Raw genomic sequence first — 46,652 nt, 5'->3', positions numbered from 1 at the left:
TGTCCTATATGCCTTTTTTTATGTTGGTTAGATGAATTTGAGTAGTTTGTTCTGACACAAACTAGAAAGTGTTTGGCATAGTAGAAAATATTATCTACTATGCCGATATTTTTGCGATTAATCTTCTATCACAGGGCGTTTTTCTCCCGCTTCTTCCATTAATTCACACAACCGCTCTCGTAAGTCTGCTTTAATTTCCGTATAAACAGGATCAGCGACAACATTAGTAAGTTCAAATGGATCTTTATCTAAATCATAAAGAAAATCATCGCGATAGTAATCGCTGCTAGCTTGTTCGCCGCCTTGCACATTAGGAGCATAGACGCTGTAGAGATATTTATCGGTGCGGATACAACGTCCGATGCGGCTTTCACTAATTTGAGCAAAAATTTCATTTGGACGCTGTGGATCAGAATGTTCTACAACATCGTGTAAGTTCTCGCCGATCATTTTATCACCGACATTAATTCCAGCCATTGCAAGGAAGGTTTTTGGCAGGCTTGCGGTGCTGACCAAATCTTTTATGCGTAAACCGCCACGATAGCCGGGGCCGGCAATGATGAGCGGAACGTGTAATGCAGAAGAATGACAAGTACGTTTGTAATCATCATAACCGTTAAGATGTTCATCTTTATTACGCGTCATAAAATGCGAGCCGTGATCAGAGGCATAAATAATGATGGTGTTATCAAACAGATTTTTTTCTTTCAATTTGTCAATGACGCGTCCTAAATTATCATCAAGGCTACAGCAGCAACCTAAATAATCAGGATACATTTCATCTGCATTGCCTTTTAGCACTTTGAGGTCGTGTGGCAGCTGATATTGGCTAAAACGTGTTTTCGAGCCTTCAGGGCCTTCATAGGTTTGACGATCGTTTTGATGATGCGGTTCGATATGGGAAATCGTCATAAAGAAGGGGTTATCGCCATTATATTGATCTAAATATTCCAAGGCAAAATCAGTAATACAATCAACACGATAGCCTTTAAATTCACGTTTGTTCATATTTTCGTCAAAAACAAAGCCATCATAGCCGTGAGAAGTAAATTCTAACACGTCCGCTGCTCGCCAAAAGCCTTTATAGCCACCACGGCGTTCAGGAGGAATAGCTGTGATAGTGTAATCTACTGTTGGAGCTTTCTCCAATTCGCCATCACTCGCTAAATGCCATTTGCCGATATAGGCGGTGTCGTAGCCGTTTTCAGTAAAGTAATCGGCTAAAGTTTTGGTATTTTTCGGCAGCGCAATATTATTGCGGAAACAACCTGTTTGGGTTGGATAAAGCCCTGTTTGGAAAATTGCACGGCACGGGCCGCAAACTGGTTGTGGGGAATAGGCTTCTTCAAACAGTACCCCTTGTTTAGCGAGTTCATCAAGGTGTGGGGTAACATCAAGTGGCTGACCATAAGCGCCTATGGTGTCCCAGCGTTGTTGATCAGAAAAGAAAAAGAGAATATTTGGACGGGTCATTTTACAAGCTCCTTGACCACTTTATAAGTGCGGTCGGTTTGTTTAGATTTTTTATAGTTAGTGTAAATAATCATTACTAATGCCAAAATGAGCAGAATAAGGAAAGCAAGGGCATAAGGACGAGTAACGAAAATATCCCAGTTACCGTCTGAAATCATCAGTGAACGGCGGAAATTCTTTTCTGTTAATGCCCCAAGCACTAAGCCGAGTAATACTGGAATGGCGGAAAATCCGAGTTTACTAATCACATAAGAGATGATGCCGAAAGCAATGATAGTACCTACATCAAACATTGAATTTTTGATGGAATAAGCACCAGCAAAGCAGAAAACCGCAATAATTGGCACAAGGATCACACTTGGAATTTTCACCACTTTGGCAAAAACACGGGTGAGATATTTGCCTTGGATAAGCATAAATAAATTCACAAAAATGAGCCCAATCATAATGGCATAGACTGTGCTGCCGTGATTTTGGAATAAATTAGGCCCAGGTGTTAAGCCATTAATCATTAAAGCACCAAGCATAATTGCCACGGCACCATCACCGGGAATACCTAGGGTTAAAAGTGGGATCAAGGTTGCCCCTGTCACCGCATTATTGGCTGATTCTGCTGCAGCAATACCTTCAATAGAACCTTTACCAAATAATTGTGGTTTTTTAGAGATTTTCTTTGCCACATCATAACTTAAGAAAGATGCCATTGACGCCCCTGTACCCGGGATAATCCCAATAATTGAGCCGATAATAGAAGAAAGTGTGAGTGGCTTACTAATGCTTTTCCATTCTTCACGGCTCATTTTTTCATTTTCAAAGGTAATTTTTTGCTCGGAATCTGACCGCACTTTTTCTTTTAAGAATAAAGCGCTTTTATTGATGATTTCCACCAAAGCAAACAAGCCAATAAGAACAATGACTAAATCGAAACCGCCATAGAGATACACATTATCAAAGGTGAAACGCATTGTGCCACCGCTGATTTGATCTTGTCCTACCGTTGCGATGAATAATCCTAAACAACCAGAAATAATACCTTTAAGCAAGCTATCACCACTGACGCCCGCAATAATTGTTAAGCCAAAGGCGCAAATAAGGAAATATTCAGGCGATCCCATTTTCATTGCCACCTTGGCAACTTCTGGCGCAAGGAAAAGTAGCACTAAGGCGCTAAATGTTCCCCCAATGAAAGAGGCATAAAGGGCAATATTCAAGGCTTTTTGTGAATGTCCTTGCACGGAAAGCGGATTACCATCCATCATTGTTGCCGTTGCGTGAGGCGTTCCGGGGGTACGGATTAAAATGGCTGAGATTGAGCCGCCGTAGCTGCCTGCACAATAAATGCCAAGCAGAAACATAAAAGAATCGATAGCGCCTAAGTTATAAGTAAGAGGCAGAAGTAGCACAAGACAAAGCATTACAGTTAGTCCCGGCACAGCACCAAAAATAATCCCAAGGAACAGCCCGAGGTTCATATAAAAGAAGCTACTCCAAGAAAAGAAAGCTTCAAAGCCATTGACAAAATGTTCTAACATCAATGCCTCCTTAAGGCAGAGAAACCCCTAACACATATTCAAAAACCAAGCTAATCGCTAAAATTGTTAGCACAACAATGAGATAATAAAGCCATTTTCGACAATGACTTAAATAGAGGAAAAGTAACGCGAAAATCAGTGATGCGCCTAAGAATGGTAATACATAGAGCAGTCCCCAATATAAAATCAGCAAACCAATGATTAAGAGTGAACGACTTTCTTCTTGCAGATCTAAGAGCATTACTTTGACAGATTTTTGGCGTACCATTCGCCATATTTCACGGACTAATAAAATCAGACTAGCAATCCACATTAGCCCAACAATCATTTTAGGGAAGGTTTGTGAATTAATAGCTTCTGCATTTTTACTTAATTCAATTTGAGAAGGGATAAGCCACCATAAGACGGTGGAAACACCTAAAAATAACACCGCACCAACAAATTCTTTATAAATTTTCATTTTCATTGCTTACCCCTTATTTGTGTTTATTTCACCAACTCAGCGTATTTTTTCGCTTTCACCATCGTGGAATCAATATAGCTTTTCACCCATTGACTATCTTGAATATCAATGTTCACGCCAATATTTTTTGCCACTTGTTGGAATTTCGGCTCCTGCATAATATTTTTTAGGGCGTTGTAGGCTTTTTCCACATTGGCAGGATCGGTACCGGCACGCATAAATACCGCACAGATATTGGTCATCCAAGTATCGTGCCCAAATTGGGTCACACTCGGCAAATCATACACATCATCTTTCAGCGGTTTATTATCGAAAGCAATGACCGGAATAATATTACCCGCTTTAGCAAATTCTTTCGCAAGGGAGGCGTGGGTAACCGCAAAATCAATTTCGCCAGAAACAACAGCTGCAAGGGCTTGGTTTGCGCCTTCATAAGGGATAATTTTGAATTTGCCACCCATTTCATCAATTAACGCCGCAGATTGTAATGCTTCTGAAGAATTGACACCATTTGCCCCAATTTTGATTTCCTTGCCTTCTTTAATGGCTTGGGCTAAATCTTGATAGCTTTTCACACCAGTTCTCGGATTAGTCAGCAAGATGAAGGTAGAAGAATACACGTTAATAACAGGAACAAAATCTTCAAATTTGTAAGCTACTTTCATTGTCAATGGCGCAATGGCGAAGCTACCTTCACCACCAAAAATCATTTTCGTGGAATTTGGTTTTTCTTTGAGATATTCCGTCAGTGCCACCGCACCACCAGACCCTAAAATATTATCCGCTAATAGAGGCTGACCAAATTGAGCCTTACCAAATTCAGACATCGCACGATTGACTTGATCCGCTAAACCGCCCACCGCCCAAGGGGTGATAATAGTCACAGGGCCTGAAGGCCATTCTTGCTGTGCTTTTTTATCTTCTTTACAGCCTGTTAATAGAGACAGACCAAGCACACCAGCTAAACTCACAGCTAATAGTTTTTTCAATGATTTCATCGTTTCCTCCTAGAAATGAACAAGATGAGTTGAAACTTAAGATTAGCTTAATTAAGAACAATACGCCTTGTTATGATGATTGTCATAAAAACAGAATGATCGGGATCACAAAATTGACAATTTTGTTAAAAATATTTAATGGAGCGATGAAATGCTGTGGGGCTTAGTTCCTTTAAACTACAGCGATGCTTAAATATATTTAATCATATGCTTGGCTTATTTCTATGAGCATTTAATTACGGTTTTGTAACAAATAATTTATATGTATGACAGGTACTTTCGGTGACTTACCGCTAAATACTTTCCCCAATATGAATATGGTAGCCTAAATCAATAATACTGCTTTGCTGTGGGATACCATTAATGCGATTAAGTAACTCTTCTGCTGCACGTTTACCTATTTCCAGACGAGGCGTGATAACGGTAGCCAGTTGAGGTGTCATTGATTGACCAACATCGTGTCCGTGGAAACCGGCAATACCAATCTGTTCCGGTACTTTAATTCCTAAACGTTGGCACTCAAATAATGCACCAACAGCAAGGTCATCATTAGTACAGATAATGCCGTCAATCTGAGGATATTGTTTTAATGCTTGGTGAAGCAGTTCTGCTCCTAATGAGAATGATGATGGCTGCTCTGTGATTAGGCTATAAGGTATTAAATTGTGTTTTTTCATTGCTATTTCATAACCTTGCATTTTGAGATGGGTTCGTTTGTCCATTCGTGCAGTAAAATAGACAATATGCTGATGCCCACGTTGAATCATTGTTTCTACCATTGCTTGGGAAGCAACGTTATTATCAAAACCAATAACTTGTTGAATACCTAACTGATGGCTATCCATAATCTCAATTACTGGAATATTCGCCACTTCAATCATTTTTAAGGTTTTTTCGGAGTGGTGATTTTCTGAAAGGATTAATCCATCAACATTATAAGAGAGTAGTGATTCTACACGCTGTTCTTCTTTTCCCAGACTATATCCATAGTGAGCAAGCATTGTTTGATAACCGGCTTTATCGGTGATAGTTTCAATTCCTTTAATTACATCAGCAAAAACTTGGTTGGTTAATGAAGGAACTAAAACACCAATAGCCCGACTTTTAGCATTAGAGAGCATACTTGGTGCCCGATTCGGAATATAGCCGAATTGTTCTATCGCCGCCGCAATTTTTTTGCGAGTTTCTTCAGCAACGGAATCTGGATTGCGTAAATAACGACTGATAGTCATTTTAGTTAGACCTAAATGATCGGCTATATGTTGTAATGTCGGGCGTTTATGCGAAGTATTCATCAATAACTCTTTAATGGTTAAGATTTCACTGCTCACAGTGGTAGATTTCTCTTAATTTGGCAAGGTGTTTTTTCCAAATTAAGCTCAATTCATTGAGTAACATATTGCGTATTATATGTCGTTCTGTGAATTGGAACATTATGAAAATAAAGATAAAAAACTCCCGTTATTTTAGGGAAAATAACGGGAGGATAACAGCAAAAATTAACGAGTACTGGTGCTGGTTGTCGTACGATTTGCTCTTCTGCGATCCATTTCGGTTAAGAAACGTTTACGAATACGGATAGAGCTTGGAGTGACTTCAACCAATTCATCATCGTCAATAAACTCCAACGCTTGTTCAAGCGTGAATTTCACCGGCGGTACCAATACGATGGCATCATCTTTACCGGCTGCACGCATATTGGTTAATTTTTTCCCCTGCAAACAGTTAACAGTAAGGTCATTTGAACGGCTATGAATGCCGATAATCTGACCTTCATAGACTTCAGCACCGTGTTCAATCATCAATTTTCCACGCTCCTGCAAGCCGAATAAGGCGTAAGCCAATGCTTTACCGGTGGCATTGGAAATCAATACGCCATTTTGACGTTGACCGATATCACCCGGTTTAACATCATCATAGTGACTGAAACTTGAGTAAAGCAAACCTGTTCCAGAAGTCATTGTCATAAACTCATTACGGAAGCCGATCAAACCACGACTTGGAATAATATATTCCAAACGAGTGCGTCCTTTGCCATCTGGTACCATATCGCGCACTTCACCTTTACGAATCCCTAACGCCTCCATTACGGCACCTTGATGCTGATCTTCAATATCAATCGTAACTTGTTCAAACGGCTCTTGTTTACGACCATCAATTTCACGGAAAATTACTTTTGGACGAGAAACGGCTAGTTCGTAACCTTCACGGCGCATATTTTCGATTAAAACGGAAAGATGCAACTCACCACGACCGGACACTTTGAAAGCATCGGGATCTTCAGTTTCTTCAACGCGTAATGCTACGTTATGTACTAACTCTTTGTTCAAACGTTCTAAGATTTGACGAGAGGTAACATATTTACCTTCACGACCACAGAACGGTGAGGTGTTTACGCAGAAGAACATTGTTACGGTCGGTTCATCAACGGTTAACGCCGGCAAAGCTTCCACATTGTTGATATCACAAATGGTATCAGAAATGTTTAATTCGCCTAAACCTGTCAATGCAATAATATCGCCAGCATTAGCAACATCTTCTTCGTAACGTTGTAAACCTAAGTGACCTAGCACTTGACCGACACGAGCATTACGAGTTTTACCTTCACTATCAATAATAGTAACGGCTTGGTTCGGTTTAATTGAACCTCGTTTGATACGACCAATACCGATAACGCCGACGTAATTGTTATAGTCCAATTGAGAAATTTGCATTTGGAATGGTTGATCCAAATGTACTTCTGGTGGTGCTACATATTTTACAATTGCTTCAAACAGAGGTGTCATATCATCCGCTAATTGGTCGTGATCTAAACCGGCAACGCCGTTCAATGCAGAGGCATAAATAATCGGGAAATCGAGCTGTTCATCAGTTGCACCTAAATTGACAAAAAGATCGAACACTTGATCAACAACCCAATCTGGTCTTGCGCCTGGACGATCCACTTTATTAATCACCACAATCGGTTTTAATCCGTGCGCAAAGGCTTTTTGGGTAACGAAACGAGTTTGCGGCATCGGACCGTCAAATGCATCAACTAATAATAAAACGCTATCAACCATAGAGAGAACACGTTCTACTTCACCTCCGAAGTCGGCGTGTCCTGGAGTATCTACAATATTAATGCGGTAATCATTCCAATTAATGGCGGTATTTTTGGCAAGAATAGTGATACCACGCTCTTTTTCTAACGCATTGGAGTCCATAACTCGTTCATCTGTTTCACCGGAACGAGATGATTCCAGTGTGCCTGATTGTTGTAATAGTTTATCAACGAGTGTAGTCTTTCCGTGGTCTACGTGAGCGATAATCGCAATATTACGCAATTTACTAATATCTAAATCGTTTTTCATGTAAAAATTATCTTGTAGTATTTTGAAATAGTTTGGCTATACTGAATATACTTGTTGCCTTTGAAGCCTTGTCATTTCAGTATAGCGAGTGAAAAGGTGGCAAATTATACAGCGTTTTAATGAAGACGGCTATTAAATAATGTGGTGTTACAATTTTTTGATTTAGATATTTTTTTATTAAAAATGAAAAAAATTGTTTTGTTTTTAATAAAAATAGGATATTGTTTATCTTAATCTAAAAAACCAACATTATATTTATAAATTAACTAGTCAAATACGAGAGGATTGATTATGGCAAACACTCAAGCAATTGCAAAAGTCTTTGAACTTATTGAAGAACACGGAATTCGTTTTGTTGATCTTCGTTTTACAGACATCAAAGGGAAGGAACAACACGTTTCTGTGCCGGTTAGTGCTGTTGATGAAGATTTTTTTGAAGATGGAAAAATGTTTGATGGATCTTCTATCGCCGGTTGGAAAACTATCAATAAATCCGATATGGTATTGATGCCGATTCCAGAAAGTGCATTAGTCGACCCTTTCTTTAGCGTTCCGACACTCTCTATTCGTTGTGATGTTTATGAACCAACTACAATGCAAGGTTACGATCGCGATCCGCGTTCAATTGCAATTCGCGCAGAAGAATACCTTAAAGCATCTGGTATTGCAGATACTGTATTAGTTGGACCGGAACCTGAATTTTTTATCTTTGATGATGTTCGTTTCAAAACAGGAATGTCAGGTTCTTTCTATGAAATTGATGATATCGAAGCGAGCTGGAATAGCGACAAAGAGTATGAAGGTGGAAACAAAGGTCATCGTCCGGCAACTAAAGGTGGTTATTTCCCTGTTCCACCGGTTGATTCTTCACAAGATTTACGTTCTGAAATGTGCTTAGTAATGGAAGATATGGGCTTAGTGATTGAAGCTCATCACCACGAAGTAGCAACAGCCGGACAAAACGAAATTGCTTGTCGTTTTAATACGTTAACTTTAAAAGCGGATGAAACACAAATTTATAAATATGTTGTTCATAATGTTGCGTTTGAACACGGTAAAACCGCTTGTTTTATGCCAAAACCACTTTTTGGCGATAATGGTTCAGGTATGCACTGCCATATCTCTTTAGGTAAAGATGGTGTGAATTTATTCTCCGGTGATAAATATGCTGGATTATCTGAACTTTCTCTCTTCTTTATTGGGGGTGTAATTAAACACGCTAAAGCATTGAATGCGTTTACCAACCCGACAACCAACTCTTATAAACGTTTGGTACCTGGCTATGAAGCACCAGTATTGTTGGCTTATTCAGCAAGTAACCGTTCTGCATCAATTAGGATTCCTACAGTATCAAGTCCTAAAGCGCGTCGTATTGAAGTTCGTTTCCCAGATCCAGGTGCAAACCCATATTTGGCATTTTCTGCAATTTTAATGGCAGGTTTAGATGGTATTATCAATAAGATCCATCCAGGGGATGCAATGGATAAAAACTTATACGACTTACCGCCTGAAGAGTTAAAAGAGATCCCAACCGTAGCTGGCTCTTTAGATGAGGCGCTTGCTTCATTGGCAGCAGATCACGAATTCTTAACTCGTGGTGGTGTATTCAGCAACGACTTTATTGAAGCTTATATCGAATTGAAAAATAAAGAAGTTGATCGTATTCGTTTACTACCACATCCGGCAGAATTTGAATTGTATTATTCACTTTAATTGTTACTGAAAGTCAGTTAAGTCAGGCTCCGAGAATAAGAAATTTTCGGAGCTTGTTTTTTTAGATAAAAGTAGTCTAATCCTTGATAAAACAGTTGATTTGTATTAAAACTAACTAAAGTTACCTAACACAACTGAGGAGTAAATAATGAGACTTTATACTTATGAGCATTGTCCATATTGTGTCCGTGCCAGAATGATTTTCGGTTTAAAAAATATCCCGGTTGATGTCATTGTGTTGGCAAATCATCACGAAGATACCCCTATGCAATTGGTGGGGCGTAAAGTAGTGCCGATTCTTGCCGATAGTGATGGAATGGTAATGCCGGAAAGTTTGGATATTGTCCGTTATGTTGATAAAAAATATGGTGAGCCTTGCTTAAAAGAAAATGTTCGTGAGGAGGTAAGTCAATGGTTGCAAAAAGTAGGGAGTTACTATAATCATTTAGTGATTCCTCGATTTACACAAATCGGCTTAAAAGAGTTTGCAATGCCGGAATCAGTGGAATATTTCACTATGAAAAAAAGCAAAATAATTGGTAATTTTGCTGAAAATTTAGCGCAGACCCCACAATATTTAGCAAAAATTAATCAGGATCTTAAAGAATTGAACGATTTGATTATTAGTCCGAAAGCCAGTTCTGGTGAGTTGTCTATCGAAGATATTGTCTTATTCCCGGTTCTACGTAATTTAACGATTGTGAAAGGAATTGAATTTCCGAATAAAGTTGCTGCCTATGTGAAAAAAATGTCATTGATGTCAGGCATAGAGCTTTATACGGATAGGGCGGTTTAATAAATTTTTTGTCAAAGATCTATTGCATTTTTGTAGATGATCCAGTAGTGTAAGTGACAGTTTTAACATTAAGGATACAAAAAATGAAATTTTCTCGAATTGCTCATCATCACCATCATCAACCTGATTAATCTTTCAGGCGATGGTGCGTGGAAGATTAATCATCTTCCGAGCATTCTATGAATCACAATCCTCTCGGAAGATCATTTCGAGAGGATTTTTTATTTTCAGTTATAGGAAAAAATTATGAGCATTACACAACTTTCTCGTAAAAATATTCAGGCATTAACCCCTTATCAATCTGCACGTCGGTTGGGGGGAAAAGGAGATATTTGGCTAAATGCCAATGAATACCCAATCTCACCGGATTTCTCATTAAGCGTTCAAAATTTTAATCGTTATCCTGAAGCACAACCACAGGCAGTGATCCAGTCTTATGCAAATTATGCTGGTGTGATTATGAACAATGTATTAGTGAGTCGTGGTGGAGACGAAAGTATTGAATTAATTATCAGAGCTTTTTGTGAGCCGAGTCAGGATGCTATTTTGTATTGTCCTCCAACATATGGGATGTATTCAGTTAGTGCAGAAACTTGCGGAATTGCTTGCAAAAAAGTGCCATTGACTAAAGACTTTCAACTAAATTTAGCTGAAATTGAGTGTCAATTGGATAATGTGAAAGTTGTGTTTGTTTGCAGTCCGAATAATCCTACTGGGAATTTATTAAAACGTGAGGATTTAATTTCTTTGCTAGAAATGACAAAAAATCGTGCAATTGTGGTGGTTGATGAAGCTTATATCGAATTTTGTCCAGATGCAACAATGGTTTCTGAGTTAAAAAATTATCCACACCTAGCTATTATCCGTACTTTGTCGAAGGCTTTTGCTTTAGCTGGCTTGCGTTGTGGTTTTACTCTTGCTAATGAAGAGTTAATAGGTGTATTGCAAAAAGTTATCGCTCCTTATCCATTGCCTAGTCCGGTCGTTGATATTGCAGCCCAAGCACTTTCTACACAAGGAGTGGCATTAATGCAGCAACGTGTTAATGAGGTGTTGAATAATCGTGTTAAATTAAGTGAAGCGTTGGTTCAATTCCCAATTATTGATACTGTTTATCCAAGTGAATCTAATTATATTCTGTTTAAAGCACAAGACGGACAAAAATTATTTCAATATTTATGGGATAACGGCATTATTTTGCGTAATCAAAATAGTCAATTATTTTTAGAAAATTGTATTCGTATTACTGTCGGTACGGCAACAGAAAACAGCCGTACATTAGAAGCCATTAATCAATTTGTACAGCAAGGAAAATAATATGAAAAAACAACAATCAATCTTATTTATCGATCGCGATGGCACATTAATTGATGAGCCGAAAACGGATTTTCAAATTGACAGCTTGGAAAAGCTCAAATTTGAAAAAAATGTTATTCCCGCGTTGTTGAAACTGCAAAAGAAATATCACTTTGTAATGGTTTCAAATCAAGATGGCTTAGGTACAGATTCCTTTCCTAAAGAGGATTTTGATAAACCGCATAATGCAATGCTTGATCTTTTCCGTTCACAAGGCATTGAATTTGATGATATTTTAATTTGTCCGCACAAGCCTGAAGACAACTGCCAATGCCGTAAGCCAAAAACTAAATTGCTCAAAAAATACATTGAAAAACAGCTTTTTGATCCTGCCACCAGCTTTGTAATTGGCGATCGTACCACTGATGTGCAATTGGCTGAAAATTTAGGTATTCAAGCCTTGCAATATCACCCAGAAAAGTTGAATTGGGATTTGATCGCAGAAAAATTATTGGCTGAACCCGTTACCAATATCGGCGAACGCACGCCACGTTATGCCGAAGTGGAACGCAAAACCAAAGAAACAGACATCAAAGTGCAAGTGTGGCTAGACGAAACGGGCATAAACCACATTCACACAGGCGTGGGCTTTTTCGATCATATGCTCGACCAAATCGCTACTCACGGTGGTTTTAGAATGAACATCAGCTGCAAAGGGGACTTGCATATTGACGAACACCACACGGTGGAAGACACCGCTCTCGCACTCGGCACAGCGTTAAAACAAGCCATCGGCGATAAACGTGGCATCGCCCGCTTTGGCTTTATGTTGCCAATGGACGAATGCAAAGCGGAATGTGTGTTGGATCTTTCTGGTCGCCCTTATTTCAAATTTAAAGCCAAATTTAAACGAGATAAAGTGGGCGATTTCAGCACAGAAATGACCGAACATTTCTTTCAATCCCTCGCCTTTACAATGCTTGCCACCTTGCATTTAAAAGCCAGCGGCGACAACGATCACCACAAAATCGAAAGCCTGTTTAAAGTGTTCGGACGCACCTTAAGACAAGCCATTCGTATTGAAGGCAATGAAATGCCGAGTAGTAAGGGTGTGTTGTAATCACTGCATTGAAAAGTGCGGTGCGATTTTTGAATGTTTTTAATACATCGAAATCAAATTTAACAAGGAAGATAAAATGCTAACTGATACCCATATCATCACCGACATCAAACAAATCATCGCCCAATCCCGTGAAAATGCGGTAAGAGCGGTGGATTTTCAGCGTGTGCTGATGTATTGGCACATTGGCAAGCGTATTTTTGAAGAAGAACAGCAAGGGCAAGAGAGGGCGGATTATGGGGCTTATTTAATCAAATATCTTGCTCAGCAACTTGAACCTGAATTTGGCAGTAGCTTTTCTCATCGAAATCTGAATTGGTATCGCCAATTTTATCGCACGTTTCCAATTGTGAACGCACTGCGTTCACAATTAAACTGGACGCAATATCGCTTGCTTTTACGCCTCAACGATCCTGATAAACGCGAGTTTTATATTGGTGAAAGTATCAAAAATAATTGGAGTTCTCGCCAGTTAGAACGCCAAATCAACAGCAGTTTATACGAACGTTTATTATTGAGTAACGATAAAGAAACCGTGCTTGCAGTGGCGAATAATCAGCTTGTTCCCAGTGATCCGAAACAGATTATTAAAGATCCGATGGTGTTGGAATTTCTTGGTCTGCAACGTGAAAGTGCTTATTACGAAAAAGATCTTGAACAAGCCATTATTACTCACTTACAAGAATTTTTACTTGAATTAGGCAACGGCTTTTCTTTTGTGGCTCGTCAGAAACGTTTACATCTTGATGGCGATGATTTTTTCGTGGATCTCGTTTTATACAATCGCTTGCTGCAATGCTTTGTGATTATAGAAATCAAAACCCACAAATTAACCCATCAGGATTTGGGGCAGTTGCAAATGTATGTGAATTATTTTGATCGCGTTGAAAAACTGCCACGAGAAAATCCAACCATTGGCATCTTATTATGTGCAGATAAAAACGATAGCGTGGTGAAATTTTCTTTACCCGAAAATCAACAGCAAATTTTCGCCAGCCAATATCAACTTTATCTGCCGTCAGAAGAATTATTGCTGACAGAAATACGCAAAGAAATCGAAAATTTTGAACAAAAACAACAAGAAAGCTAGGAAATTCAGAAAACAATGCAAACCATTACTATCATCAACACAGGCTGTGCTAATCTCTCTTCAGTGAAATTTGCGTTTGACCGTTTGGGCTATCAGGCGGAGATTACCGATGATTTAGCCAAAATCCAAAGTGCAAAAAAACTTATTTTGCCGGGGGTGGGAACGGCGTCAGCCGCAATGCAAAATATGCAATCTCGACAATTAACTGAAACAATTCAACAGCTCACTCAGCCTGTATTAGGCATTTGTTTGGGAATGCAGCTAATGACCGATTATTCCGCTGAAGGTGAAATAAAAACCCTTAGACTGATTAACGGCAACACGCAACGCTTGCCAAATAAAGGGCTGCCATTGCCGCATATGGGCTGGAATAAGGTGCATTATCAGGATCTCCACCCGCTATTTGAACATATCCCACAAGATAGCTATTTCTATTTTGTGCATAGCTATGCGGTGTTGCCGAATGAAAATACCATTGCAGCCTGTGATTATGGCGTGCCATTTTCTGCAGCGATTGCAAAAAATAATTTTTACGGCGTGCAGTTTCACCCCGAGCGTTCAGGCAAGGTGGGCGAGCAATTATTGCGGAATTTTATTGAAAATCTGTAATTTAAAAACGGTAAAATCGTTCACACTACCACAGGATTAAGCAGCCCATGGGGGTTGAAATTACGTTTATGGCTTAGTTAATAAAAACAAAAGAGAACACAACAATGAAAAAAACATCACAAATTATCCCCGCACTTGATCTAATTGATGGCAAGGTTGTGCGGTTGTATCAAGGGGATTACGCCCAGCAAACCCAATATAGCGACAATCCTATCGCCCAATTTCAGCATTATTTATCGCAAGGGGTGAAACAACTCCATTTGGTGGATTTAACGGGGGCGAAAGATCCGAGCCAACGCCAAACTAAACTTATTGGCGAAATCATTGCCACCACACAAGCCAATATTCAGGTGGGCGGGGGCATTCGTACAGAACAAGATGTGGCGGATCTATTTCGTGTTGGGGCAAACCGTGTAGTCATTGGTTCAACGGCGGTTAAGCAGCCTGAAATGGTGAAGCAATGGTTTCAAAAATACGGTGCGGAAAAATTCGTTTTAGCCTTAGATATTCATATCGTGGACGGTGAAAAACGCATAGCCATTCACGGTTGGCAAGAAACTAGCTCGCTCACTTTAGAGCAAGTGATTGAAGATTTCAGCCAAGTGGGCTTACAGCATGTGCTATGCACTGACATTTCTCGTGATGGCACATTGCAAGGCTCGAATGTGGCGTTATATCAAGAAATCTGCACCGCCTTTCCACAGATTGAATTTCAATCCTCAGGTGGTATCGGCTCATTAGCAGACATCGCTGCTTTAAAAAATACAGGCGTGGCTGGCGTGATTGTTGGTCGTGCATTACTAGAAGGAAAATTTGACGTGGCGGAGGCAATTCAATGTTGGAGCAAATGAAAAAAGATGCGAAATTCTCAGAAGATAGGAGATACAGGTATGTATTATCTAGAATATGGGACGATTCGTTACCTAAAATAATGTTCATTGGATTAAATCCATCAACTGCTGATGAAAATGAAGATGATAGTACTATAAATAAATGTATCAATTACGCTAAAAAATGGAATTATGGGGGTATTTATATGCTTAATTTATTTGCATTTGTAGATACCTATCAAAATGAACTTTACTATGAAAAAGATCCTATTGGAGAACTTAATAATAAATATCTAAAAGAATATGCAAGATTATCGGAAAAAATTGTTGTAGCTTGGGGAAACAATGGTGCTTACAAAGGACGCTCCAAAGAAGTTTATGATATGTTTAATCATTTATATTGTTTGAAAATTAATAAAACTGGAGAGCCTCATCATCCATTGTACATTAGCAGTAATATTGAATTACAAGAATATAAAAGGAGAGCATAATGCTTGCAAAACGCATAATTCCTTGCTTAGATGTTCGTGATGGGCAGGTTGTGAAAGGCGTGCAATTCCGCAACCACGAGATTATCGGCGATATTGTGCCGCTAGCAAAACGTTATGCGGAAGAAGGGGCGGACGAGTTGGTGTTTTATGACATTACCGCCTCGTCAGACGGTCGCACCGTAGATAAAAGCTGGGTGGAGCGGGTCGCCAAAGAGATCAATATTCCATTCTGTGTGGCTGGGGGAATCAAGACTATTGCCGATGCCGAGCAAATTTTCACCTTTGGCGCGGATAAAATTTCTATAAATTCCCCCGCACTTGCCGATCCTGATTTAATCTCTCGCTTGGCGGATCGCTTTGGCGTGCAAGCCATTGTGGTGGGGATCGACACTTGGTATGATGCCAAACAAGATAAATATTGGGTCAATCAATACACAGGCGATGAAAAATGCACCCGCCAAACAAACTGGCAAACCCTCGATTGGGTGCAAGAAGTGCAAAAACGCGGGGCAGGTGAAATCGTGCTAAATATGATGAATCAAGACGGCGTGCGTCAAGGCTATGATTTAGTTCAATTGAAAAAGGTACGGGAAGTCTGCAACGTACCACTGATCGCTTCAGGAGGAGCGGGCGAAATGGTGCATTTCCGTGATGCCTTTATTGAAGCCAATGTGGATGGTGCATTAGCCGCAAGCGTATTTCATAAGCGGATTATTGATATTGGGGAGTTGAAAAAGTATTTATGCAATGAAAAAATTGAAGTGAGAGGTTAGGAATAAAATGAGCAATAAATTATTAACAGAACAAATTAATTGGCAAAAAGTAGGCGGTTTGCTCCCTGTTATCGTACAAAATGCAACCACCTGTGAAGTGTTAATGCTAGGTTATATGAATGCGGAAGCTCTTGAGAAAACCCTTGCGGAACGGAAAGTCACTTTTTATTCACGCACTAAACAACGTTTATGGACAAAGGGGGAAACCTCGGGGCATTTCCTCAATGTGGTGGATATGAGTTTAGATTGTGATAATGATACGCTATTAATCCTTGCCGATCCTATTGGTGAAACCTGTCATACAGGAGCAGAAAGCTGTTTTCATCAATTTGAAAATAACAACGAGCCGGATTGGATTTTTTTCAGCAAGCTAGAACGCTTGATCGCCAGCCGTAAAGGCTCTGATCCTGAAAGCTCTTACACCGCACATCTCTATGCACGAGGCACAAAACGTATTGCGCAAAAAGTCGGTGAAGAGGGGGTTGAAACCGCATTGGCAGCGACAGTAGAAGATCGCGAAGAAACCATTTGTGAGGCGGCGGATTTAGCCTACCATTTAACCGTATTGTTGCAGGATGCCAATTTGACTTGGGGCGATGTGATTGAAAAATTAAAAGAACGTCATAAATAAACATCTGCAAACGAGTATTTATGGGGCGGTAAGCCCCATTTTTTATGCATTTAAAATCTGTTTGACAGTCGCTGTTATATTGGCTGACTGCATAATGGTGGAAATCACCGCAACGCCGTCTGCACCGGCTTGTAAAAGCGCAGCAACGTGTTCGGTTCTAATGCCGCCAATAGCGACCAAAGGCTTATTGATGCCTTGTTCACGCAAAAATTGCACAAAGTTGATCCCCACATCTGGCGCAGCGTCCGCTTTGGAAAACGTCGGGAAAATTGGACCGCAGCCATAATAATCCACGCCATTGAAAGCATTGTGTTGCTGCGCTTGTTGTAAGGTATTTACGGATAAACCAATGAGCATTTTGCCTTGAATTTGTTGAGCGAGCTTATCCACAGCAAAATCTTTTTGCCCAACGTGAATGCCGTCTGCGTGCAATTTTTCTGCGAGTTGAACATCATTATTGATAATAAAAGGCACATTATATTGTTTACATAAATGTTGGCATTGGCGGGCAAGTTGCTCAATTTGTTGTGGATCTTGCAAGGAAAATTGCCCTTTTTCACGAAATTGATAACAAGTAATGCCAGCCTTTAACGCCTGTTCTAAACGAGCTAATAAGGTTTGTTGTGGCTGACTTGCATCATATTGTGGTAGATGACGACAATCTTGCGTACCTGCCACTAAATAACAGCGTAAAATTGATTTATCCATTTTTTTGCTCCTGTGAATAAGCCCAGTGATTGGTTGGGCCTTGTCCGTGTCCGATATTTAAAGGGTGCGTGATGGCGCTGGTAATAAAGGCTTTGGCAGTTTTGCAGGCTTGCTCCAAAGATTGCCCTTTGGCAAGTTCAGCTGTTAAGCAAGCGGAAAAAGTGCAGCCTGTGCCGTGGGTATGCGGCGTGTTAAAACGTGGGCTTTCCAAGACAAAAGATTCTGTCGGCGTGAAAATAAAATCTTGGCATAGCGCACTTTCGCTATTTTGCTGATGGCCACCTTTTATAATCACGGTTTTTGCGCCCATTTGTTGTAAATGTTCAGCAATTTGCGTAATACTGTGCTGATCTTCAGCTTTCAATCCTGTTAAGGCTTCTGCTTCAGGCAGATTTGGCGTTAGTACATCGGCTAAAGGCAATAGTTGCTCACGCATCGCTTGAATTGCCGATTGCTCCAATAAACTTGCGCCCCCTTTGGCGATCATCACCGGATCGATAACCACATTCGCAAATGGGTGCTGACGCAAAAAAGTGGCCACGGTTTGGATAATTTCAGCCGTGCCGAGCATACCAATTTTTACCGCATTGGGCGTGAAATCTGCCACAATTGCCTTGAGTTGCGCTTCAATGGTGCTAAGGGGGATTAAATGAATATCGGTTACGCCTAAGGTGTTTTGTGCAGTAACAGCGGTAATCACGCTCATTCCAAATACATTACGCATTTGAAAGGTTTTCAGATCTGCTTGAATACCCGCACCGCCGCCGCTGTCTGAGCCGGCAATGGTCAGGGCTTGTGCAATATGCGTCATTGTTGCTCCTTATTTTTCTATGCGAACCTGTGCGAATTGTGCCACTTGTTGATCACTTAGCTCGCCAAGCTGATCTAAAAGTGCGGTGTAAAATTGCCCGTATTTTGTGCTTCCTAAATCTTTCGCAGCCAGTTGCCCTGCCACTGCATAGGCCGTACTGGCTTGCACTACTGCATTAAAAGGTTGGTTCGGGTCGACCGCTAAAAAAGCCCCTAACACCGCGCCAAGCAAACAACCTGAGCCCGTGATTTTAGGAAACATTGGCGTACCGTTATCAATGGCAGCCACTTGCACACCATCGCTGATGTAATCTACCGCACCGCTTACTGCCACAACACATTGATGACGTTGCGCAGCCAGTTTGGCAATTTGTTTTACATCGCCTTCGCCTTGCCCTGCGTCCACGCCTTTCGCCGCCCAATTCACTCCTGCTAGCTGGGCGATTTCCCCTGTATTGCCACGAATAGCGGTGAATTTTACCTTGCTCAGCAATTCAGCCACCACGTCCTTGCGATACTGTGTTGCACCCACGCCCACAGGATCAAGCACCACAGGAATGCCAACTTTATTTGCTGCTTTGCCAGCCGCCAGCATAGCTTTCACTTTGAAAGGATCGAGCGTACCAATGTTAATCACCAAGGCAGCACTAAATTGGGCAAGATCCGCCATTTCTTCTTCGGCATCCGCCATAATCGGCGATGCACCCAAGGCTAATAGTCCATTCGCTACATAGTTTGCCACCACAATGTTGGTGATGTTATGGATTAAAGGATTGGTTTGGTGAATTTTTTCTAATAAATTGAAGTTCATATTATTTCCTTTCTACTTAATTTGACGTGCATAATCGGATAAAAGCGGTACTTTTTTAATTAATCCTTGTTGGTGCATAAATTCCGCCATTGTTTGGTAACGGTGTTGATCCAATGCACGCGGCATTAAACTTAAACGCGGCAAAGTATCTTGCCACGCTGCACGATTCAGCGCGTTATCCAATTCTTGCGGTTTATAGCTCATAAATGTTTGCCACGCCTCTTGCGGATGATTGCTGATATAAACGGTCGCCTGTTCAATAGCAGTGAGAAAAGCGGAGAGTTTTGCTTGATATTGAGGGTTGTCTAATTTGTTTTTATTGGCTAATAAAATCAATTCATCATAGATTGGCACACCGTGTTCTTCCGGATAAAAAGCGATTCCCTGTTGTTTTTCTAAACTCAGCTGATTAAGTTCAAAATTACGAAATGCACCGACTACACCATCCACCTGTTTGCTCATCAATGCCGGTGATAATGACCAATTTACATTGATTTTTTCCACTTCATTCGGATTAACGCCGGCGGATTTCAGCATTGTGCCGAGTAAAACCTCTTCAAAACCACTGACCGAATAACCGATTTTTTTGCCTTTAAAATCGGCTAATGTTTTGATATTGCTCTCTTTTAAGGCAACGATACTGTTTAATGGCGTTGCGATTAATGTGGCTATACGCACCAAAGGCAAGCCTTGATCGACATCTAAATAAAGTTGTGGTTGATAACCGACAGCTAAATCACTTTTGCCGGCAGCCACTAATTTTGGTGGTATAGAGGGATCGGCAGGTTCAATGATTTCCACCTCAATTCCATTTTTTGCAAAAAATCCTTTCTGTTGCGCCACAATGAGAGCCGCGTGATCAGGGTTAACGAACCAATCCAGTTGTAAACTTAATTTTTCAGCTTGCGCAAACCAAGCAAAAAATGAGAGTAAAAATGCAGTAAAAAATAGACGAATTTTCATAAGATTTCCTCTGATTAATGTTATGAACGATCCAACCCCATTTGCCAAAAGGCAATTTCCATTCGGGTAGCGGTGGTAAAAATATGCTGCAAATTTTGCTGTTGTTGTGGAGAAATGCCGGCGCAAAGTTGTTCCAGCTGTTGAGCAATAGCATTGGCGGCAGCTTGAAACTCCTTGGCGGCATAGGTATCAATCCAAGTCTGATAAGGATTATTTTTCGCCTGTGGTACAGCCGCTAGCCGTTTACCGATTTCTGCATAGCCTAAAGCGCAAGGCGCAATGGCAGTATAAAGTTCAGCTAAACCGCCTTGTAAACCGCAATCAAGCATATAACGGGTATAAGCTACACAAGCCGGCGATTCCGGTGTATTGTCCAGCTCAGATTTAGAAATTTGCCATTGTTGGCAATAATGAATATGTAATTGCACTTCTGCCAAAATATGCTGCAAATCTTGATTAAAAGCAGTAAGTTGCGCAAAGCGGTGAGATTTATACATCGCCAACGCTAAAGCACGGCTGTAATGCAGTAAATAGTGATAATCTTGAATCAGATAATGTTGAAATGAGGCGAGCGGTAATGTGCCGTTGTCAAGCTGTTGCACAAAAGGATGTTCAACGTAATGTTGCCAATAGGGTTGAGCCTGTTGCATAAATCGCTGTGTAATTGACATTATTTCTCCTTAACGTAATTGCGTCACCCAAGGTAAGGCGCGACGCAGTAATTTATCGGTAATAAAAAAGAGCAGTAGCGTGATTAACATTAATAAAAACAGGGCAGAAAACATTAAATCAACCTGCATACGTGCGTTGGCGTGTAGCATTAGATAGCCTAAACCTTGATTTGCCCCGACCCATTCGCCGATGACTGCGCCAATCGGTGCAATGGAAACGGCTATGCGTAAACCGGATGCAAGCGCAGGTAATGCTGCCGGTAGACGAACTTTAAACAGCATTTGCCAACGAGTAATTTGCATGGTTTGTGCCAGTTCCAACCAAATCTTCGGCGTATTTCTCAAGCCGTCATAACAGGCGGCGGTAACCGGAAAATAGATAATTAGAATTGTCATTGCGACCTTTGAAGCCAATCCATAACCGAGCCACAACACCAACAGAGGTGCGATAGCAAAAACAGGAATAGCTTGCGAGATCAGTAGTAACGGCAATAAAAAAGTAGCAATCCGATTGGATATAGAGAGCAAAATGGCGGAAAACAAACCGAAAATAAAGCCAAGAAACAAGCCAAGAAAAATTTCCAATAACGTAACCATTGTGTGCTGCCACAACAGCTGATGCCGAGAAGCGAGCTGTTGGAACACATCGGACGGTGTCGGCAACAGATAGTGCGGTAAATTCCAAACAAGAATTGCGCCTTGCCATAATGCTAATAAAAATAGACAGAGCAGCGCAGTTTTTAACAGTGAGGATAGCGAATACATTAAGATTCCTCCTGCAAAAGAGAGAATAACTGTTGGTATAACTGCCAAAATTGCGGTTGTTGCGGTGAATGAACAACGGCTGAAACTTTATGTGAGAGAACAATACGATCAGTTTGTTTTTGCAGCACAAAAATATCATCACATAGCTGTAATGCTTCTTGCGGATCGTGTGTGACCAATAGGACCGTTTTCCCGGCTAATAAGGTGGTTGCAAGTTGATAGAGCTGTTGGCGTGTAACCACATCTAAAGCGGAAAAAGGTTCATCCATTAAGATTAAATCGGAAGATTGCATTAGCGTTCTCGCCAATGCTACACGTTGCCGTTGGCCGCCGGAAAGTTGATAACAAGGCTTATGCTGATAATCTGCTAATTGCACTTGCTCCAGTAGAGATAACGCTTGTTGGCGGCTTGCTTGATTTTTTGTGCCTTGTAAATGCTGTGCCAGCTGCACGTTATCTAAAACGGATAACCAAGGAAACAAGCCGTCATTTTGTGCCATAAATGCAATTTTTTGCTGATGGTTCAGGCAATGTTTAAATGTGATTTTTCCTGATTTCAGTGCGTTTTGTTCCAATCCGGCAATGACACGCAATAAAGTCGATTTACCCACACCGGAACGCCCGAGAACAGCACTCCAACGAGCGTGGGCAATATCAAAATTAAAGTCGACAAACAGCGGCTTGTCAGCAAATGACAAGGTTAATTGTCGGATTTCTACCGCATTCATTATTGATAACCCAATATCAGCGAATGAATGATAAATAGCGGTAATGAGTAAAAATCAGAAAGGAAATGGGAATAGATAAAAAGTGTAAATGTTGCATAATTAGTTTCCTACGTCAGTGCTAACTGGATCAGGTTCAACGGGTATTTTCTCAGCTGTTAAACAGCACCCCGACTAATGGTCGATTACTTTACAGCGAAATTTTGACAATGGCAACAGATAGGCAATGAGAAATTTCAGAAAATTGTTATTTTTATGTTACCCAAAACAAAATAAAAGAGAGATATGTAAGCGGTCTATTTTTAATTGAGTAGAAAATGACAAGATGTTTGCAAATAAAAACTCCCCCACTATTTATTGACTAATGGAGGAGTGTTCAATATCAAATCACAACAGCAAAGTTATAGAATTTCTTTTGCTTTAGCGACAACATTATCCACAGTGAAACCGAAGAGTTTGAATAACTCGCCTGCCGGTGCAGATTCACCGAAACGATTCATTCCGACAATACGACCTTCTAAACCAACGTATTTATACCAGAAATCGGCAATACCGGCTTCAATAGCAACGCGTTTGTTGACACTGCTTGGTAATACGCTTTCTTTATAAGCGGCACCCTGTTTATCGAAAACATTGGTGCTTGGCATAGATACAACACGTACTTTGTGACCTTCTGCGGTTAATTGTTCCGCTGCTTTCACTGCCAATTCCACTTCTGAACCGGTTGCAATAAAGATTAATTCGGGCGTACCTTCACAATCTTTTAAGACATAAGCACCGCGTCTAACATCGGCAAGTTGTTGGGCGTTACGTTCCATTTGTGTTAAGTTTTGACGAGTGAAAATTAATGCACTTGGGCCTGCAGTGCGTTCAACCGCTGCTTGCCACGCAATCGCAGATTCCACTTGGTCACACGGGCGCCAAGTTTCTAAATTCGGAATTAAACGTAATGTTGCCGTTTGTTCTACCGGTTGATGGGTTGGCCCATCTTCCCCTAAACCAATGGAGTCGTGGGTGTAAACAAAAAGCACACGTTGTTTCATTAACGCTGCCATACGCACTGCATTATGCGCATATTCCATAAACATTAGGAAAGTGGCACCGTAAGGAATAAATCCACCGTGTAGAGCAATGCCGTTCATAATGGCGGACATCCCGAATTCACGCACACCGTAGTTAATATAGTTTCCATCAATCACATTGGCTCGTAATGGTTTAGAACCCGACCATAAGGTTAAGTTTGAACCCGCTAAGTCAGCAGAACCGCCTAAAAATTCAGGCAGAATTTTGGCATAGGCTTCAATCGCATTTTGTGAGGCTTTACGGCTGGCGATAGTCGCCGGATTGGCTTGCAATTTTTCGATAAAGGCTTGAGATTGCGCTTTCCAATCTGCCGGTAATTCGCCGGCTAAACGACGTGATAATTCAGCTGCCAATTCTGGATACGCTGATTGATAAGCAGCAAAGCGTTGTTGCCATTCCGCTTCTCTTTCTGCGCCTTGTGGTTTGGCATCCCATTCCGCATAAATTTCAGCTGGAATTTCAAATGGTGCATAGTTCCAACCTAAATTCTTACGGGTTAATGCAATTTCTTCCTCTCCTAGCGGCGCACCGTGACTGTCGTGAGAATTGGCTTTATTTGGTGAGCCATAACCGATAATGGTTTTACAGATAATTAATGTCGGTTTTGAGGTTTCCGCTTTTGCTGCTTCAATCGCCGCTTTGATTTCAGCGGAATTATGACCGTCTACTGCAGGAATGACGTGCCAGCCGTAAGCTTCAAAACGTTTTTGGGTATCATCGGTAAACCAACCGTCAACGTGACCGTCGATTGAGATATTGTTGTCATCGTAGAACGCAATTAATTTACCCAAACCTAAAGTACCGGCAAGAGAGCAGGCTTCGTGAGAAACACCTTCCATTAAGCAGCCGTCGCCCAAGAAAACATAAGTATAGTGGTCAATTACATCGTGTCCCGGACGGTTAAATTGACCGGCTAAGGTTTTTTCGGCAATCGCCATACCGACAGCATTAGTAATGCCCTGCCCCAATGGCCCAGTGGTGGTTTCGACACCCGGTGCATAACCATATTCAGGGTGCCCCGGCGTTTTAGAGTGTAATTGACGGAACTGTTTTAAATCGTCGATAGAAAGGTCGTAACCGGTTAAGTGTAACAAACTATAAATCAACATTGAGCCGTGACCGTTGGAAAGCACAAAGCGGTCACGATTAACCCATTTCGGGTTGTTTGGATTATGAGATAAAAAATCACGCCATAAAACTTCGGCGATATCCGCCATTCCCATAGGCGCACCCGGGTGCCCTGATTTTGCTTTTTGCACTGCATCCATACTTAAAAAACGAATTGCGTTTGCTAATTCTCGGCGAGTTGCCATATTTTTCTCCTTCTTTGCTAGCTAATTTCGAGTAGATAAGAGCATTTCTCTTAGAAAAACCTCATTTACTTTACCACTATTTTGTCGTGAAGTTGATTGCGTTATCACTTATTTTTGATCTGAATGACTCAAATTCAAAAGCCTGTTCATTCTACGTTATTTTTAGTAAGAAAAGGCAAATCAATGCAATTACTTATTACCGCTATTGCACGAAAGACAGCGCCTTTTCAACCACTTCGATACCGGCGCCGGTTTTATGTGCATTTTCGCTTAAATAACGTCGCCATTGTCTTGCACCGCGTTGATTTTGGAATGCACCCAGCATATGACGTGTGATTGCTCCCAACGGCACGCCTTGCTGTAATTCCCGTTCAATATAAGGAAACATTTTTTCAACCGCTTCTAATGGGGTAACGATTGCTGCATTCGGATCAAACAACGCTTGATCAATATATCCCAATAATTGCGGATTTTGATAAGCCTCACGCCCAACCATTACGCCATCGACATATTGTAGATGCTGTTGTATCTCTTCAATCGTTTTTACGCCGCCGTTGATCGCAATTTTCAGTTGTGGAAAATCCCGTTTTAATTGATAAACACGTGCGTAATCAAGCGGTGGAATTTCTCGATTTTCTTTCGGGCTTAATCCGGAAAGCCACGCTTTTCTGGCGTGAATAATAAAATCCTGACAACCGACTGCAGCGATTTTTTCAACAAAATCACAAAGAAATTCATAACTGTCGAGATCATCAATGCCGATTCGGGTTTTAACCGTGACCGGAATATTGATGCGTTGCTGCATTGCGTCAATACATTGTGCCACTAAGTCCGCTTTCGCCATTAGACAGGCACCGAAGAAACCGTTTTGCACGCGGTCTGATGGGCAACCGACATTCAAGTTAACTTCACTATAACCACGCTGCTCGGCAAGTGCGGCACAATCCGCCAGTTGTTGCGGATCGCTGCCGCCTAATTGTAGTGCTAACGGCAATTCTTGCGGATGATAAAGCAGATGATCATATTTAGCATAAATGATCGCCGGTGCGGTGACCATTTCGGTGTACAGCAAAGTATGACGACTGAATTGTCGATGAAAAAAACGGCAGTGACGTGTGGTCCAATCCAGCATTGGGGCGACAGAAAATCGCCCACGATAAAAATCAATTTGTGTTGTTGTCATTGGTTTTCTGTTGTTGATTAAATTGTTCTTGAATACGTTGACGGAAGCGTCCCGCCGCAAAATGATAAAACGGTTTAGGGCAAATTTGGCGTGACACGATGGAAGCCATTAAGCTGGTACTGAGCAGCCAGACTAATTCGGGCTGACTTCCTGTCATTTCCATTACAATCACACTGGCGGTCACCGGTGATTGTGTTGCCGCAGCTAAAAAAGCTGCCATAGATAATAACACTAAAAAACGTTGATCAACGATACCGCCGCTCAAATGCCAAATGTTGCTGCCGATTGCAGCACCGGTGGTTAATGCCGGTGTAAAAATCCCGCCGGCAATTCCGGACCAGTAAGTAAAGACAGTGGCAAACAGTTTAGCAATGCCGACAGAATCATCTAAAGCCTGATCGTTTAACGCTTGAGTAACCACCGCATAGCCGGTGCCATATGTTTGATGATTGGTGAATGTGCCAAGCGCCGCTAATAATAGACCGAGTATAAAGGCGACAATGATAGGATGGCGGCGCACAAAGCCACGCATAAATGCAGGTAAATAAGCAGCAAGCCCTTTACCTAATAGACGCGCGAATAAACCACCGAAGAAACCGCAGATAACGGCACTAATCAGTAACCATAGCACAATATTTTGTACGCTGTCGGCACCGCGATATTGCGGAAAGTAAGGGTTATTCCCTTGAATCAGTACCAGCATAAAACCGGCGGCAAGAACACCTAATAATACACGACGTTCCCAACGTAACGGCGTGCCTCTTCCAATCTCTTCAATGGCAAAAATAACCCCTGCCAAGGGGGCATTAAATGCAGCTGCCAAACCGCCGGCAGCACCGGTAGCAATTAATTCGTTATAACTCAAGCCTTTAAATGCCAAATTATATTTGCGACAGAATTTCCCCCAAGATAACATTACTGCCGCGCCCACCTGTACCGAAGGCCCTTCACGCCCGACGGATGCGCCGCAACACATTGCCAAAAAGGTGAGCGGAATTTTCCAGACGGTTTGAGCAAAATGTACCAATGTTTCTTTAGGCTTGCCGTGCGGTAAAGCAATAGAAGCGATAACTTGTGGGATACCGCTACCGGCAACATAAGGCGTAAATTTTTGGGTAAACCACGCAAGTGCTGCAATGCCGAAAGGAAGTAAAATCCAGGCAACTATTGGATCAAGGTTGACTAAAAAGGTATTAAGTTCTAATCCAAGTTCAACCAGTTTTGCAAAACCCCAAGAAACAAGCGCCACTAAGAGTGCACCAAACAGTAAACAGATAAATTCAATACTTTTGCGGGAAAGACGAGAAGTTTGATGTGTTTTGTGTTTTAAATAATGGCGTAAATGAGAAAAATATTGTTCTAACTGAGAAAGCATAAAAATAGGCTTGAGCAAAATTGACTAAATGGCGGTCATTATAAACAAGAATATTCGAGAATCGAAATGCTTTTGCGGTTTTTTCGCTTCTCGAATATCAACTGTGATTTAAATACAACCGCCACAGCTGCCGCAACGCCAATCATCTTTATTTACGGCTTGATAAAAAAAGCGCATATTTTGTTCTTCAATCGGAATATCTTCCTGAATAAAAACATCGGTTAACCATTCAATATTTTCTAAAATCCAGTCATTTTCATCCAATCCTTCGAGATAAAGCTCATCTTCCGGATCGATAAAATTGTAGATTCCGCGTGTACCCATATCGTGTTCGCGTTTCTCTTCCGGCAAAGTAATCGGTTTGCCTTGATAAGTAATTTCCCAATGCCCTAAACAAAGGGTATTACCTTTCGATGACCAGTGTGCATCAAATGGATTTTCCATATTCGTACCTCTCTGATAAATCGTTGGCGGCAGTATAAGCCCGTATAACGCAGGCTTTAATTACTTAAATGAGGTAAATCACGTGATTATTTGATATAGCTCAATTTTTGTCGGTAATAATGCCAGTTGAAATATTGACCGGGATCGATCTTACGACCGGGCGAAATATCGCAATGGCCAACAATCCGATCGGGCGTAATTAACGGGTAAGTTTGCATAATGGCAGCAGTGACTTCAGCCAAAGTGCAATATTGTTGTTCAGTAAAGGGTTGATTATTGCTCCCCTCCAACTCAATTCCAATGGCAAAATCATTACATTTTTCACGCCCTTGAAACGAAGACAAGCCGGCGTGCCACGCACGTTGATTAAAATTAACATACTGTTTAATTTCACCGTTTCGTCTGATTAAACAGTGCGCGGAAACCCGTTGCTGATAAATTTCGGCAAAATAGGGGTGAAGCGAAGGGTCTAATTTCCCTTGAAAGAAATCATCAATAAAATCGCCGCTAAATTGTTCCGGCGGTAGGCTGATATAGTGAATCACCAGCAATGAAATATCATTAACATCGGGGCGCTGATCAAAATGCGGTGAAGGAATTTGTACCGCATTTTGTAGCGTACCATCTATTATTTTGTACATAAAAATTCTCTTTTTTCGATCAGTATCACAATATTTTAACGAGTTTCTGGGCTAATGAAGCTGTTTTTGTCATTTTTTAGCAAATTTTTTTGCGAGGAGCTGATATGAAAAAACGTGAACAACTAAAGGCGAATTATGCCGGATTTACTTTAATTGAATTGATGATCGTCATTGCGATTATTGCCGTGTTGGCAACCATTGCCATTCCCTCTTATCAAAATTACACCAAAAAGGCGGCAATATCAGAATTGATTCAAGCCTCTTCACCCTATAAGGCGGAAGTTGAGCTCTGTATTTATAACACTAAGAGTAAAGCAAGCTGTAACGCCGGTCAAAACGGCATTCAGGCGAAGCCGTCTAATATGGATAAATTTAAATATCTTAAAGAGGTTAATGTGGCTGCCGGTGTTATTTCTGTTTCCGGTAAATCCAGTCTGGAGAACATCAGTTATACGATGACACCAAGTGATGGCAATAACGGTGAATTAATTGATTGGAGTGTAACTTGTAACGGTGATAATGGGCTGTTTCCGGCAGGATTTTGTAGCAATACTTCTGCAAATTAATTAGGGAGCAGCGAAAATGGGCTATTGTGTAAAGGCATTGGATTCGGAGCAGTTGTTTGAAATTTCAGAATTGCAATGGCAGAAGAATCAACAGCAATATGAACTGTTATTGCGTTATTTAGCGGTACCGTTGCAGGAACAAGTGCAACAGTTATGGTTAGCGGTTGAGTCTTTCGATAATTTAGCAGCTTGCGAGACCTTTGCTTTTCTTTCCGGCAAACAGATTGAGCCGGTTGCAATCGGACAAACTGCACTGAAACAGTTATTACAGCAGCTGCAACCCGGAACGGCGACAAATCAAGTGCAAGAATCACAACTGCATAGTTATCAGCAAAATGATGTTGTCGCAAAATCGGATGAAATTGCGGAAGTTGATGCACAAGAGCCGATTATTCAACTATTCAATCAATTATTGGAATCAGGTTTGCAATATTCCGTTTCTGATATTCATCTTGAGCCGTTACGTCAGGAGTTCCAGATCCGTTTTAGAATTGACGGCGTATTACAACGGCATCAGGTGCTGACATTGTCAATAGGTCAACGCTTAAACTCACGCCTAAAATTATTGGCAAAACTGGATATTAACGAATTACGCTTGCCGCAGGATGGTCGTTTTCGTTTTAAAACCGCATTCGGTGAAACATTAGATATTCGGTTATCTTCTCTACCGACACAATATGGTGAAAAAATCGTATTACGATTGCAACCTAACACACCGGTGTTTGATGATTTTACCGAACTGGGAATGACAAACGAGCAGGCTATGCTGTTCCGGCAAGCGTTATCTCAACCGCAAGGATTAATCTTGGTTACCGGACCGACCGGAAGTGGTAAAAGTTTGACATTATATAGCGGTTTATATTTTTTAAATCAGGAAAGTCGCCACATTCTTACGGCGGAAGATCCGATAGAACTGCAATTAAACGGTATTATTCAGACCCAAGCAAATGCCGCAATCGGGTTAACTTTTGCGACATTATTGCGGAGTTTTTTACGCCAAGATCCGGATGTCATTATGGTTGGGGAAATTCGAGATCAGGAAACGGCAGAGATAGCATTACGCGCGGCACAGACAGGACATTTAGTGTTATCGACACTGCATACCAATACGGCAATCGGTGCAATTTCCCGATTACAACAGTTGGGAATAGCACAACATGAATTGGAAAATTCATTATTGCTGGTGGTGGCACAACGCTTAGTTCGCAAACGCTGTACCTTATGCCAAGGCGATAAATCCCAACAATGCGATTGTGTTGACGGTTATCGCGGACGAACAGGGGTTTATCAACTGCTACATTACTATCAACAACAAATTCAAATGGATTATCCGACATTATTGGCGGCAGCACAGCTGAAATTACAGCAACGGATCACGACAACAGCAGAGGTTGAACGCGTCTTCGGCAAGACGGAGAACAGCTAAAAATGGAGAAAAACAATGCCGGAATATCGTTGGAAAGGAAAAGATCAATTTGGTAATAGCGTCAAAGGAGTATTGATTGCGGACGATCGGGAACAGGCACGTCAACGCCTTTTTGCACAAGGGATCTTTTTATCCTCATTAAATAAAAATTGGCAATTTTTCTCCACACTAACATTAGAGAAACAAGCTGAATTTTTATTGCAGTTCGCATTATTGTTGCAGGCAGAGATACCGTTGAAACCGGCGTTGCAGATGTTACAGGAAAGTTGTGATTCAACCTCTTTATACCAACTGATAGGGCGGTGCTTAACCGCATTGAACAGTGGTTTTTCATTATCAACGGCATTAAAAAATGAAAAGCAATTTTTATCGGAACAGGAGTGGCAATTGTTATACAGCGGTGAAATCAGCGCACAATTGGCAAAGGTAATGAAACAATTAGCAGATAATAAATTGCGACAACTAAAGTTACGGCAGCAGATGAAAAAAATAATGTTTTATCCGTTAATGATGTTGTCGGTGTCAATGTTATTAACGGTGTTATTGCTGCTCTTTATTGTGCCTAAATTTGCTGATTTATATGATCAACAACAGCACGCCTTACCGTTGGTTACACAAGTTTTATTACAGTGTTCTCAATTTTTGCAAAATTATCTGTGGCAATTATTGATGGTATCTGTCGTAGGCGTTGTTATGCTAAGACGGTGTTATCTGATGTTTCCCTCATTACGGTGGCAATTATTGAAATTGGCTTGTCTAATTCCGTCAATTAAACGCCTTTATTTGCATTTACAACAAATTCAGTTTTATACCATTCTCTCTTCAATGTTAAATTCAGGCATAACTTTGCAACAGAGCTTAGCGACATTTTTACCTCAATCCAGTTATAAACAAAGCCGAGCAGCAACAAAATCAATTTTAGCGATTGAAGCACAGCAATGTTTACAGAGTTTGCAGGCAGGGCAAAGATTTTCAGCAGGATTAAGCAGTCGATTTATTCCTTATCAGGCAAAACAGATGATTATTATCGGTGAAAATAGCGGCAATTTGGTGCAGATGTTGCACTATTTAGCGGAACAGAGCCAACAAAATTTATCTAATCAAGTGGAGGTGTTTTCTAAATTATTGGAGCCGATATTAATGTTAATAATCGGCTCGATTATTGGTGTGGTTATTGCCGGTATGTATTTGCCGATTTTTAATATGGGTAATGTCGTTTTATGATTGTCGCAGTTTTATTACTACTGATAGTTGTTTTTTTCTGTTGGCATCAACAACAGCACGCTATTTTGTCTGAAAAATCTTCAGTTTGTTTTAACGTGGAGAGCAGCTTGCATCTTCTTTGCTACTTACTGATTGCACTAGCCTGTTATTTTTTAACGATGAAGAGTTGGGTAGCGTGGTTGTATTATGTGCTTTACGCCGTATGTTATCAGGTCGCAATATTGGATTATCAATATCAGCGAATTTCTGTGATCCACTGTTATTTATTGTTGGTTTGCGCATTATTGTTGGCAGCGTTTGAAATAAGTTCACTAGCACTTTTTGATGCGGTGATTAGCTTTTCTACCGCTTTTGTTTCCGGATTATTGCTTTATCTTTTGTTATATTTAAGCGGAAAAACAAACGCATTAGGGCTCGGTGATGTTTTATTATTCCCCTCGTTAGCGTTATTGATTTCAGTATATTTTCTTCCCTATCTGTTACTCATATCCAGTATAATAGCCATACTGCACTATTTACTTTTAAGCGGTGGTCGAGGGCGTTATATCCCCTTTGCACCGAGTTTGGTGATTGCAGCGTTAAGTCTATTTTTATTACAGGAGAGCGGCAAACTCTCTTTTTTAAATTAAGTGGAGTGTAATGAATGAGTTATGTGGTCGGGCTGACCGGCGGTATCGGCTGCGGCAAAAGCACGATTGCCGATCTGTTTACGGAACTCAATGTGCCGATAATTGATGCCGATATTGTGGCTCGTCAGGTGGTGGAAAAAGGTTCTCCACTGTTGACAAAAATTGCGGAACATTTTGGTTCGGAGATATTAACTGCCGAAGGGGCATTGGATCGTAGTGCGTTGCGGCAAAAAGTATTTAATGACGAAGCGCAGAAACAGTGGCTTAACCAGTTGTTACATCCGGCAATCAGAGAGGAAATGTTGCGACAATTACAGCAACAAACAGCACCTTATGTATTATGGGTTGTGCCTTTGTTGTTGGAAAATCATCTGCAGCATTATTGTGATCGTATTTTAGTGGTTGATGTCAGTGAAGAAACCCAGTTGCAACGGGCAAGCCGACGTGATCAAAATTCAGCAGCATTGATTAGAAAAATTATGCAATCACAAGTGTCACGTCAACAACGTTTAGCAGAGGCGGATGATGTTATCAGTAATGAACAGCAGTTAACGCCGGAAAATCTACAAACGTTAAAAAATGAAGTGCAGCAGTTGCATCAAAAGTATCTACGATTAGCACAAACAGAGGTGAAAGATGTCAGATAAAGTGAGTGAAAAAGAAGAGATATTTACTGTTCCTTGCCCGATTTGCCACAAAGAGGTGGAATGGTCGGAGAAAAGCCCTTATCGTCCGTTTTGTAGTAAGCGTTGCCAATTAATTGATTTAGGCGAATGGGCGGCGGAAGAGAAGAAAATCCCGACCGAAGAGAGCCCATTTACCACTGAAATTGATCAGGCTAAATATATGAGCTGATTTGTCGTTGATAACAATGAATTTTTATTGGGCATTTGTGCTGTTTTGTTCGATTTTAAACCAGCTAAAAACGAGGGAATAAAAAGGTGGAGTTGGAAATTCAACATCAGGATAGTGGGAAACAAGGGCGTTTTTTTATTGAGAAACAGCATCAGTGTGTCGCATTTTTGAGTTATGTTTATCTGAATGAAACGATGATTAATGCTGATCATACTTTCGTTGATGTGAGTTTACGTAATCAAGGTGTAGGCGATAAATTAATTCAAGCGTTGCGGCATTTTATTGCTGAGAAAAATTTAAAACTCAAGGCAAGTTGTGGTTATGTGGCAGCAAAATTAAGAAAGGAATTAGCAGAATAAATTTGAGAAAACAGAGGCTTTGCCGCGAAGATGAAATCCAATGGCAAAGCCTTTTTATTTAGCATTTAACCGACTGGAAAGAGCAATGGATTAATGCCGCTACGGGCATAGCCTTTTTCTTCCATTTCATTGTCGAGTAACAAGGTTGCCAAGTCATCTGCTGCCGGTTCAACATTAGGATCTTTATCTTGATATAACACCTTCAAATAGCTGTGGCAATCATCGCAGCTTTCCGCTTTGACCGCCGCATATTCGCTATCAAGTGACCAATAATCGATATGTGCAGTTTGTTCGCAATTTGTACATTTGCTGCGCACAATATTCCATTCGCTTTCACACAACGCACAATGTACATAACGCAAGCCTTGTGTTGTGCCGAAATGAACCACACTGGTGATTGGTGCTGAACCGCATACCGGGCAGAAATGGCGATGTTCACCGAGTTCCGCATTAGCGTGATGTGGAATTTGTTGCACTAATTGTACCCAATAAAGATTTAAAGCTGCCCACACAAAAATTGCCTGATCACTGCTTACCGCTTCAAATTCACTGTTCAATAGATGATCAGCAATTTGTTCACGTTGTTGCATAGACATTTTTTCCAATGTTTCGATGGTATCGGCAATGACACCATCAGCGAAACTTTTACACTCTTCAAGTAGATGAGTGAGTAGCGTTTGCCAAACAGCATCACGTTTCCAGTTTTTGAAATGTAACGGCTGTGAGGCGAGAACTTCTGCACTTAGAACCTCTTTATCTAAACGAGGATCTTTTGCGATAGGTTGTTCCTGTAATAATCTTAGCTGTACATCAACAATTTTTGCGGTGAATTGCAAATAATCTTTGAAAGGACTGTTTTCCGCTAATTGACGTAAGCGTTTCGCTCGACGTTGATATAAATTTTTAGGATTCGCGAAAAGAAGCGGGGGGCTGTTTAGCCCCTCCGCTGCCTGTTTGATTTCGCTTTCCGGTAGGATACGAATACTCATATTATTGTTTTTCCTGTTGTTCTTCTCGTTCTAAAATCGGTTTGATTTCTTCACGGAACCAACGTGGGTGGTGTTTTTTTGCCCAACGTGCAGTAACAGTACCGACAAGCATTCCGGTAATTGACCCTTTCACCCAAATCGCCATATAGATATGAACCATAATGCCGAGGATTAAAGCGATTGCACTGCAAGCGTGTAATAAAATCGCAACACGGATAACAGGAATTGGGAATGATGGCGCGAAATAAGGTCGCCACATAATGACTCCGGTAACTAACAACAGCAATAATGCGCCGATGAGTGTCCAGAAGAGTAATTTCTGTCCCATATTGTAGTGACCGACATCAGACACGTGGTGTTCGTTGCCTTTCAACACTTCCACCACATTTAACAGCCAACGCCAGTCGCCTTTTTCGATTAAATTGTCACGCCAATAGGTTTTAAACAGCACCATAAAAGCAGCAATCATAATTAATCCGGTAAATGGATGCACAATTCTTGCCAGTTGCGGTGTACCAAGAATATCAGCAATCCAAGAGAAGTCTTGGAAGAAGAATGAAAGCCCGGACAATCCTGTTGTGAAAAAACAGAAAACAACAAGCCAGTGACTTAAACGTTCTTTGGTATTATGGCGTAACACTTTTTTGTTTAAATCTACCATCGTTATTTCCCTCCTTTTTCATCATTTTCGTGCGGATCAAGCGGTTTTTCTTCATCCATCTCTTCAGTGTTTGGACCTACGGCAATATAGTGCGCTGCTGCACCTACCGCTAATGCACCCATTGCCACGCCGGCAATTGGTTTAAGAATGCCTTTCCAGAGCGAAACCACTTCGCTGATATGTGGATCTTTCGGCAAGCCGGAATAGAGTTCAGGACGATCAGCGTGGTGTAGCACATACATTACGTGAGTACCGCCAACACCTTGAGGATCATAAATACCGGCATTTTCATAGCCACGGCTCTTAAGATCCGCTACGCGTTTTTCAGCATATTCCAACATTTCCTGTTTGCTACCGAAATGGATTGCGCCGGTCGGACAAGTTTTCGCACAAGCCGGAGCCTGACCGACACTGACACGATCGGAACAAAGCGTACATTTATAAGCACGATTATCTTCCGGATTGATACGAGGAACGTTAAACGGACAACCGGCAATACAGTAACCACAACCGATACATTTATCGGATTGATAGTCAACGATACCGTTTGCATACTGAATGATCGCTCCCGGTGAAGGACAAGCTTTCAAACAGCCCGGTTCAGCACAGTGCATACAACCGTCTTTACGGATTAACCATTCAAGACGATCATTTTCTTCAACTTCGTTGAATTTCATCACTGTCCAAGCTTTTGGCTCTAAATCAACCGGGTTGTCGTAACTACCGACACATTCACCCGGTTCGGCACGTAGATTGTTCCATTCGGAACAAGCGACTTGGCACGCTTTACAACCGATACAGGTTGTTACGTCAATTAATTTTGCCACCTCTACCGTGTGATCACGCACTTGTGGTGCCGGTGTTAGCGCTGAAGTGGCTGAGGCGCGGATAATATCTTGAGTTTGAACTGCCATCTTATGCCTCCGCTACTTTTTCAATGTTAACTAAAAACGCTTTGAATTCCGGTGTTTGCGTATTGGCATCACCGACACGAGGTGTCAAGTTATTGGCGAAGAAGCCTTTTTTACCGACACCGACAAAGCCCCAGTGAATCGGAATACCGACAGTATGTACCGGTTTACCGTCAACGTTTAATGGACGGATACGTTTGGTAACAACAGCAACTGCTTTAATATAACCACGAACAGAAGTCACTTTTACTTTATCGCCGTGTTTAATGCCTTTTTCGGCAGCAAGTTGTTCGCTGATTTCCACAAATTGTTCCGGCTGTGCAATCACATTTAATAGTGAATTCTTCGTCCAGAAGTGGAAATGTTCGGTTAAGCGATAGGTTGTTCCGACATAAGGGAATTTTTCGTGTGAACCGAAAGATTCCTTATCTGATGCCAAAATACGTGCTACAGGGTTTGAAATCACGTTCGGATGCAATGGGTTTGTACCAATCGGTGTTTCAATCGGTTCATAATGTTCAGGGAACGGACCTTCTGCCATCTTATCGATAGCAAACAGACGAGAAACCCCTTCAGGTTGCATAATGAACGGAGTCACATCGCTTCCCGGCGGTGCAGCACCAAAGTCGGCAACATCGACGTAGTTCCAGTTTTTACCGTTCCATTTCACTAATTGGCGTTTTGGATTCCAAGGTTTACCTTGTAAATCGGCGGACGCACGGTTATAGATGATACGGCGGTTTAACGGCCACGCAAATGCCCAACCTAAAGTGTTACCTAAACCTGATGGATCAGAGCTGTCGCGGCGAGCCATCATATTGCCTTTTTCTGTCCATTGACCGGTATAAATCCAGTTACCGGCGGAAGTGGTACCGTCATCGCGCAAGAAACCGAAACTTGGTAATAATTCGCCTTTTTTAACTAAAATATTACCGTTCGGATCTTTAATATCTTCCAGCGCATAACCGTTATTTTCTTTCGCTAATTCTTCGGCTGTCGGTTCAGTCGGATTGAGGTAATTCCACGACATCGCGTGAAGTTGTTCAATACCGCGACCACCTTCTTTATCATAAAGTTCTAACATTGTTTCACGGATTTCAGAAAGAATAACAATATCCGGCTTAGCTTCTTCAGGTGCGGCAGCACCTTTCCAGTGCCATTGTAACCAACGACCTGAGTTGGCGATTGAACCGTCTTCTTCAGCGAAACAGGTGGTCGGTAAACGGAAGACTTCGGTTTGAATATCTTCGGTTTTCACGTCGTTATATTCACCGTAATTTTTCCAGAAATCGGAAGTATCTGTTGCTAACGGATCCATAACAACTAAGAATTTCAGTTTGCTGAGTGCGCTGATCACTTTGTTTTTATCCGGATATGAAGCAATCGGGTTAAAGCCTTGGCAGAGATAACCGTTGACTTTGCCGGCATACATCATATCGATGAAACGGAAGTGGTCATATTTTTGATCCATCTTCGGCAAGAAGTGATAACCGAATTGATTGTCGGCAGTTGCTTTGTCACCAAAGAAAGTTTTCAACATACTAATGAAAAATTTAGGTGTGTTACCCCAATAATTGACCTGACCTTTTTGTGAAAGTTTCGGTGTAATGCGATTGAGATAAGTTTCTAAAGAAATATCTTTATCGGTTGGTAAGCCCATATATCCTGGTAACATATGTGGAAATAGACCTAAGTCCGTAATTCCTTGTACGTTTGAGTGTCCGCGCAATGCATTAACACCACCGCCGGAAACACCTATATTACCGAGTAATAACTGGATCATTGCCATAGTACGAATATTTTGTGAACCGACAGTATGTTGAGTCCAGCCTAATGCGTACATAAAGGTGGCAGCCTTCGCCGGATCGGCTGTTTTAGCGATTTCAGTACAGAAAGTTAAGAAATCTTTTTGTTTTGTTCCGCAAATACGTTCAACCATTTCCGGTGTATAACGGGAAACGTGTTTCTTCAATAGATTAATAACACAACGCGGATCTTGCATAGTCATATCACGTTTAGCGAAACCTTCTTCATCCAACTGATAAGACCAAGTGGATTTATCATATTGACGTTTTTCAGGATCGTAACCGCTGAATAGACCTTCTTCAAAACCAAAGCCTTCGTTTACTAAGAAAGTTGCATTGGTATAGTGTTTAACATATTCGTGCTGGATCTTGTCGTTGCTTAATAGATAGTTGATTACCCCTGAGAGGAATGCAATATCAGTACCTGAACGAATCGGCATATAAATATCGGCGACAGACGCGGTACGATGGAAACGTGGATCTACCACCATAATTTTCGCACCATTGTTTTTCTTCGCTTCGATTGCCCAACGGAAACCGACAGGGTGTGCCTCAGCGGCATTACCGCCCATCACGATAACGAGATCGGAATTCTTAATATCAACCCAGTGATTGGTCATCGCACCGCGACCAAATGATGGAGCAAGACTTGCTACCGTTGGTCCGTGTCAGATACTCGCTTGGTTGTCTACAGAAAGGATACCCAACATTCTTGCCCATTTTTGGGTCAAAATGCCGGTTTCATTACTCGCTGCCGATGCCGCCAACATACCTGTGGTCAACCAACGGTTTACCGGAGTACCCTCTGCATTGGTTTCGATAAAGTTGGCATCGCGGTCATCTTTCATTAAACGAGCGATACGAGTAATTGCTTCGTGCCAAGAAATACGTTTCCATTCTTTAGAACCCGGCGCACGATATTCCGGATATTGTAAACGGTTCGGGCTGTTTACATAATCTAAGGCACCGGCACCTTTCGGACAAAGCGCCCCACGGCTTACAGGATGATCCGGATCGCCTTCGATATGGAACAATTTGCCTTTAACATTTTTTGCTTTATCGCCAATGGAATAAAGTAGCATTCCACAGCCAACAGCACAGTAAGTACAGGTATTTCTCGTTTCTGTCGTGTGTAATAATTTATACTCACGAGGAGCAGCCAACGCCGCTTCCGGCGCGAACCCGAGCATAGCGGCACTTGTGCCAGCCATTCCACCTGCACAGATCTTAAAGAATTTTCTTCTTGTGACCTGCATAGATACCCCTTGTTGGATAGTAATAGAGTGGTTAATAAATTTGTTTTAGATTGTAATCAAAATGTAATCCATACATTTTGCGGTGTAGGTTACTCTTTCTTTGTAATATAATCAACGTTCAATTGTCTGTTTATATCGAGGATTACGTCGGCAAGCATATGCCGATCGCTAGAAAGATACACCTACTTATTATAGGTATTTTGGGAAAAATGTGATGCAGTTCATTAATAAGAAAAGTGTTTTTTATCAAAAAAAAGTGAATTTTTGTGATCCGAGCTTGATTGCGGAAGAAAAAATGGAAACGTTAGCGGTCGAAATGCCGGTAGCTTTAGTTTATAACGACATTTCTCACAGTGTGATGATGTGCACACCCCAAGATTTAGAAGATTTTGCGATTGGTTTTTCTTTGACCGAAGGCATTATTGATGATCCGAAACAGATTTATGGCATTGATGTTGAACCGAGTTGCGCAGGGATTGAAGTGCAAATAGAACTGTCCACGCGCAAATTTGTCGATTTAAAGCAATATCGGCGAAATTTAGTCGGCAGAACCGGTTGCGGTATTTGTGGCGTGGAGCAGTTACAACAAGTGAAACGTCATTATGCCTCTATTACGCCAACGTTCACATTGGAGTTAAATCGGCTAGATGGTTGTTTAACACAACTGGAGCAACATCAACCTTTGGCGCAAGCAACCGGCGCAACACACGCCGCCGCTTTTTTTAATCCGCAAGGTGAATTGTTGGCAATTCGTGAAGATGTCGGACGGCACGTTGCACTGGATAAATTATTAGGATGGTATGCAACGCATCAGCGTCCGCAAGGGTTTGTTTTTGTGAGCAGTCGTGCCAGCTATGAAATGGTGCAAAAATGCTTAGCTTGTGGGGTTGAAATGCTGGTGGCAATTTCCGCACCGACGGCGTTAGCGGTAGAAATGGCGGAGCAACATAACCTCACTTTATTTGGTTTTGCCCGCCACGGACGTGTTACGCAATATAGCGGTTTTTCGCAAACTTAAAATGCAACCTCTTCCAAAAATCAGAGAAATTCATTAGCTATGATTCTGTGAATTGAAATCTTCCTCGCACTTTTAATTAAAAAGATATTGCTCAAGTGTGGTAGCAATGCCGTTTTCATCGTTGCTAAGGGTGACCAATTTTGCCTGTTGCTTCACTTCAGGTTCAGCATTGCCCATTGCGACACCTAAGCCAACGCTCGATAGCATACTGGTATCATTATGATTATCGCCAAATGCAATTACCTGTTGTGGATCGATTTGCCACGATTGTAATAATTCCAATAAACGTCCGCCTTTGCTGTTGCCAACATTAGCAATATCAACACGATCAACCCACGACCACTCACAACTGAATTGATCTGCTGGTAGTTTATCTACCACTTGCAACATCACTTCCCGATTAGGTGCGCTGATGACACACTTCCAAATAATATCACCACTGGTAATAAAGTGATAGAGATCAGAAACTTGGCAAACATTTGGACGAACCGACTCATCACAATTATCTGCCCACATTTTAAATTTAGTCATATGCGGATTAAATACCTGAAAGTTCATTGCATCTCGGGAATAGAGCAGAACGTGAGATCCGTATTGATTTGCAAGATCTAAAATGCGTTTTGCTTTTGTAGCGGTTAAAGGATTGGCAGCTAACACCTGATCATTTTGCATTTGATATAAATAAGTGCCGTTACAACAAATTACTGGCGTATCTAAGCCAAGTTGGTGATAGTACGGTTTTACAGCAGTATGATGTCGACCGGTTACTAATACTACTTTTTTGCCGAGTGTTTTTGCTTTTTGTATGGCTTGAACACTGCTGGGCAAAATTTCGCCGTTACTGTTTAATAGTGTTCCGTCTAAATCAAAAGCGACAACTTGATAAGACATAATTTTCCCCTAAAAATAAGAATGGGGTGCATAAACACCCCATTAAGTTGCTAAATATTATAATAAACCGGCAGTTTGCAATGCTTTAATCACTTTCGGCTGTGCTGCTTCACTTAATACGGTGAGCGGTAAACGCAGTGTCGGTTCATCAATTAAGCCGAGTTTGTAGCACGCCCATTTCACCGGAATCGGATTGGATTCAACAAACAGATCGTGGTGCAATGCCATTAAACATTGATTAATTTTTTCAGCTTCATCAAATTTACCTGCTAATGCGAGTTGGCAAACTTTTGCCATATCTACCGCTGCCACATTAGTCGTAACTGAAATAACACCTTCTGCGCCCTCTTTCATAGAGTCTAAGAAAGTCGCATCATCACCGCTTAATACAATGAAGTCTTCACCGGCAAGCTGTTTGATTTTTTTTACACGGCTAACATCACCAGTTGCCTCTTTAATACCGACAATATTATCGATTTTAGATAAACGACCAACTGTTTCAGGCAATAAATCGCTACCAGTACGTCCTGGAACGTTGTAAAGAATTTGAGGTAAGTCTGTACATTCAGCAATGGTTTTAAAATGAAGATACATCCCTTCCTGTGTCGGTTTGTTGTAGTAAGGCACTACAGTTAAACAACCAGCTATACCGCTGCCGTTTAATAATTTAGTCATTGTAACAGCTTCACTGGTGGCATTTGCGCCAGTCCCTGCAATTACTGGAATGCGACCATCGGCAAATTCGAGTGTTTTTAAAATCGTTTTAATGTTCTCTTCAATACTTAATGTTGCTGATTCACCACTGGTTCCTACAGAAACAATAGCATCAGTGCCAGCATCGATATGATAATTAACCAATTTTTTTAATTGTCCATAATTGACTTCGCCTGCACTATCCATTGGGGTAACAAGGGCAACAATACTGCCTGAAAATAAAGGTTGTGATGACATAAATTTCTCCTGAGCGTTTGTTCGCTGTAATATAAAATATGTAGAAAAACAATATTTTCTAGATTGCCAAAATTACCTTACATTGCAAGCAATTTTTTTATTTTTCACTATAATTTATTTGAGCTATAACAAACTCGCTACAGCTTACAACGGTTTAACTACATTGTTTAAGTGAAGGCTGATAAATAACTTAAAGGAGAAAATCAATGAAAACTTTAACCGCAGGTGCAAAAGCACCGGAATTTACCTTATTAGATCAACACTCTCAACCGGTATCATTAAACGAATTTCGGGGGCAAAAAGTGTTAGTCTATTTTTATCCGAAAGCCTTAACACCGGGATGTACAACTCAAGCGTGCGGTATTCGTGATACACAGGCACAGTGGTTGGCGCTGAATGTGAAAGTGTTGGGTATCAGTCCGGATTTGCCCGCAAAATTGGCACAATTTGAACAAAAGAAAGAGCTTAATTTCACTCTGTTATCCGATCCAGAACACAAAGTCGCAGAGGCTTTCGGTGTTTGGGGAGCGAAAAAATTTATGGGCAGAACATTTGATGGCATTCATCGCATCAGTTTTTTAATTAACGAACAAGGGGAGATTGAAAAAGTATTCGATAAGTTCAAAACCGGAGAGCATCATCAGGTTGTGATTGATTATTTAAAATCTTAATTATCATTATCTTTTTTATATAAAACCTTCTGATTTTCTCTAAAAGGAAAAGGTATTAAACGTTTTCTAGATTTTAGAGAAGAGGTTTAGAATTCAGTTATTGAAAATAATTTTCAAAAAGAGAAAGTTCAAAATAGAGAATTATAAATAACTTAAAGGTCTAGATTTTCATCTAGACCTTATTTGCAACTTGAATATTATTGAATATTAAATCTCAGAGAATCTCAAGTATCGCCCTCTTAAAATAAGAGGGCAGATTATCTTACCACTGATACCCAACGCCAATTCCACCAGTAAAGTCGTTTTGCGTATTATGGCTAGCACTGGCTTTAATGATTAATTTACCATTATCTGCAACACGAGATACCCCTAAGGCAATAGCAGATTGCCCTTTGTGATAACCTGTTGAAACAGCCACCATACTCTTACCTGGAAGATAGGCTTGAGGTAAATTCGCCATTGCAGCGGAAGAAGCCGCAACGCCACTGATGTTTTGAGAAAGATTATTCAGTTGTTGATTGATATTTGATGCAACACCTTTCAACTGACTTACATTCACCGCATCAGTATCGGCAGCTCCAGCAGCTACGTTAGTTAAACGGCGGTATTCTCCCTCTTTACCGAAAGATACCTCACCAATAACCTCACTGCCTTTACCTACAGCTTGCTCGTGTGCATACACAGTGGCAGCTTGTAACGCTTCTAAAGATTGTAAAGCGTGGGCACCACTACCCAATGCAACACTACTTGCATTCGTATCAACACGCGTGTTATTACCAATGGCAATACCTTGTATGTTCGTATCAAGCCCACTATTGACCACATTCACATAACTGTTGCTTCCCATTACTAAGGCTCCGTTTGATCCTTGTGTAACAGTTATATCATTCCCCATTGCCATAACACCTTGGGTTTTCTCACTTAATGCGGTGATTTTCTCATTAATTGCTTCGCGTTTTTCCATATAATCCGCAAGTGCGGTGTTATATTCCGCCATTTTTTCTAAATAAGCATTAACTCTGTTTTGATAATCTTGATCAGATTCCGTTGCACCTTTCGCTTCCAATTTTCTTGGACGAGTAGGGCGAGTTAATGCTTTCCGTTCTTCAACTAATTTTGTCAAATCATCTCCTGCGCCCAGCGTACTGTTATTACCAACTAAGTAACTGCTTTTTGCATTAATGATACTTGGGTCACCGAAAGCACCCGAGTTATTCCCGAAAACCTCATTCCCTGTTCCGACACTAATGCTATCACTACCGTGAACACTGCCTTCAGAACCAATAACAATACTGTTTTTCCCTTTAACTACAGAACCACTACCTATTGCCAAAGAATTTTCTCCTTCAGCACTTGATTGATAGCCGATAGCTGTCGAATACGCACCACTTGCACTGGAGTCTTCTGTATTGCTCGCTTGATTCGTCTGTTGTGTTTTGCCATCATTGGTATGGAAGAACTTAATCCCTTGCTCGTTCATATTGCTAATTGCAGTATATACCGAGTTGGTTAAATACTCTTTCTGTTCAGAAACATTATAGGTTTTAAGTACAGGTTTACCATCTAGTACAAGAACATTATCACTCGTTTCACCTTCAAAGATGGTACCGTCATCGAATCCTTTATTATTTTTATTAACCTTTTTATTCTCGATATTAATATTACTACTTCCCGTTACAGCTTTAGTAAGTTCTTTTAACTGTTCAATAGTCACAGCATCACCATCATTCTCACCTTTTGCCAAGTTAGTGATCTTATTACCACCGTTATCTAAACCCTTACTAGTCAGTGAAACAACACTACCACCGTCTTTTGCTGGAGGTGTAATAGTGATTCCCGCCCCATTTACAGTGGTTGTATTTTCCTCTGCATCTTTAAATTCAGATGATGTTAGGTTTTTCAGATCTTTAGCTAACTGCACTGTTAAGCTATTCTCTTGGTCATTACTTTTCACATTAATATTGCCTGTTGCACTTTTAAAGTCTTTTGCTTTAGCTGCATCAACGCCATCACCTACCACTTTAAGTTGCTTACCTAATGGGCGATGAACATTTTCTTCATTGTTACCCACAAAGTCCAATCCAGCTTGAGCAAGTGCTTGTAAATCGCCAACGGTTGCCACTTTGTTTAAGCCTGCTCCAGATTTGGTTAATAAACCAGTTTTCCCATCCGCTCCTGCAATCGCTTCTTTCGCTTTTTTAGCTGTAATCGGTTCCGCTGTTTTATCCAACCCTAAGCCACTTTTCACATTCCCCATTTGAATTGGGTTTGCTGTGCTACCATCTGGATTCACTGCTGTTGAAACAATGCTATCTTTAGCCACTTCTTTTGGTGTATCCGCATCAGCCAAAGCGGCAACTTGAGAACCATCTTTGTCAATAGGCTTGCCCTCTTTAAATGTTGTTCCCTCTGGATACCATTCACCATTAGGTCCTTGTACTTTATCACCCACTTTTTCAGCAACATAATATTTGCCATCAGAACCTTTTACTAAACGCTTGCCCTCAGAATCAGTATAAACTAGGTTTCCAGCAGCTCCATCTCGCAAGGCTTGGATTTTATCCAAAACAGATTTTCCATTTAAACCATCAGCACCGCTTGGACCAGTAGCACTATCAATTGGTAAAGTATTCGGTGTGCTTACACCCAATTTATCTGCAAGATCTTTTAATGCTCCTTCTGTAGCTGCATTATTACGGTTATTGCCTGTACCATAATTACTGCTCAATGGGCCATTACCGTCTTGTCCCACTAGAGTGCGATCAGCCAAGTTTGAAATAGTGCCTTTTTCACCATTTACACTGATACCGTCTGAGCCGTCTTTTTTAGTAAAACTCAAACTATCTTTACTCAGTGAAGACTTAGCACCGTTAGGATTTGTCGCATCACTAAAGGTCAGAGATTCTGGCTTAAGTTCCGCTTTATTTTCTCCATTCGTAAGCGTTGTGCCGCCTAAACCATAGCTCGCACTTTGTCCTGCTTTGTCATCAGAGCCTGTAATTGTCATTCCCGCAGAATTAAAGGTAGCACTTTGCCCATCTTTCGTTTCTGTTGTAATAGAAGAAATATTTGAAATCTCTTTCGCCAATTTCACTATTAACGCATTGTTATCAGGATCAGTAACCACACCAATATTCTTATCGGTTAGTTTCGTTGGTTCAGCTACCCCACCTTTCACGTTCAGTTTCTCACCTAATTTGCGAGAAACCTTCTCACCACTGTCGCCACCAAAAGATAAGCCTTTATTAGTCAATTCAGTTTCTAATTTAGTTTCTAACGCAGCGGTAACCCCTGCAAGATCTTCCACATTCACAACACTAGAACCTTTATCTTTTTCCGCTTCTTTAAGGTGATCTAACATTGTTTTACCTTGTGTTTCTGTTGCAGGTTTAATCGCACTTTTTACACCAGATAAGGTTTTATTATTTAATGCAAGATCATCATCCTTAAAGGTTAATTGTGCCTTTTGATCTTTAGGTTTTGTTGATGTTTTATCTGTTACCGAATCTTTAAAGCCACCGCCGATACTCGTGATATTCGTCAGCACCTTGCTTAACTGAATCACTAGTTTGTTATTCTTTTGGTCGCCAAAAACATTGATATTTCCGACCGCACTTGTAAAATCAGTCTCTGGGTTATCGCCTACAATCTCTAATTTCGTACCAAGTGGACGGTGAATAATAGTAGAAGTATTATTTCCATTAAAATCCAATCCAGCTTGAGCAAGGGCTTGTAAATCGCCAACCGTTGCCACTTTATTGAGGTTGTTAGCTCCTTTCA

44 protein-coding genes, 1 riboswitch and 1 other annotated feature are annotated in these 46,652 nt (G+C 41.0%); of the genes, 19 read left to right on the top strand and 25 right to left on the bottom strand.

Translation table 11 applies throughout. The annotated features are described in order from the left end of the window. Positions 1-117 precede the first annotated feature (117 nt). From P375_RS02425 to typA, 6 genes are all read right to left on the bottom strand, one after another. A complete protein-coding gene (locus P375_RS02425) occupies positions 118-1,473 on the bottom strand; it encodes a sulfatase-like hydrolase/transferase (protein WP_039133965.1) in 1,356 nt (451 codons plus the stop codon). Then, positions 1,470-3,005, bottom strand: a complete 1,536-nt coding sequence (locus P375_RS02420; protein WP_039133962.1) for a tripartite tricarboxylate transporter permease — start codon at positions 3,003-3,005, stop codon at positions 1,470-1,472. The genes P375_RS02425 and P375_RS02420 overlap by 4 nt, the downstream gene beginning before the upstream one ends. A 10-nt stretch (positions 3,006-3,015) precedes the next feature. Next, a complete protein-coding gene (locus P375_RS02415; protein WP_021461552.1) occupies positions 3,016-3,471 on the bottom strand; it encodes a tripartite tricarboxylate transporter TctB family protein in 456 nt (151 codons plus the stop codon). A 20-nt stretch (positions 3,472-3,491) separates the two neighbouring features. Further along, positions 3,492-4,466: a tripartite tricarboxylate transporter substrate binding protein gene (locus P375_RS02410; protein ID WP_039089720.1), complete on the bottom strand. Its 975-nt coding sequence runs from the start codon at positions 4,464-4,466 to the stop codon at positions 3,492-3,494. Between the two features lie 293 nt (positions 4,467-4,759). Further along, positions 4,760-5,761: a gluconate operon transcriptional repressor GntR gene (gene gntR / locus P375_RS02405; protein WP_039133959.1), complete on the bottom strand. Its 1,002-nt coding sequence runs from the start codon at positions 5,759-5,761 to the stop codon at positions 4,760-4,762. Between the two features lie 204 nt (positions 5,762-5,965). Then, entirely contained in the window at positions 5,966-7,819 is a 1,854-nt protein-coding gene (gene typA, locus P375_RS02400; protein WP_039133955.1) for a translational GTPase TypA, read from the bottom strand. 291 nt (positions 7,820-8,110) lie between these two features. Between typA and glnA the strand changes: the two genes are divergently transcribed. The 10 genes from glnA (at position 8,111) to hisIE (ending at position 17,168) form a co-directional block, all read left to right on the top strand. Continuing rightward, entirely contained in the window at positions 8,111-9,532 is a 1,422-nt protein-coding gene (glnA, locus tag P375_RS02395; RefSeq protein ID WP_039133952.1) for a glutamate--ammonia ligase, read from the top strand. Between the two features lie 148 nt (positions 9,533-9,680). Then, positions 9,681-10,328 (top strand): glutaredoxin 2, encoded by a 648-nt coding sequence (grxB, locus tag P375_RS02390; protein ID WP_039133949.1) that lies wholly within the window; start codon positions 9,681-9,683, stop codon positions 10,326-10,328. 106 nt (positions 10,329-10,434) lie between these two features. After that, positions 10,435-10,552: a sequence feature (His leader region), on the top strand. Between the two features lie 22 nt (positions 10,553-10,574). After that, positions 10,575-11,645: a histidinol-phosphate transaminase gene (gene hisC / locus P375_RS02385; RefSeq protein ID WP_039133946.1), complete on the top strand. Its 1,071-nt coding sequence runs from the start codon at positions 10,575-10,577 to the stop codon at positions 11,643-11,645. A 1-nt stretch (position 11,646) separates the two neighbouring features. After that, positions 11,647-12,744, top strand: coding sequence for a bifunctional histidinol-phosphatase/imidazoleglycerol-phosphate dehydratase HisB (hisB, locus tag P375_RS02380; RefSeq protein WP_039133944.1), 1,098 nt, complete (start codon positions 11,647-11,649; stop codon positions 12,742-12,744). A 76-nt stretch (positions 12,745-12,820) separates the two neighbouring features. Continuing rightward, positions 12,821-13,834, top strand: a complete 1,014-nt coding sequence (locus P375_RS02375) for a PDDEXK nuclease domain-containing protein (protein WP_039133943.1) — start codon at positions 12,821-12,823, stop codon at positions 13,832-13,834. 15 nt (positions 13,835-13,849) lie between these two features. Continuing rightward, complete coding sequence (gene hisH, locus P375_RS02370) at positions 13,850-14,443, top strand: imidazole glycerol phosphate synthase subunit HisH (RefSeq protein WP_039133941.1); 594 nt, start codon at positions 13,850-13,852, stop codon at positions 14,441-14,443. Between the two features lie 104 nt (positions 14,444-14,547). Then, complete coding sequence (hisA, locus tag P375_RS02365) at positions 14,548-15,294, top strand: 1-(5-phosphoribosyl)-5-[(5-phosphoribosylamino)methylideneamino]imidazole-4-carboxamide isomerase (RefSeq protein WP_039133940.1); 747 nt, start codon at positions 14,548-14,550, stop codon at positions 15,292-15,294. Next, positions 15,279-15,764 carry a DUF1643 domain-containing protein gene (locus tag P375_RS02360; RefSeq protein WP_018345897.1) on the top strand — a complete coding sequence of 162 codons (486 nt, stop codon included), beginning with the start codon at positions 15,279-15,281 and terminating at the stop codon, positions 15,762-15,764. Before hisA ends, P375_RS02360 begins: the two co-directional genes overlap by 16 nt. Next, positions 15,764-16,537 carry an imidazole glycerol phosphate synthase subunit HisF gene (hisF, locus tag P375_RS02355; protein ID WP_039133938.1) on the top strand — a complete coding sequence of 258 codons (774 nt, stop codon included), beginning with the start codon at positions 15,764-15,766 and terminating at the stop codon, positions 16,535-16,537. Before P375_RS02360 ends, hisF begins: the two co-directional genes overlap by 1 nt. A gap of 7 nt (positions 16,538-16,544) precedes the next feature. Next, the gene (gene hisIE, locus P375_RS02350; RefSeq protein ID WP_039133935.1) at positions 16,545-17,168 is read left to right on the top strand and encodes a bifunctional phosphoribosyl-AMP cyclohydrolase/phosphoribosyl-ATP diphosphatase HisIE; all 624 of its coding nucleotides are present in this window, start codon (positions 16,545-16,547) and stop codon (positions 17,166-17,168) included. A gap of 42 nt (positions 17,169-17,210) precedes the next feature. Here the strand turns inward: hisIE and thiE are convergent, their stop codons facing one another. The 12 genes from thiE to ampD form a co-directional block, all read right to left on the bottom strand. Then, complete coding sequence (thiE, locus tag P375_RS02345) at positions 17,211-17,876, bottom strand: thiamine phosphate synthase (RefSeq protein ID WP_039133932.1); 666 nt, start codon at positions 17,874-17,876, stop codon at positions 17,211-17,213. Next, positions 17,869-18,687 carry a bifunctional hydroxymethylpyrimidine kinase/phosphomethylpyrimidine kinase gene (gene thiD, locus P375_RS02340; protein WP_039133930.1) on the bottom strand — a complete coding sequence of 273 codons (819 nt, stop codon included), beginning with the start codon at positions 18,685-18,687 and terminating at the stop codon, positions 17,869-17,871. Before thiD ends, thiE begins: the two co-directional genes overlap by 8 nt. 9 nt (positions 18,688-18,696) lie before the next feature. Then, positions 18,697-19,497, bottom strand: coding sequence for a hydroxyethylthiazole kinase (gene thiM, locus P375_RS02335; RefSeq protein WP_039133927.1), 801 nt, complete (start codon positions 19,495-19,497; stop codon positions 18,697-18,699). Positions 19,498-19,509: 12 nt separating this feature from the next. Then, positions 19,510-20,460 (bottom strand): ABC transporter substrate-binding protein, encoded by a 951-nt coding sequence (locus P375_RS02330; protein WP_039133924.1) that lies wholly within the window; start codon positions 20,458-20,460, stop codon positions 19,510-19,512. A 20-nt stretch (positions 20,461-20,480) separates the two neighbouring features. Then, positions 20,481-21,125 carry a thiaminase II gene (tenA, locus tag P375_RS02325; RefSeq protein WP_209434797.1) on the bottom strand — a complete coding sequence of 215 codons (645 nt, stop codon included), beginning with the start codon at positions 21,123-21,125 and terminating at the stop codon, positions 20,481-20,483. A 15-nt stretch (positions 21,126-21,140) separates the two neighbouring features. Continuing rightward, positions 21,141-21,896 carry an ABC transporter permease gene (locus P375_RS02320; protein WP_039133918.1) on the bottom strand — a complete coding sequence of 252 codons (756 nt, stop codon included), beginning with the start codon at positions 21,894-21,896 and terminating at the stop codon, positions 21,141-21,143. Beyond that, positions 21,896-22,624, bottom strand: coding sequence for an ABC transporter ATP-binding protein (locus tag P375_RS02315; protein ID WP_039133915.1), 729 nt, complete (start codon positions 22,622-22,624; stop codon positions 21,896-21,898). The genes P375_RS02320 and P375_RS02315 overlap by 1 nt, the downstream gene beginning before the upstream one ends. Positions 22,625-22,711: 87 nt before the next feature. Next, positions 22,712-22,804: riboswitch (TPP riboswitch) on the bottom strand. Positions 22,805-23,022: 218 nt separating this feature from the next. Continuing rightward, positions 23,023-25,017, bottom strand: a complete 1,995-nt coding sequence (tkt, locus tag P375_RS02310; protein ID WP_039133912.1) for a transketolase — start codon at positions 25,015-25,017, stop codon at positions 23,023-23,025. A 202-nt stretch (positions 25,018-25,219) separates the two neighbouring features. Continuing rightward, positions 25,220-26,200, bottom strand: coding sequence for a tRNA dihydrouridine(20/20a) synthase DusA (gene dusA / locus P375_RS02305; protein WP_039133907.1), 981 nt, complete (start codon positions 26,198-26,200; stop codon positions 25,220-25,222). Further along, positions 26,181-27,575 (bottom strand): chloride channel protein, encoded by a 1,395-nt coding sequence (locus P375_RS02300; protein WP_039133904.1) that lies wholly within the window; start codon positions 27,573-27,575, stop codon positions 26,181-26,183. The genes dusA and P375_RS02300 overlap by 20 nt, the downstream gene beginning before the upstream one ends. A 108-nt stretch (positions 27,576-27,683) precedes the next feature. After that, positions 27,684-28,019: a hypothetical protein gene (locus tag P375_RS02295; protein ID WP_013746603.1), complete on the bottom strand. Its 336-nt coding sequence runs from the start codon at positions 28,017-28,019 to the stop codon at positions 27,684-27,686. Between the two features lie 86 nt (positions 28,020-28,105). Beyond that, positions 28,106-28,660, bottom strand: coding sequence for a 1,6-anhydro-N-acetylmuramyl-L-alanine amidase AmpD (gene ampD, locus P375_RS02290; RefSeq protein WP_018345909.1), 555 nt, complete (start codon positions 28,658-28,660; stop codon positions 28,106-28,108). 104 nt (positions 28,661-28,764) lie between these two features. Between ampD and ppdD the strand changes: the two genes are divergently transcribed. The 7 genes from ppdD (at position 28,765) to P375_RS02255 (ending at position 33,719) form a co-directional block, all read left to right on the top strand. Then, entirely contained in the window at positions 28,765-29,226 is a 462-nt protein-coding gene (gene ppdD / locus P375_RS02285; protein WP_039133901.1) for a prepilin peptidase-dependent pilin, read from the top strand. 16 nt (positions 29,227-29,242) lie between these two features. Then, positions 29,243-30,652: a GspE/PulE family protein gene (locus tag P375_RS02280; RefSeq protein WP_039133898.1), complete on the top strand. Its 1,410-nt coding sequence runs from the start codon at positions 29,243-29,245 to the stop codon at positions 30,650-30,652. Between the two features lie 15 nt (positions 30,653-30,667). Further along, positions 30,668-31,876 (top strand): type II secretion system F family protein, encoded by a 1,209-nt coding sequence (locus P375_RS02275; protein ID WP_039133895.1) that lies wholly within the window; start codon positions 30,668-30,670, stop codon positions 31,874-31,876. Further along, positions 31,873-32,505, top strand: a complete 633-nt coding sequence (locus P375_RS02270; RefSeq protein ID WP_245176410.1) for a prepilin peptidase — start codon at positions 31,873-31,875, stop codon at positions 32,503-32,505. The genes P375_RS02275 and P375_RS02270 overlap by 4 nt, the downstream gene beginning before the upstream one ends. Positions 32,506-32,519: 14 nt before the next feature. Beyond that, complete coding sequence (gene coaE, locus P375_RS02265; RefSeq protein ID WP_039133892.1) at positions 32,520-33,152, top strand: dephospho-CoA kinase; 633 nt, start codon at positions 32,520-32,522, stop codon at positions 33,150-33,152. Further along, a complete protein-coding gene (yacG, locus tag P375_RS02260) occupies positions 33,142-33,360 on the top strand; it encodes a DNA gyrase inhibitor YacG (protein WP_018345915.1) in 219 nt (72 codons plus the stop codon). Before coaE ends, yacG begins: the two co-directional genes overlap by 11 nt. A gap of 86 nt (positions 33,361-33,446) precedes the next feature. Beyond that, entirely contained in the window at positions 33,447-33,719 is a 273-nt protein-coding gene (locus P375_RS02255) for a GNAT family N-acetyltransferase (RefSeq protein WP_039133889.1), read from the top strand. A 65-nt stretch (positions 33,720-33,784) separates the two neighbouring features. On the opposite strand, the gene fdhE is transcribed toward P375_RS02255, so the two are convergent. Genes fdhE through fdnG form a run of 4 tightly spaced genes read right to left on the bottom strand, consistent with a single transcriptional unit; the run spans position 33,785 to position 39,341 of the window. Then, on the bottom strand, positions 33,785-34,708 hold the full coding sequence (gene fdhE, locus P375_RS02250; RefSeq protein ID WP_021461527.1) for a formate dehydrogenase accessory protein FdhE: 924 nt from the start codon (positions 34,706-34,708) through the stop codon (positions 33,785-33,787). A gap of 1 nt (position 34,709) precedes the next feature. Continuing rightward, positions 34,710-35,369 (bottom strand): formate dehydrogenase subunit gamma, encoded by a 660-nt coding sequence (locus P375_RS02245; RefSeq protein ID WP_013746615.1) that lies wholly within the window; start codon positions 35,367-35,369, stop codon positions 34,710-34,712. 2 nt (positions 35,370-35,371) lie between these two features. After that, a complete protein-coding gene (gene fdxH, locus P375_RS02240; protein WP_039133886.1) occupies positions 35,372-36,283 on the bottom strand; it encodes a formate dehydrogenase subunit beta in 912 nt (303 codons plus the stop codon). Between the two features lies 1 nt (position 36,284). Further along, on the bottom strand, positions 36,285-39,341 hold the full coding sequence (fdnG, locus tag P375_RS02235) for a formate dehydrogenase-N subunit alpha (RefSeq protein WP_156962327.1): 3,057 nt from the start codon (positions 39,339-39,341) through the stop codon (positions 36,285-36,287). A 214-nt stretch (positions 39,342-39,555) separates the two neighbouring features. Between fdnG and fdhD the strand changes: the two genes are divergently transcribed. Beyond that, positions 39,556-40,359: a formate dehydrogenase accessory sulfurtransferase FdhD gene (fdhD, locus tag P375_RS02225; RefSeq protein WP_039133877.1), complete on the top strand. Its 804-nt coding sequence runs from the start codon at positions 39,556-39,558 to the stop codon at positions 40,357-40,359. 72 nt (positions 40,360-40,431) lie between these two features. On the opposite strand, the gene P375_RS02220 is transcribed toward fdhD, so the two are convergent. Then, the gene (locus P375_RS02220) at positions 40,432-41,250 is read right to left on the bottom strand and encodes a pyridoxal phosphatase (protein WP_039133875.1); all 819 of its coding nucleotides are present in this window, start codon (positions 41,248-41,250) and stop codon (positions 40,432-40,434) included. Positions 41,251-41,307: 57 nt separating this feature from the next. After that, positions 41,308-42,201 carry a 4-hydroxy-tetrahydrodipicolinate synthase gene (dapA, locus tag P375_RS02215; protein WP_039133872.1) on the bottom strand — a complete coding sequence of 298 codons (894 nt, stop codon included), beginning with the start codon at positions 42,199-42,201 and terminating at the stop codon, positions 41,308-41,310. Positions 42,202-42,407: 206 nt separating this feature from the next. On the opposite strand from dapA, the gene bcp reads away from it, so the two are divergent. Continuing rightward, entirely contained in the window at positions 42,408-42,872 is a 465-nt protein-coding gene (gene bcp, locus P375_RS02210) for a thioredoxin-dependent thiol peroxidase (RefSeq protein WP_021461522.1), read from the top strand. A 262-nt stretch (positions 42,873-43,134) separates the two neighbouring features. Here bcp and P375_RS02205 read toward each other — a convergent pair. Then, positions 43,135-46,652 (bottom strand): YadA-like family protein (locus P375_RS02205; protein WP_039133868.1); only part of this gene is annotated, 3,518 nt, incomplete at its 5' end.

The sequence above is a fragment of the Gallibacterium genomosp. 2 genome, from assembly GCF_000771895.1.
In the GTDB taxonomy this organism is placed as follows: domain Bacteria; phylum Pseudomonadota; class Gammaproteobacteria; order Enterobacterales; family Pasteurellaceae; genus Gallibacterium.
Note: the sequence above shows the minus strand (reverse complement) of the source record. Positions and strands in the feature narration are given on the sequence as shown.

What these genes read in the sequence shown, in the direction of transcription:
- P375_RS02295 (WP_013746603.1), bottom strand. Translation starts at nt 28,019, where the DNA reads ATGGAAAATCCATTTGATGCACACTGGTCATCGAAAGGTAATACCCTT.
- fdhD (WP_039133877.1), top strand. Translation starts at nt 39,556, where the DNA reads ATGCAGTTCATTAATAAGAAAAGTGTTTTTTATCAAAAAAAAGTGAAT.
- ppdD (WP_039133901.1), top strand. Translation starts at nt 28,765, where the DNA reads ATGAAAAAACGTGAACAACTAAAGGCGAATTATGCCGGATTTACTTTA.
- hisA (WP_039133940.1), top strand. Translation starts at nt 14,548, where the DNA reads ATGAAAAAAACATCACAAATTATCCCCGCACTTGATCTAATTGATGGC.
- grxB (WP_039133949.1), top strand. Translation starts at nt 9,681, where the DNA reads ATGAGACTTTATACTTATGAGCATTGTCCATATTGTGTCCGTGCCAGA.
- hisF (WP_039133938.1), top strand. Translation starts at nt 15,764, where the DNA reads ATGCTTGCAAAACGCATAATTCCTTGCTTAGATGTTCGTGATGGGCAG.
- thiD (WP_039133930.1), bottom strand. Translation starts at nt 18,687, where the DNA reads ATGACGCATATTGCACAAGCCCTGACCATTGCCGGCTCAGACAGCGGC.
- P375_RS02280 (WP_039133898.1), top strand. Translation starts at nt 29,243, where the DNA reads ATGGGCTATTGTGTAAAGGCATTGGATTCGGAGCAGTTGTTTGAAATT.
- tkt (WP_039133912.1), bottom strand. Translation starts at nt 25,017, where the DNA reads ATGGCAACTCGCCGAGAATTAGCAAACGCAATTCGTTTTTTAAGTATG.
- ampD (WP_018345909.1), bottom strand. Translation starts at nt 28,660, where the DNA reads ATGTACAAAATAATAGATGGTACGCTACAAAATGCGGTACAAATTCCT.
- P375_RS02415 (WP_021461552.1), bottom strand. Translation starts at nt 3,471, where the DNA reads ATGAAAATGAAAATTTATAAAGAATTTGTTGGTGCGGTGTTATTTTTA.
- P375_RS02330 (WP_039133924.1), bottom strand. Translation starts at nt 20,460, where the DNA reads ATGAAAATTCGTCTATTTTTTACTGCATTTTTACTCTCATTTTTTGCT.
- hisIE (WP_039133935.1), top strand. Translation starts at nt 16,545, where the DNA reads ATGAGCAATAAATTATTAACAGAACAAATTAATTGGCAAAAAGTAGGC.
- P375_RS02360 (WP_018345897.1), top strand. Translation starts at nt 15,279, where the DNA reads ATGTTGGAGCAAATGAAAAAAGATGCGAAATTCTCAGAAGATAGGAGA.
- P375_RS02220 (WP_039133875.1), bottom strand. Translation starts at nt 41,250, where the DNA reads ATGTCTTATCAAGTTGTCGCTTTTGATTTAGACGGAACACTATTAAAC.
- hisB (WP_039133944.1), top strand. Translation starts at nt 11,647, where the DNA reads ATGAAAAAACAACAATCAATCTTATTTATCGATCGCGATGGCACATTA.
- P375_RS02270 (WP_245176410.1), top strand. Translation starts at nt 31,873, where the DNA reads ATGATTGTCGCAGTTTTATTACTACTGATAGTTGTTTTTTTCTGTTGG.
- P375_RS02375 (WP_039133943.1), top strand. Translation starts at nt 12,821, where the DNA reads ATGCTAACTGATACCCATATCATCACCGACATCAAACAAATCATCGCC.
- fdxH (WP_039133886.1), bottom strand. Translation starts at nt 36,283, where the DNA reads ATGGCAGTTCAAACTCAAGATATTATCCGCGCCTCAGCCACTTCAGCG.
- hisH (WP_039133941.1), top strand. Translation starts at nt 13,850, where the DNA reads ATGCAAACCATTACTATCATCAACACAGGCTGTGCTAATCTCTCTTCA.
- gntR (WP_039133959.1), bottom strand. Translation starts at nt 5,761, where the DNA reads ATGAATACTTCGCATAAACGCCCGACATTACAACATATAGCCGATCAT.
- fdhE (WP_021461527.1), bottom strand. Translation starts at nt 34,708, where the DNA reads ATGAGTATTCGTATCCTACCGGAAAGCGAAATCAAACAGGCAGCGGAG.
- bcp (WP_021461522.1), top strand. Translation starts at nt 42,408, where the DNA reads ATGAAAACTTTAACCGCAGGTGCAAAAGCACCGGAATTTACCTTATTA.
- P375_RS02275 (WP_039133895.1), top strand. Translation starts at nt 30,668, where the DNA reads ATGCCGGAATATCGTTGGAAAGGAAAAGATCAATTTGGTAATAGCGTC.
- P375_RS02425 (WP_039133965.1), bottom strand. Translation starts at nt 1,473, where the DNA reads ATGACCCGTCCAAATATTCTCTTTTTCTTTTCTGATCAACAACGCTGG.
- P375_RS02315 (WP_039133915.1), bottom strand. Translation starts at nt 22,624, where the DNA reads ATGAATGCGGTAGAAATCCGACAATTAACCTTGTCATTTGCTGACAAG.
- P375_RS02300 (WP_039133904.1), bottom strand. Translation starts at nt 27,575, where the DNA reads ATGCTTTCTCAGTTAGAACAATATTTTTCTCATTTACGCCATTATTTA.
- hisC (WP_039133946.1), top strand. Translation starts at nt 10,575, where the DNA reads ATGAGCATTACACAACTTTCTCGTAAAAATATTCAGGCATTAACCCCT.
- P375_RS02320 (WP_039133918.1), bottom strand. Translation starts at nt 21,896, where the DNA reads ATGTATTCGCTATCCTCACTGTTAAAAACTGCGCTGCTCTGTCTATTT.
- coaE (WP_039133892.1), top strand. Translation starts at nt 32,520, where the DNA reads ATGAGTTATGTGGTCGGGCTGACCGGCGGTATCGGCTGCGGCAAAAGC.
- dapA (WP_039133872.1), bottom strand. Translation starts at nt 42,201, where the DNA reads ATGTCATCACAACCTTTATTTTCAGGCAGTATTGTTGCCCTTGTTACC.
- P375_RS02410 (WP_039089720.1), bottom strand. Translation starts at nt 4,466, where the DNA reads ATGAAATCATTGAAAAAACTATTAGCTGTGAGTTTAGCTGGTGTGCTT.
- typA (WP_039133955.1), bottom strand. Translation starts at nt 7,819, where the DNA reads ATGAAAAACGATTTAGATATTAGTAAATTGCGTAATATTGCGATTATC.
- yacG (WP_018345915.1), top strand. Translation starts at nt 33,142, where the DNA reads ATGTCAGATAAAGTGAGTGAAAAAGAAGAGATATTTACTGTTCCTTGC.
- glnA (WP_039133952.1), top strand. Translation starts at nt 8,111, where the DNA reads ATGGCAAACACTCAAGCAATTGCAAAAGTCTTTGAACTTATTGAAGAA.
- dusA (WP_039133907.1), bottom strand. Translation starts at nt 26,200, where the DNA reads ATGACAACAACACAAATTGATTTTTATCGTGGGCGATTTTCTGTCGCC.
- P375_RS02245 (WP_013746615.1), bottom strand. Translation starts at nt 35,369, where the DNA reads ATGGTAGATTTAAACAAAAAAGTGTTACGCCATAATACCAAAGAACGT.
- thiM (WP_039133927.1), bottom strand. Translation starts at nt 19,497, where the DNA reads ATGAACTTCAATTTATTAGAAAAAATTCACCAAACCAATCCTTTAATC.
- thiE (WP_039133932.1), bottom strand. Translation starts at nt 17,876, where the DNA reads ATGGATAAATCAATTTTACGCTGTTATTTAGTGGCAGGTACGCAAGAT.
- P375_RS02420 (WP_039133962.1), bottom strand. Translation starts at nt 3,005, where the DNA reads ATGTTAGAACATTTTGTCAATGGCTTTGAAGCTTTCTTTTCTTGGAGT.